Source organism: Xaviernesmea rhizosphaerae, assembly GCF_001938945.1.
Lineage (GTDB): Bacteria > Pseudomonadota > Alphaproteobacteria > Rhizobiales > Rhizobiaceae > Xaviernesmea > Xaviernesmea rhizosphaerae.
This window is the reverse complement of the sequence record NZ_MKIO01000034.1, coordinates 1-54,272: the sequence shown is the minus strand read 5'-3', so window position 1 is coordinate 54,272 and position 54,272 is coordinate 1. Positions and strand designations below refer to the sequence as shown.

General features: G+C 61.9%; 52 protein-coding genes and 2 pseudogenes. 22 read left to right on the top strand and 32 right to left on the bottom strand.

Going from position 1 to position 54,272, the window contains the following annotated elements; translation table 11 throughout:
* The 6 genes from BJF92_RS16420 to BJF92_RS16390 form a co-directional block, all read right to left on the bottom strand.
* Window positions 1-1,734: methyl-accepting chemotaxis protein (locus tag BJF92_RS16420; RefSeq protein ID WP_075635843.1), on the bottom strand; the 1,734-nt coding region annotated here is incomplete at its 3' end.
* An 800-nt stretch (window positions 1,735-2,534) separates the two neighbouring features.
* Window positions 2,535-4,043, bottom strand: a complete 1,509-nt coding sequence (locus BJF92_RS16410; RefSeq protein WP_075635839.1) for a tripartite tricarboxylate transporter permease — start codon at window positions 4,041-4,043, stop codon at window positions 2,535-2,537.
* 11 nt (window positions 4,044-4,054) lie between these two features.
* Complete coding sequence (locus tag BJF92_RS16405; protein ID WP_075635838.1) at window positions 4,055-4,519, bottom strand: tripartite tricarboxylate transporter TctB family protein; 465 nt, start codon at window positions 4,517-4,519, stop codon at window positions 4,055-4,057.
* A complete protein-coding gene (locus BJF92_RS16400) occupies window positions 4,519-5,475 on the bottom strand; it encodes a tripartite tricarboxylate transporter substrate binding protein (protein ID WP_075635837.1) in 957 nt (318 codons plus the stop codon). Before BJF92_RS16400 ends, BJF92_RS16405 begins: the two co-directional genes overlap by 1 nt.
* A gap of 110 nt (window positions 5,476-5,585) precedes the next feature.
* Window positions 5,586-6,269: an RraA family protein gene (locus BJF92_RS16395; RefSeq protein ID WP_075635836.1), complete on the bottom strand. Its 684-nt coding sequence runs from the start codon at window positions 6,267-6,269 to the stop codon at window positions 5,586-5,588.
* A gap of 34 nt (window positions 6,270-6,303) precedes the next feature.
* Window positions 6,304-7,380 carry a hydroxyacid dehydrogenase gene (locus BJF92_RS16390; RefSeq protein WP_245294799.1) on the bottom strand — a complete coding sequence of 359 codons (1,077 nt, stop codon included), beginning with the start codon at window positions 7,378-7,380 and terminating at the stop codon, window positions 6,304-6,306.
* A gap of 112 nt (window positions 7,381-7,492) precedes the next feature.
* Here BJF92_RS16390 and BJF92_RS16385 point away from each other — a divergent pair, with 112 nt between their 5' ends.
* Together BJF92_RS16385 and BJF92_RS16380 are read left to right on the top strand one after the other, a co-directional pair.
* Window positions 7,493-8,374 (top strand): LysR family transcriptional regulator, encoded by an 882-nt coding sequence (locus BJF92_RS16385; protein WP_075635834.1) that lies wholly within the window; start codon window positions 7,493-7,495, stop codon window positions 8,372-8,374.
* A 328-nt stretch (window positions 8,375-8,702) separates the two neighbouring features.
* Window positions 8,703-9,131: a DUF4112 domain-containing protein gene (locus BJF92_RS16380; protein ID WP_075635833.1), complete on the top strand. Its 429-nt coding sequence runs from the start codon at window positions 8,703-8,705 to the stop codon at window positions 9,129-9,131.
* An 89-nt stretch (window positions 9,132-9,220) separates the two neighbouring features.
* Here BJF92_RS16380 and BJF92_RS16375 read toward each other — a convergent pair whose 3' ends face one another.
* From BJF92_RS16375 to BJF92_RS16355, 5 genes are all read right to left on the bottom strand, one after another.
* On the bottom strand, window positions 9,221-9,601 hold the full coding sequence (locus BJF92_RS16375) for an ester cyclase (protein ID WP_075635832.1): 381 nt from the start codon (window positions 9,599-9,601) through the stop codon (window positions 9,221-9,223).
* A gap of 181 nt (window positions 9,602-9,782) precedes the next feature.
* On the bottom strand, window positions 9,783-10,799 hold the full coding sequence (gene moaA / locus BJF92_RS16370) for a GTP 3',8-cyclase MoaA (RefSeq protein WP_075635831.1): 1,017 nt from the start codon (window positions 10,797-10,799) through the stop codon (window positions 9,783-9,785).
* A complete protein-coding gene (locus BJF92_RS16365) occupies window positions 10,793-12,133 on the bottom strand; it encodes an FAD-dependent oxidoreductase (protein ID WP_075635830.1) in 1,341 nt (446 codons plus the stop codon). Before BJF92_RS16365 ends, moaA begins: the two co-directional genes overlap by 7 nt.
* A complete protein-coding gene (locus tag BJF92_RS16360; protein WP_075635829.1) occupies window positions 12,130-12,435 on the bottom strand; it encodes a ferredoxin family protein in 306 nt (101 codons plus the stop codon). The genes BJF92_RS16365 and BJF92_RS16360 overlap by 4 nt, the downstream gene beginning before the upstream one ends.
* A gap of 50 nt (window positions 12,436-12,485) precedes the next feature.
* A complete protein-coding gene (locus BJF92_RS16355; protein ID WP_075635828.1) occupies window positions 12,486-14,612 on the bottom strand; it encodes a molybdopterin-containing oxidoreductase family protein in 2,127 nt (708 codons plus the stop codon).
* A gap of 193 nt (window positions 14,613-14,805) precedes the next feature.
* Between BJF92_RS16355 and BJF92_RS16350 the strand changes: the two genes are divergently transcribed.
* The gene (locus BJF92_RS16350) at window positions 14,806-15,699 is read left to right on the top strand and encodes a helix-turn-helix domain-containing protein (protein WP_078058156.1); all 894 of its coding nucleotides are present in this window, start codon (window positions 14,806-14,808) and stop codon (window positions 15,697-15,699) included.
* 220 nt (window positions 15,700-15,919) lie between these two features.
* Here the strand turns inward: BJF92_RS16350 and BJF92_RS16345 are convergent, their stop codons facing one another.
* Entirely contained in the window at window positions 15,920-16,885 is a 966-nt protein-coding gene (locus BJF92_RS16345) for a LysR substrate-binding domain-containing protein (protein WP_075635826.1), read from the bottom strand.
* Between BJF92_RS16345 and BJF92_RS16340 the strand changes: the two are divergent.
* Window positions 16,867-17,661 (top strand): annotated as a pseudogene (locus tag BJF92_RS16340) (FMN-dependent NADH-azoreductase). The gene BJF92_RS16345 and the pseudogene BJF92_RS16340 overlap by 19 nt on opposite strands.
* A 270-nt stretch (window positions 17,662-17,931) precedes the next feature.
* Here BJF92_RS16340 and BJF92_RS16335 read toward each other — a convergent pair.
* Window positions 17,932-18,825: a LysR family transcriptional regulator gene (locus tag BJF92_RS16335; protein ID WP_075635825.1), complete on the bottom strand. Its 894-nt coding sequence runs from the start codon at window positions 18,823-18,825 to the stop codon at window positions 17,932-17,934.
* A 168-nt stretch (window positions 18,826-18,993) separates the two neighbouring features.
* Between BJF92_RS16335 and BJF92_RS16330 the strand changes: the two genes are divergently transcribed.
* A complete protein-coding gene (locus BJF92_RS16330) occupies window positions 18,994-20,517 on the top strand; it encodes an MFS transporter (protein WP_075635824.1) in 1,524 nt (507 codons plus the stop codon).
* Window positions 20,518-20,952: 435 nt separating this feature from the next.
* On the opposite strand, the gene BJF92_RS16325 is transcribed toward BJF92_RS16330, so the two are convergent.
* Entirely contained in the window at window positions 20,953-21,876 is a 924-nt protein-coding gene (locus tag BJF92_RS16325; protein WP_075635823.1) for a LysR family transcriptional regulator, read from the bottom strand.
* Window positions 21,877-22,004: 128 nt separating this feature from the next.
* On the opposite strand from BJF92_RS16325, the gene BJF92_RS16320 reads away from it, so the two are divergent.
* The 4 genes from BJF92_RS16320 to BJF92_RS16305 all read left to right on the top strand — a co-directional run bounded on the left by BJF92_RS16320 (window position 22,005) and on the right by BJF92_RS16305 (window position 25,637).
* Entirely contained in the window at window positions 22,005-23,228 is a 1,224-nt protein-coding gene (locus tag BJF92_RS16320) for an MFS transporter (protein ID WP_078058150.1), read from the top strand.
* Window positions 23,225-24,223 carry an EthD domain-containing protein gene (locus BJF92_RS16315; protein WP_075635821.1) on the top strand — a complete coding sequence of 333 codons (999 nt, stop codon included), beginning with the start codon at window positions 23,225-23,227 and terminating at the stop codon, window positions 24,221-24,223. Before BJF92_RS16320 ends, BJF92_RS16315 begins: the two co-directional genes overlap by 4 nt.
* Window positions 24,224-24,298: 75 nt before the next feature.
* Window positions 24,299-25,168 carry a LysR family transcriptional regulator gene (locus BJF92_RS16310; protein ID WP_245294797.1) on the top strand — a complete coding sequence of 290 codons (870 nt, stop codon included), beginning with the start codon at window positions 24,299-24,301 and terminating at the stop codon, window positions 25,166-25,168.
* Window positions 25,149-25,637, top strand: a complete 489-nt coding sequence (locus BJF92_RS16305; RefSeq protein WP_342585800.1) for an MFS transporter — start codon at window positions 25,149-25,151, stop codon at window positions 25,635-25,637. The genes BJF92_RS16310 and BJF92_RS16305 overlap by 20 nt, the downstream gene beginning before the upstream one ends.
* 46 nt (window positions 25,638-25,683) lie before the next feature.
* Here the strand turns inward: BJF92_RS16305 and BJF92_RS16300 are convergent, their stop codons facing one another.
* A complete protein-coding gene (locus BJF92_RS16300) occupies window positions 25,684-26,589 on the bottom strand; it encodes an AraC family transcriptional regulator (protein WP_075635820.1) in 906 nt (301 codons plus the stop codon).
* 131 nt (window positions 26,590-26,720) lie between these two features.
* On the opposite strand from BJF92_RS16300, the gene BJF92_RS16295 reads away from it, so the two are divergent.
* Together BJF92_RS16295 and BJF92_RS16290 are read left to right on the top strand one after the other, a co-directional pair.
* A complete protein-coding gene (locus tag BJF92_RS16295) occupies window positions 26,721-27,686 on the top strand; it encodes an SDR family NAD(P)-dependent oxidoreductase (protein ID WP_075635819.1) in 966 nt (321 codons plus the stop codon).
* Between the two features lie 6 nt (window positions 27,687-27,692).
* Window positions 27,693-28,613, top strand: coding sequence for a LysR family transcriptional regulator (locus BJF92_RS16290; RefSeq protein WP_075635818.1), 921 nt, complete (start codon window positions 27,693-27,695; stop codon window positions 28,611-28,613).
* A gap of 21 nt (window positions 28,614-28,634) precedes the next feature.
* Here BJF92_RS16290 and BJF92_RS16285 read toward each other — a convergent pair whose 3' ends face one another.
* Window positions 28,635-29,528, bottom strand: coding sequence for a LysR family transcriptional regulator (locus tag BJF92_RS16285; RefSeq protein WP_075635842.1), 894 nt, complete (start codon window positions 29,526-29,528; stop codon window positions 28,635-28,637).
* Window positions 29,529-29,620: 92 nt separating this feature from the next.
* Between BJF92_RS16285 and BJF92_RS16280 the strand changes: the two genes are divergently transcribed.
* Window positions 29,621-30,871 carry an MFS transporter gene (locus BJF92_RS16280; RefSeq protein ID WP_143524068.1) on the top strand — a complete coding sequence of 417 codons (1,251 nt, stop codon included), beginning with the start codon at window positions 29,621-29,623 and terminating at the stop codon, window positions 30,869-30,871.
* 27 nt (window positions 30,872-30,898) lie between these two features.
* On the opposite strand, the gene BJF92_RS16275 is transcribed toward BJF92_RS16280, so the two are convergent.
* On the bottom strand, window positions 30,899-31,501 hold the full coding sequence (locus tag BJF92_RS16275; RefSeq protein WP_078058146.1) for a TetR/AcrR family transcriptional regulator: 603 nt from the start codon (window positions 31,499-31,501) through the stop codon (window positions 30,899-30,901).
* A gap of 117 nt (window positions 31,502-31,618) precedes the next feature.
* Here BJF92_RS16275 and BJF92_RS16270 point away from each other — a divergent pair, with 117 nt between their 5' ends.
* The 4 genes from BJF92_RS16270 to BJF92_RS16255 are packed head-to-tail and all read left to right on the top strand — an operon-like array spanning window position 31,619 to window position 33,820.
* Window positions 31,619-31,933 carry a YciI family protein gene (locus tag BJF92_RS16270; protein WP_075635815.1) on the top strand — a complete coding sequence of 105 codons (315 nt, stop codon included), beginning with the start codon at window positions 31,619-31,621 and terminating at the stop codon, window positions 31,931-31,933.
* Between the two features lie 37 nt (window positions 31,934-31,970).
* Complete coding sequence (locus BJF92_RS16265; protein ID WP_075635814.1) at window positions 31,971-32,285, top strand: YciI family protein; 315 nt, start codon at window positions 31,971-31,973, stop codon at window positions 32,283-32,285.
* On the top strand, window positions 32,278-32,952 hold the full coding sequence (locus tag BJF92_RS16260; protein WP_075635813.1) for a DNA-3-methyladenine glycosylase I: 675 nt from the start codon (window positions 32,278-32,280) through the stop codon (window positions 32,950-32,952). The genes BJF92_RS16265 and BJF92_RS16260 overlap by 8 nt, the downstream gene beginning before the upstream one ends.
* 55 nt (window positions 32,953-33,007) lie before the next feature.
* A complete protein-coding gene (locus BJF92_RS16255; RefSeq protein WP_245294795.1) occupies window positions 33,008-33,820 on the top strand; it encodes a LysR family transcriptional regulator in 813 nt (270 codons plus the stop codon).
* Between the two features lie 156 nt (window positions 33,821-33,976).
* On the opposite strand, the gene BJF92_RS16250 is transcribed toward BJF92_RS16255, so the two are convergent.
* Window positions 33,977-34,303 carry a DUF736 domain-containing protein gene (locus tag BJF92_RS16250; protein ID WP_075635812.1) on the bottom strand — a complete coding sequence of 109 codons (327 nt, stop codon included), beginning with the start codon at window positions 34,301-34,303 and terminating at the stop codon, window positions 33,977-33,979.
* A gap of 662 nt (window positions 34,304-34,965) precedes the next feature.
* Between BJF92_RS16250 and BJF92_RS16245 the strand changes: the two genes are divergently transcribed.
* Window positions 34,966-36,348: an IS5 family transposase gene (locus tag BJF92_RS16245; protein ID WP_075635811.1), complete on the top strand. Its 1,383-nt coding sequence runs from the start codon at window positions 34,966-34,968 to the stop codon at window positions 36,346-36,348.
* 145 nt (window positions 36,349-36,493) lie between these two features.
* On the opposite strand, the gene BJF92_RS16240 is transcribed toward BJF92_RS16245, so the two are convergent.
* From BJF92_RS16240 to BJF92_RS16225, 6 genes are all read right to left on the bottom strand, one after another.
* Window positions 36,494-36,934 carry a hypothetical protein gene (locus tag BJF92_RS16240; protein WP_075635810.1) on the bottom strand — a complete coding sequence of 147 codons (441 nt, stop codon included), beginning with the start codon at window positions 36,932-36,934 and terminating at the stop codon, window positions 36,494-36,496.
* Between the two features lie 141 nt (window positions 36,935-37,075).
* On the bottom strand, window positions 37,076-37,243 hold the full coding sequence (locus BJF92_RS25805; RefSeq protein WP_198931563.1) for a hypothetical protein: 168 nt from the start codon (window positions 37,241-37,243) through the stop codon (window positions 37,076-37,078).
* A gap of 350 nt (window positions 37,244-37,593) precedes the next feature.
* A complete protein-coding gene (locus BJF92_RS26115; protein ID WP_245294794.1) occupies window positions 37,594-38,409 on the bottom strand; it encodes an SIR2 family protein in 816 nt (271 codons plus the stop codon).
* A 144-nt stretch (window positions 38,410-38,553) separates the two neighbouring features.
* Window positions 38,554-38,880: a hypothetical protein gene (locus BJF92_RS26110; RefSeq protein ID WP_245294793.1), complete on the bottom strand. Its 327-nt coding sequence runs from the start codon at window positions 38,878-38,880 to the stop codon at window positions 38,554-38,556.
* Window positions 38,877-39,323 (bottom strand): PIN domain-containing protein, encoded by a 447-nt coding sequence (locus BJF92_RS16230; protein ID WP_075635809.1) that lies wholly within the window; start codon window positions 39,321-39,323, stop codon window positions 38,877-38,879. The genes BJF92_RS26110 and BJF92_RS16230 overlap by 4 nt, the downstream gene beginning before the upstream one ends.
* A gap of 10 nt (window positions 39,324-39,333) precedes the next feature.
* On the bottom strand, window positions 39,334-39,636 hold the full coding sequence (locus tag BJF92_RS16225) for a hypothetical protein (protein WP_075635808.1): 303 nt from the start codon (window positions 39,634-39,636) through the stop codon (window positions 39,334-39,336).
* Between the two features lie 253 nt (window positions 39,637-39,889).
* Between BJF92_RS16225 and BJF92_RS16220 the strand changes: the two genes are divergently transcribed.
* Genes BJF92_RS16220 through BJF92_RS26100 form a run of 4 tightly spaced genes read left to right on the top strand, consistent with a single transcriptional unit; the run spans window position 39,890 to window position 41,770 of the window.
* The gene (locus BJF92_RS16220; RefSeq protein ID WP_245294792.1) at window positions 39,890-40,117 is read left to right on the top strand and encodes a hypothetical protein; all 228 of its coding nucleotides are present in this window, start codon (window positions 39,890-39,892) and stop codon (window positions 40,115-40,117) included.
* A gap of 19 nt (window positions 40,118-40,136) precedes the next feature.
* Entirely contained in the window at window positions 40,137-40,307 is a 171-nt protein-coding gene (locus BJF92_RS26340) for a recombinase family protein (protein ID WP_342585799.1), read from the top strand.
* A 54-nt stretch (window positions 40,308-40,361) separates the two neighbouring features.
* Window positions 40,362-41,639, top strand: coding sequence for a recombinase family protein (locus BJF92_RS16215; protein WP_342585798.1), 1,278 nt, complete (start codon window positions 40,362-40,364; stop codon window positions 41,637-41,639).
* A complete protein-coding gene (locus BJF92_RS26100; protein ID WP_245294791.1) occupies window positions 41,591-41,770 on the top strand; it encodes a DUF604 domain-containing protein in 180 nt (59 codons plus the stop codon). The genes BJF92_RS16215 and BJF92_RS26100 overlap by 49 nt, the downstream gene beginning before the upstream one ends.
* Window positions 41,771-41,808: 38 nt before the next feature.
* On the opposite strand, the gene BJF92_RS16210 is transcribed toward BJF92_RS26100, so the two are convergent.
* The 7 genes from BJF92_RS16210 to BJF92_RS16180 form a co-directional block, all read right to left on the bottom strand.
* Window positions 41,809-43,347, bottom strand: a complete 1,539-nt coding sequence (locus BJF92_RS16210) for an AMP-binding protein (protein WP_245294790.1) — start codon at window positions 43,345-43,347, stop codon at window positions 41,809-41,811.
* A gap of 106 nt (window positions 43,348-43,453) precedes the next feature.
* A complete protein-coding gene (locus BJF92_RS16205) occupies window positions 43,454-44,215 on the bottom strand; it encodes an SDR family oxidoreductase (protein WP_158032241.1) in 762 nt (253 codons plus the stop codon).
* Window positions 44,216-44,313: 98 nt separating this feature from the next.
* Window positions 44,314-44,808, bottom strand: a complete 495-nt coding sequence (locus tag BJF92_RS16200; protein ID WP_075635806.1) for an acetone carboxylase subunit gamma — start codon at window positions 44,806-44,808, stop codon at window positions 44,314-44,316.
* A gap of 34 nt (window positions 44,809-44,842) precedes the next feature.
* Window positions 44,843-47,059 carry a hydantoinase B/oxoprolinase family protein gene (locus BJF92_RS16195; protein WP_075635805.1) on the bottom strand — a complete coding sequence of 739 codons (2,217 nt, stop codon included), beginning with the start codon at window positions 47,057-47,059 and terminating at the stop codon, window positions 44,843-44,845.
* An 18-nt stretch (window positions 47,060-47,077) separates the two neighbouring features.
* Window positions 47,078-49,228: a hydantoinase/oxoprolinase family protein gene (locus BJF92_RS16190; protein ID WP_075635804.1), complete on the bottom strand. Its 2,151-nt coding sequence runs from the start codon at window positions 49,226-49,228 to the stop codon at window positions 47,078-47,080.
* A 286-nt stretch (window positions 49,229-49,514) separates the two neighbouring features.
* Window positions 49,515-50,435 carry a helix-turn-helix domain-containing protein gene (locus BJF92_RS16185; protein WP_158032240.1) on the bottom strand — a complete coding sequence of 307 codons (921 nt, stop codon included), beginning with the start codon at window positions 50,433-50,435 and terminating at the stop codon, window positions 49,515-49,517.
* Between the two features lie 637 nt (window positions 50,436-51,072).
* Window positions 51,073-51,834, bottom strand: coding sequence for an SDR family NAD(P)-dependent oxidoreductase (locus BJF92_RS16180; RefSeq protein ID WP_075635802.1), 762 nt, complete (start codon window positions 51,832-51,834; stop codon window positions 51,073-51,075).
* A gap of 521 nt (window positions 51,835-52,355) precedes the next feature.
* Between BJF92_RS16180 and BJF92_RS16175 the strand changes: the two genes are divergently transcribed.
* The gene (locus tag BJF92_RS16175) at window positions 52,356-53,783 is read left to right on the top strand and encodes a methyl-accepting chemotaxis protein (RefSeq protein ID WP_075635801.1); all 1,428 of its coding nucleotides are present in this window, start codon (window positions 52,356-52,358) and stop codon (window positions 53,781-53,783) included.
* Here the strand turns inward: BJF92_RS16175 and BJF92_RS16170 are convergent.
* Window positions 53,731-54,153 (bottom strand): annotated as a pseudogene (locus BJF92_RS16170) (hypothetical protein); the annotation flags it as partial. The gene BJF92_RS16175 and the pseudogene BJF92_RS16170 overlap by 53 nt on opposite strands.
* Window positions 54,154-54,272 lie beyond the last annotated feature (119 nt).

Sequence of the window (54,272 nt, the reverse complement as noted above, 5' to 3'; positions counted from 1 at the left end):
ACGGGGCGCGGCCGGCGCACGAGGGGCGGCAGGCGCATGGGCGGGTGCGGCGGCGACCGGGCGGGCGCGCGCGGGCTCGTTGCGCCGCGTGCTGGGCTGATCGAGCTGGAAGCGGCTGATCAGCTGGCGCAGCCGTTCGGTTTCCTGCGCCAGCGTGGCGCTGGCGGCATTGGTTTCCTCGACCATGGCCGCATTCTGCTGCGTGACCTGGTCCATCTGGTTGACGGCCGAATTGACCTCGGCCAGACCCGTCGCCTGCTCGCGCGCGGAGTTGGCGATGGCGTTCATATGGTCGTTGACCGTGACGATGTTCTCCTGGATCAGCTTCAGCGCATCGCCGGTCTCGCTGACCAGCTTGACGCCGCTGCGCACCTCGTCCGAGGAGTTGCGGATCAGTTCCTTGATCTCCTTGGCGGCCTGCGCCGAGCGCTGCGCCAGTTCGCGCACTTCCTGGGCGACGACCGCGAAGCCCTTGCCCGCCTCACCCGCACGCGCGGCCTCGACGCCGGCATTGAGCGCCAGCAGGTTGGTCTGGAAGGCGATCTCGTCGATCACGCCGATGATGTTGGAAATCTGCTGCGAGGAGGTCTCGATCCGGGCCATGGCGCTCACCGCGTCGGAGACGATCTGGCCGGAGCGACGGGCGCTGTTGTCGGCCTGCTCCGAAGCATGGCGCGCTTCCTCGGCGCGCTTGGAGGAGTTGGAGACATTGGCAGTGATCTCGTCCAGCGCGGCAGCGGTTTCCTCGAGTGCGGCGGCCTGCTGCTCGGTGCGCTTGGAAAGGTCCTGCGCACCATGGCTGATTTCGCGGGTGCCGGTGTCGATCTCGCCGGTCGACTGGGCGACGGAGGCGAGCGTCTGGCTCAGCTCGCGCACGGCATTGTTCATATTGTTGCGCAGCGACTCGAACTCCGCGCCGAACGGCCGGTCGAGCGAGACCGTCAGATTGCCCTGGGCCAGTTCCGACAGGGCGCCGCCGATGGTCTGCACTGCATGGACGCGCTCGCTGACATCCGTGGCGAACTTGACGATCTTGGCGACGCGCCCCTTCTCGTCGAGGATCGGATTGTAGGAGGCATTGATGATGACGCGCTTGCCGCCCTTGCCGAAGCGGGTGAATTCCGCCGCCTGGAAGCGCCCGGCGCGCAGCGCCGACCAGAACTGCTGGTATTCGGGAGAGCCGGCATAGACCTGATCCACCAGCATGCTGTGTGGACGGCCCTTGATCTCGTCCAGACGATAGCCGAGCAGGTCGAGGAAATTCTGGTTGGCGGTGACGATCTCGCCGGTCGGCAGGAATTCGATGATCGCCTGCACGCGGCCGATCGCGTCCATCTGGTTGCGATAGTCGAGATTCTGCAGACGCTCCTTGGAATTGGCCCATTCGACCACATAGCCCGTCGTCTTGCCGTTCTTGCGCAGCGGCGTGACGATCAGGTCGAACACGCGCGGGCCGACATTGATGGTTGTGCGGTGCTGCTGCGTCAGGGCCGCCAGCATATTGCGCTGGTGCGACGGGTTCTTGTGAAAGATATCGATGTTGGCGCCGATCAGCGCCTTGCTGTCGAAGCGCGGCAATTCCTTTTTCAGCTCGCCTTCCGCTTCCTTCATCAGCTCGCGGGCGGCCGCATTCAGGTAGAGAATATTCAGCTTTTCGTCGGCAATCATCACATTGGCCGTGATGACCTCCATCGATGCAAGCTGCGACCGCGTGACCTGAGATGATCCAAACACCGACTGACTCCTTCGGCCTGTCAATCCAAAATACAGGATCGTCGGCAACAGCCCTTGATGTCACAGCACTCAAGTCATTGAGGCACGTAATAAAGGCATGCAACTTTCCCCGGGACAGACCATAATATTTGGCCCTTTATAATTTATTACGCATCCTTGTAGAACTGATGACCCGGCTCCTCTTGACAACACGGCTGGCCTCATACCGAAAACTTTAAGGCGGCGGCGGCGGCGGCGCAGTTTAGATTTATCGCTCAAGATCGAGCAGTCCAGGTTGCGCAATCCGAGACAATCCTCCGAAAGTGCAATCGGAACGATCAAGCCGCCTTGGTCGGGCACTCCGGCAAGGCATCTCAGCGCGCCCCCCTTGGTCCTTCCGGTCAGGCGCCGGTTTTACGCCTCGTGCGTGACACAGCCGTCCCGACCCCCCTGACAAGGTTGTACATTCCACAGATCGCACGGCGTGGGCGCATTTCGCGTCGGGCTTGCCTGTTGTGATGATCCGCAAATCTTCTCGACTGCCTTTTGCGCCGGTTACCCACCTCGCCGTGAAGAAAACAGGCGCGAATGCCTGCGCGCCTGGTCGCAGACACATCCTCTTCGCGCGCTCGGCTTTCCCGCGAACTGGGTAGCGTCATCGCAAAGAGGGGAAAACCGAGGAGGATCGTCTCGGATAACGGCACGCAGACGACCAGCATGGCCATCCGCAAAACGTGCCAGCAGACAGAGGTCCACTGGCACGCTGGCTCTCAAGAACAAACAGCGACTGCAGTCAGGCGGCCGCTGACCGTTGATCGGCCTCAGGCTTCCTCTTCCTGGAAGGCTTCTTCGCGGGTTTTGCGGAAGGAGGGCAGGATCATCAGGAGCAGCACGCCCGCCGTCGCGATCAGCAGCACGAGGCTGATCGGCCGTTCCACGAAGACGCTCGGGTTCCCGTGCGAGATCGTCAGCGCGCGGCGGATGTTGGTTTCCAGCAGCGGCCCCAGGACGAAGCCCAGAAGCAGGGGACCGGGCTCGCACTTCGCCTTGCGGAAGGCATAGCCGAGCAATCCGAAGCCGGCAGCCAGGGCCACGTCGAAGATGCGGTTGTTGATGCTGTAGACACCGACACAGCAGAACAGAAGGATCGCCGGATACAGCAGACGATAAGGGACCGTCAGCAGTTTCACCCAGACCCCGATCAGCGGCAGGTTGATCACCACGAGCATCAGGTTGCCGATCCACATGCTGGCAACGAGACCCCAGAAGATTTCCGGCTGGGTTGCCAGAACCGTCGGCCCCGGGGTGATCCCGTGAATGATGAAGGCGCTCAGCATCATCGCCATCATGTTGTTCGACGGAATGCCGAGCGTCAGCAGCGGGATGAACGACGATTGCGCGCCCGCATTGTTGGCCGCTTCCGGTCCGGCGACCCCTTCAACGGCCCCGTCGCCAAATTCCTGGGGACGCTTCGATACCTTTTTCTCAACCGAATAGGCGCAGAAGGAGGCGAGCGTCGCGCCGCCGCCCGGAAGCACGCCAAGGAGCGTGCCGACACCGGTTCCCCGCAGCACGGCCGGCCATGCGCGCCGGAAGTCTTCCCGCGTCGGCCACAGCCGGCTGAGCTTGCTGACCAGAATGCCGCGCGCCTCGACATTTTCCAGATTTTCGATGATCTCCGCAAAGCCGAACAGCCCGATCGCGATCACGACGAAGTCGATCCCGTCGAACAGTTCAACGGCGCCGAAGGTCAGGCGTTCTTCGCCGGAGCTGGCATCGATCCCGACCATGCCGAGCAGCAGGCCGAGAAGGATCATGCCGATCGCCTTCAGGACCGGCCCGCGCGCGAGGATCGTCGCGGCAAGCAGACCGAACAGCATCAGCGACACATATTCCGCCGGTCCGAAAGACAGAGCGAAGGACGAGAGCGTGGGGCCGGCGATCGCAATGCCGAAGGTCGCAACCGTTCCGGCGAAGAAGGAGCCGAGCGCTGCGACAGCCAGCGCCGAGCCGGCGCGCCCCTGCTGCGCCATCTTGTAGCCATCGACAGCGGTGACGACCGACGACGCCTCCCCTGGAAGATTGACCAGGATCGCCGTTGTCGATCCACCATATTGTGCGCCGTAATAGATGCCGGCCAGCATGATCAACCCGGCAAGGGGCGGAAGGTAGAAGGTGATCGGCAGCAGAACGGCGATCGTTGCCGTGGGCCCGATCCCCGGCAGCACCCCGATCAGCGTGCCCAGGAGAGCGCCGAGCAGGCAGAAGCCGAGGTTGGTCGGCGTCAGGGCTTCGCTGAAGCCCAGCATGAGAAGATCGACGAAATTCATGGTTTCCCTCCTCAGAACGGCCAGATGGGCATCTGGACCCCGAGGCCGATGATGAAGACCAGAGCGCCAAAGGTCGTGAGCCCGGCGGTCAGCAGGATCACCTCGCGAAGCCGGGAATCCCGGTCAGCGAGGCTGCCGACGAGAAGCAGCCAGACAGAGGCCGCAACGAAACCGAAGAACTCCGCGATGAAGGCGAAGCCGATGACGGCCGCCAGGATGATCGCCAGCGGCCAGAGCTTCGGCCTGGCGATGTCCACGCGGGCCCGGACAGCGCCGAACCCGCCGATCGCCGCGCCGATGATGATCAGGAGCCAGGACACGATTCTTGGAAGGTAGCCCGGGCCCATGGCGGATGCCGTGCCGAGGGTCAGGTCGCGCCCGGCCCAGAGGCCGAGCGCGCCGAAACCGATAAAGAGCGCGGCGGTGAAGAGGTCCGGCCGATCACCGGTTCCTCCAGCCTTGTTGGGTGACGCCATCACTTCTGTTCCTTGGCCAGTTTCCAGATCGCGCCAAGGCGTTCCGCGCGCACAGGCAGTTCCTTGTTCCAGGCCTCGGCGGAGCGATAGGAAATCGCAAGCGACATCTGCTTCGCCTTTGCCTGAAATTCTGGATTTTCGAGCGCCTTTTCGACCGCGCTCGAGAACCTGTTGCGGATCTCCTCGGGCACGTCGCAGCTCATGGCGATGCCGCGCTCGGAGCTCATCAGCACTTCCAGGCCCTGCTCCTTGGCGGTCGGGAGATCGGGCGCGATGGAGGCCCGCTCTTCGGCGAACTGGCCGAGATTCTTGAACGCGGAGTGGTCGTTGCCGACGAACTCGCCGACATTGATGCCGATCGTGTCGACATGTCCGCCGAGAAGCGCGGTGCGCGCCTCGTTCGCCCCGTTGAACGTCACCGCGGTCAGGTCGATGCCTGCAGCCTTTTCCAGCTGCAGCATGGCAAGGTGCTCATCGGTTCCCAGGCCCGTGGTGCCGACGGTCACGGCGCCAGGGTTTTCCTTGGCATAGGCGACGAGATCTTTCAGCGTGTTGAACTTGGAGCTGGCCTGGACGATGAAGGAGCCGGGGTCTTCGACCACGCGTGCGACGAGGCAGAGCTTCTTTGGATCGAACCGGACCTTGCGGTCCATCTGCATGGTCAGGTAGCCCGGCGTGTTCAGCGACGAGACGGTGTAGCCATCCGGGCGAGCCTGGGTCATCGCTGTGTAAGCGATCTCACCGGAAGCCCCCGGGCGATTCAAAATGGTGATTTTCGCGCCCAGCTCTTTTTCAATGTACGGGGCAAGGGTTCGATTCATCACATCCGTCCCGCCGCCGGGAGCATATGCGACAATGAACTCGATCGGGCGGTCGGCGGGCCATTCGGCATGGGCCGCACCGGCTCCCAGAAAAAGCACCGTCGCCAGTGCGGTATTGCGGATCAACTGGTTCATTTCGTCCTCCCAAGGATCGCTCAATCGATTGCGTGTTCGTGATGGACGGCAGGCTTGGTATGCTCGCTGCCCGGGGCCGGCTCCTCCTCCCGAAGAGCCGACGATGGAGATCAAATGGTAGAGGGCAGCTCGCACCCGCCCTTGGCGAGCGCGTCATTGAACCATGTCGGCTTGTGTGTGCCGGCCTTGATGGCCTCGATCTGCTTCTGCTCGGCCGCAGACTTGGCGAGCGTTCTGTCATAGACCTCGGCGACATCGTCGATTGGCACGACAACAACGCCGTCCGCGTCGCCGACGATCAGATCGCCCGGCATCACCACCATGCCTCCGATGGCGACCGGCGTGTTGATTTCTCCCGGGCCGTTCTTGAAGGGTCCACGGTGGGTGATGCCGACGGCATAGGCCGGAACGTTCATTTCGAGAAACGCATCCGCATCGCGGATCGCGCCGTTCAGAACGAAACCGACAATGCCACGGCGATGCCCGTAATCGAGCATCATTTCGCCCATCAGGGCGTGGGTGACGTCGCCGCCCGCATCCATGACGATCACGTCGCCATCGACCGCCATGTCCATCGCCTTGTGAAGCATGAGATTATCGCCAGGCGGCGCCTTCACCGTCAGCGCGCGCCCGACGAGCTTGCCTTCGCGATGCATGGGGCGAAGCTGGGCGCCCCCGGCATACATGCGGTGCATGCTGTCGCTGATGTTTGCGACCGGCAACGCCCTGAACTTTTCGATCCACTGCTGATCGATGACCCTGTCTCTGCGTCGAACCCTGAAGCCTATGGTCAACGTCGCCTCCTCATGCTGTTAAATGGGTGAAATGTCAGGCCGGCGTCTTCGCGGCGGACCCGTGGGCGAGCGAGCGATGGTTCACGATCCTCTCGCGACCAAGCGGACGTCCTTCCACAATGGCGAAGATGCCTTCCACCGCGTCCACCCCGACGCGGCCATTGGCTTCCTGCGTCACGCCGCCGATGTGAGGCGTCACCACGATGCGCTGGTCCTGCCAGAACGGGTGATTGTCCGCGGGCGGCTCCTTCTGGAAGGAGTCGAGCCCGGCTCCGGCGATCTGTCCGCTCTGGACGGCACGAAGCAGGGCGTCCTCGTCGATCAGGCCGCCTCTGGCGGTGTTGATGATGAAGGAGCCCGTCCGCATCATGCCAAGACGGCGGTCATCGATGAGATCGCGCGTGTCGGGTGTCAAAGGGCAGTGCAGGCTTACAATGTCCGACGACGCGATCAGATCGTCGAGATCCGTCACGCGCTGGACGCCTGCCGCGGCAAATGCGGCTTCGTCGGCAAAGGGATCGAAGGCCCGCACCTCCAAGGCGAAGGCCTTTGCGAAGGCTGCCATGTGCCGGGCGATCGCTCCGAAACCGACGAGACCGATGGTCATGCCCGCGAGTTCCTTGCCGGAGAAACCCGGCTTCTCCCACCGTCCGGCGCGCAGGCTGCCGTCGAGCGGAACGATCCGCTTCACCACGGCAAAGAGCAGCGCCATCGCATGTTCGGCGACCGAAAGGGCATTCGCGCCGGCAGCCACGACCACGGCGATGTCGCGGCGGGAGGCTGCGTCCACATCGATATTGTCGACACCGACGCCGTGCTTGGAAAGGACGCGCAGCGAGGGCGCAGCCTCGATCGCCGCTTCGCCGAACCGGCCCATGCGAACGACCACGCCCACCGGGTCGAGATCCGTGACGATCCGGATCAGATCGTCCTCGCTCGTGTAAGGGGGCACGTACGACACGCGATAGCCCTTGCTGACAATCAGGTTCACCGCGTGTTCATTGATGGCTGGTCCGGTGACCAGGATGTTTCGGCTTCCCATGCATCCCTCGAACTGGAAACGTGCGAGGACGCAGCAGTGCTTCTGCGCCGCTTCACCATCCTCCCACACGCCAAAGTTCCTCCTGGCGTCTCCTAACTGGACGTTAACATAAGGACAGCTTGATAAAAGCGAATAATTCTGGTGAAGATAAACAGGGAAACTTAATTCGTGGGAGGTCGATCTGGATACGCGGCAGCTCAAAACCTTCATCGCGATTGCCGAGCACGGAACATTTGCGAAGGCCGCCGAGGCCGTCGGCCTGACCCCATCGGCGGTAAGCCAGCAAATTCAGGCGCTGGAGCTGGAAGTCAGGGGAGAATTGTTCGATCGCTCGACCAGACCGATCACGCTCAACAGCCACGGTCTGCAGATGCTCGAGGCAGCGCGCACGCTGGTCCGTGGCGCGGACGATATCATCGACGCCATCTCCGGCAGGGCCGTCAGCGGCACGTTCACCATCGGCTCCGTTCGTTCGAGCGCGCTTTCGCTCCTGCCGCTCTCCATCGTCGCCCTCAAGGCTGACTATCCCGACCTCCGAATAAAGCTTCAGGTCGCCAATACGGATGAATTGATGAGCGATGTCATGTCCGGCCGCCTGGACTGCGCCATGGTCGCCGAATATTCCGGCATTCCTTCAGCCTTGAGGTGGCACCCGTTCATCAACGAACCTTTGCTGGTCATCGCTCCCAGGGGCACGCCGCAAATGTCCGGCCTCGATATGCTGTCGACGATGCCTTATGTCAGGTTCAACAGTCGGTTCAAGCTGGCCCAGATCATCGAGACCGAGCTTGCGAAAACCAGCGTCGTGCCGAACCTGATCGCCGAGATCGACACGATTGCGTCGGTGGTCTCTTGCGTCGTTCACGGTCTCGGCGTGTCGGTGGTTCCCTGGATCGCCTTGCGCGATATCACCGTTCCGATCGTCTCCGCGCCCTTCGGCGAACCGCAGATCTTGCGGCCGATCGGTCTGCTGCAGAGGCGGGCCGGCACGCGGGCTGCGATCATCGATCGGTTACATGAGCATTTGAGCAGGCTCAGCGCGCCTTACGGCATAGAGCGTTGAGCAAGCGTCGTGCATCATTGCCGGTGGTCTGGTGGAAAAGGATCGGCGCGTCTCAAGCCTCTTTCGTCGAAGCGTGATCTCCTCGGTCGTCGGGTCATTCTCGTCGGGCTATCGTCTCGCCTGCAATAAAGTTGCGGCGGTTTTTTTGCCACTCTCTATAACTTTACTGACAATCACATCCGTTCCGAAAGCGGATATCCTTATGTTACGAGGGAGGATTTTCTTGCTCGACATGTGGATCTCTTTCAAGGATCCATGACATCGACTTGAAATCAAGCGCCGCATTCCCATTTTTTCGTCACCGGGTTTTCCGGTGCCGGAGGCTGATATGGCGGAACGAACATGGACTGCAGGCGGGTTTGATCGCAATGCTGCAAGCGACACCTTGGGCGTGGAACAGCGTCTTTTGAAAATCCGCAGGCTCTCCAGCATCGCACGCCTGATGGACACCGCGGTCGGCATTCCCGGCACGCGCGTGCGGTTTGGCGCCGATTCCGTGCTTGGCCTTGTGCCGATCCTCGGCGACGGAGCTGGCGCCCTCGTCGGCCTCTACATTGTCAACGAGGCGCGCCGCCTCGGCCTTCCGTCGGAAAAACTCGCACGGATGATGGGCAATCTGGCGATGGATTCGGTCGTCGGGAGCGTGCCGCTCTTGGGCGATCTCTTCGACGTCTATTTCAAATCGCATCGCCGCAACGTCCAGATCATTCTCGATCATTTCGGTGTTCAGCCCGAAGAATTGCGGCGCAAGCGGTGAGCGGCGCGCAGGGGTGAGCTTTTTCAGGAGCCTGCTGGCGCTTCGGACCGAAAGGCGGGAACCGGTTTCCAGTCCGCTGCTCTCGATCGCTACCCGATCTGACGTTCGATCGCGGCTTTATCGATGACGGAGAAAACGTCAACGATCTTGCCGCCCTTCACCTCGTAGAACACGTTTTCCGCGAAGGAAATGCGTCGGCCGTTGATCTCCAGGCCAAGGAACCGGCCTTTTGGCGCGCAATCGAACATCAACCGCGCCGCGATAAGCGACTGGTCGCAGACCAGACGATCGACGACGAAACGCAGGTCGGGGATGTCCTCGAAATCCTGGATCAGCATCGAGCGATAGCCTGACAGCCCAAACGGCCGGCCATTGTGTTTGACGTGCTCGGCAACATGTCGCCCCAGCGCATCCCAATCCTGCCGATTGAGACAATCTATATAGGCAAGATAAAAGTCCTGCAGCGTCATGTTGCAGATGCCATCCTATCAATACGGCCTGGGACAGCCTGTCATCGTCGCCGGTCATCGATTGTGAGTGGCCATGTCTGGACGTCCGGTGGCCAACGATGCGCCGCTGCGATTCTTGAGATCACCCTTCGATAGCAACTCTTGACAGGGCTGTCAGCGCCGGGCCACGTCGGCGTCAGGGTCAGCCTCCCGTCGCCGACATGTGGCGGACGATCTGCGGAACCGATGCGCGATCCAGGACGAAGTCGTGCCCCTTGGGTTTGTGCTTCAGCGCATGGGCGATCGTCTCCATGAGTGGCGTGTTGCTGTCTGAAGAACGCAGGACCGCTTTCAGATCCGCCGCGTCCTCCTGGCCGAGGCAGGTATGGAGCACGCCTGCAGCGGTCACGCGCACGCGATTGCAGGTCTCGCAGAAATTATGCGTCATCGGCGTGATGAAGCCGATAACGCCGCCGGTTTCCGCGACCCTCGCATAGCGCGCCGGGCCGCCGGTGCGCAGGCCGATATCCGTCAGCGACCAGCGCGCCTCGATCTGGCGGCGCAAAAGGGTCAAGGGGAGATACTGGTCGAGCCTGTCCTCTCCCGTTTCTCCAAGAGGCATGGTCTCGATCAGCGTCAGCCCCATGCCGCGGGTGTGGGCGAAGGAGATCAGGTCGTCGATCTCGTCCTCCGTGCTCCCACGCAGGGCGACCGTATTGATCTTGACCGCCAGGCCCGCCTCCTGCGCGGCATCGATCCCCTCGAGCACCGTTGCGAGAGACCCTCCGCGCGTGAGCGCGGCGAAGCGATGCGGATCGAGCGTGTCCAGGGAGATGTTGACCCGCCGCACACCCGCGAGCGCCAGATCCCGCGCATGCCGGGCAAGGCGCGTTCCATTGGTCGTCAGGGTCAATTCCTGCAAGGATCCGTCCTGCAGGCAGGCCGACAGGTCCTGGAAGAGATCGATGACGCCCTTGCGCACGAGCGGCTCGCCGCCGGTGATGCGGATCTTGCGCACACCGAAGCGAATGAACGCCCGCGCGACGCGCGACAATTCGTCGAGCGAAAGAATATCGCGCCGTGGCATGAAGGTCATCCGCTCCGACATGCAATAGACGCAGCGCAGATCGCAGCGGTCGGTCACCGACAGCCGGAGGTAGCTCACCCGGCGGCCAAAGCGGTCGACAAGCGCACAGGCGGAAGGGGTTTCCATCAACATGCGATGTCCCTCCCCCGGGCCGCGTCGATCATCGCTTCGACGGAAACAAATTTCTCGCGCGGCTTGCCGAGCGCGCGGCCCCGTGTCACCTCCGCCGCGTCGATCGCGCGCCATGCGTCAAAGTCGAGGCGCAGGCCCTGGCGCTTCCAGAGCGCAGAAACGAGATCGTCCGCCGCGTCAGCACCCGGCGACGGCAGCGAACCGAGATCGGCCAGAAGCTTGTCGACCGTATCGAGTGCGCAGGCGCGGTTCGTCCCGATCGTGCCCTGTGGGCCGCGCTTGCTCCAGCCGCAGGCGTAAAGGCCCGGCACCCCGTGTTCCTCCCCGCCGACGCGACCGCCGACATTGGCATGGACGCCCCGCGCGCCATCGTAGGGAACATCGGCAAGCGGAGCGCTGCGTCTGCCGAGGCTGAGGAAGACAAGACCCGTGTCGATCGCGAGTTCTCGTTCCATGTCCTCGCCGGGCGCCATCCTGCGAAACATGACGCGGCCGACATGGTCGTACCCCTCGAAAGAAGCGGGATGGAGATGGAAGCGGAAAAGGCAGCGTTTGCCCTTTTCCCACATACGGTGCGAAAACCCCTCGAGAAGGCCGATCGCCATCCGCCGTTCGGGGTCCGCATCGTGGGGAGGGTCAAAGGGGTCACGGCCGAGGTCGCCCGGCTCCACGCCCGGATCGCAGTTTTCCAATGTGCCGAATTCCTGCAGTTCCTTAGCCGAGAAGCGTGTTCCGGCCGGACCGCTGCGCCCCACCAGATGCACCTCGCGAATCCGGCTCTCCGCCAGCGCCTCGAGCGCATGCCGGGCAATGTCCGTATGGCGCAGTTCGTCGGGCGTCTTGACGAGGAGACGCGCCACGTCGAGGGCGACATTGCCATGGCCGATCACGACCGCGCGTTCGCCGCGGAAGTCGAAGGTCAGATCCCGGCAATCCGGATGACCATTGTACCAGCCGACGAAATCGCTGGCTTGGTGGATGCCCGCCAGGCCTTCGCCGGGCAAGCCGATCTTGCGGCCAAGCGATGCGCCCGTGGCCAGGATGACGGCGTGATAGGCATTGCGCAGGGTCTCGATGCCGACATCCACCCCGACCTCGACACCGCCGACGAAGCGAAAGCCTGGCATCGCCGCAATCCGGTCGAAAACGGCGGTGACCTGTTTGAGCTTGGGATGATCGGGCGCAACGCCGAAACGCACGAGGCCATAGGGCACCGGCAGGCGCTCGAACAGGTCGACGGCCAGATCCTGCCCCGTGCGCAGCAAGGCCTCCGCCGCGTAGAAGCCGCTCGGGCCTGCCCCGACAATGGCGATGCGATAAGGCGACGTCGTCATCGGCCGAGCGCCATCTTCCGCTGATCGGCGCCGGGAAGCGGCGCAAGGCGGCTGGTGATCACAGGCGTTTCCGCCGCCCGGCGGCGATTGATCTCGATCCACTTCTGCTGCTCCGGCGGCAGCAGATAGGCCGGCTGGATCGCGCCGACCGGACAGGCCGGAACGCAGCCGCCGCAATCGATGCAATTTTCGGGATCGATATAGGTCATCTCGTCATCGAGATGAAAGCATTCGACAGGACACACGGTCACGCATTCGGTGTAACGGCATCCCGTGCACTGGTCAGTCACGACATAGGTCACGTTCTCTACGCCTTTCACAAATTCATTTGCTGACGAACAGGCAGGGGCCGTCAGGACGGCGCGACCTCGACCAGCACATCCGAGAATGTCGGAGCGCGTCCGAGATCGGCGAAGGCCGGCGGGGTCAGCGCATGGACGGTCGGCCCGCGGCGGTTGGAGCGCTGCCAATAGCCGGCGGGCGCCACCACAACGCCCGGCATCACGTCCTGCGAGACCGTCGCGAAGGCTTCGAAGACGCCACGATCGTTGAAGATGCGAATGGGCGTCCCGGCGACGATGCCGCGGACATCGGCGTCGCTTGGATGCAGAATGACCGCCTGTTCCTCGCCGGCCTGGGCAAGCTGGGCGGGAAGATTGCCGTAGTTCGAGTTGAGAAATGCGTGGCTCTTGGGAGAGATCAGGCTCAGCGGATATTTGCCGGCGAGATCAGGCGCGCTGGCCGGGCTCTCATTCGGTGCGATATAGTGAGGCAAGGGGTCGACGGGTTCGCCCGACTGACCGCCATTATAGCCCTGGCGGAAAAGCGGGACGACGAAATTGCCTGTTGCTGCAAGCGTCGACTTGAACTCGCATTTCCCGGTCGGCGTCGGGAAGTTGCCGTCGCGGTGCGGCGCCCATTCGCCTGTGGCAGGCATGTTCAGGCGGAGATAGCCCTTCTCCTTCAGCGTCTCCAGATCGATGCCCTCCATGACGGGGCTTCCCCAGTCCATCGACTGCGCGATCATCTCGTCATCCGAGCGATGGAAGAAGGGGTCATCGATGCCCAGCGCACGGGCAAGCCGCCGGAACAACTCGGTATTGGGCACGGCCTCGCCGAGCGGCTCGATGGCCGGATTGTTGTAGGACAGGTAGAGATGGCCCCAGGAGAACATGATGTCCTTCTGCTCGAGCTGGGTCGTTGCCGGCAGCAGAATATCCGCATAGCGGGCCGTATCGGTCATGAAATGCTCGCTGACGACGGTGAACAGATCCTCACGCGCCAGACCCGCTTCCAGCTTCCCCTGCTGGCTCACCATCGCCATCGGATTGGCGTTATAGACGAAGAGCGAGCGGATCGGCGGATCGAGCGCAAGCTCGCCGGTCAAGGCCGGTCCAAGCTGCCAGGAATTGATCACCCGCATGGTTTCCGGCTGGAGATCGGGCCGCATCAGCCCGCCCCAGTTGACCGGAAAGGCCCAGATCGGCAGCTGCAGAAGCCCGCCGCCGACATGTTTCCAGGCACCGATCAGCGCCGGCAGACAGGCAATGGCCCGCACCGTCTGGCCACCGCCGGCATGGCGCTCCACGGCAACGCCGATGCGAACGACAGCGGGCGGCGTCGCGGCATATTCCCTTGCGAGCTGATAGATATCCTCCACCGGAATGCCGGTTTCGGCGGAGGCGAATTCCGGCGTATAGTCTTCAACCCGCTCGGCGAGCTCGGCAAACCCCACCGTATGCGCATCGATATAGTCCCGGTCGGTCAAACCTTCCTTGATGATGATATGCATCATCGCCATCGCCAGCGCGCCGTCGGTTCCCGGACGGATCGGAATATGCCAATCCGCCAGCCGCGCGGTGCGGGTGCGCACAGGGTCGATCACCACCAGCTTCGCGCCGTTCTTCTTGGCCTGCTCGATGAAGGGCCAGTGATGCGAATTGGTGCTGAGCGTGTTGCAGGCCCACAGGATGATGTATTTCGAATGGACGAAGGCTTCCGGATCGACCCCGGGCGTATGGCCGATGGTCATCATATAGGCCGTGCACGAGCCGGAATCGCAGAAGGTGCGCTCGCTCACCGCGGCGCCCAGCTTGTTGAACAGGGGATCGCCGACATTCAGGCCGTTTATGATGCCCTGGGTGCCGAGATAGCTATAGGGCAGGATCGCCTGTGCGCCATCGCGCGCGATGATCTCCTTGAACGTCGCGGCGATCTCAGCCAGCGCCTCGTCCCAGGTGATCCGTGTGAACTGGCCGCTGCCCTTCGGGCCGGAGCGCCGCATGGGATAGAGGATACGCTGGTCGCTATAGACCCGATCCTGATAGTTGTTGACCTTCACGCAGAGACGCCCGCGCGTGAACGGATGATCGGGATTGCCGCGAACGGCGATCGCCTTGCCATCCTCGAGCGTGGTCAGGATGGAGCAGGTGTCGGGACAATCATGCGGGCAGGCTCCGACGACAGTGGTGCGTGACATGGTCGACTCCCAGATATTGCGCCTTCGATAGGCAGCGCTTCAATTATGGGCAGTCTGGCAGCGTCCGATCGCCCTGCCTTTATCCGCTTCTGCGATTGGCTGTTCACTTTGTGCGAAAATCTCTCGATGGGCGGAATGGCCCGAATCTTGCATTTTCTGCCGATGGCCCAACCATAAAGCGCGGGGAAGACACTTGCTCGGTCATTCCGTCGATAAGTACGTCACCGGAACCATGGTGCAGACATCCAACGCCCATGGATGGGAAAACCTGCTTGCGGAACGCTGGCGTCACGAGGCTGGCGAGCTTCCCTCGCTGGTGCCGCGCGACACGGAAATCGCCGTGCTTCTTCGCGGCCGGTCCGTGGTCGACCGGCGCGGCGGCGGCATGCGTCAACACACCGTCGCCAAACGGGGCACGATCTGGCTCTGTCCCGCCGGCGTGGAAGAAGAGTTCATCTCGGTTTCCGAACAGATGGATGACTGCCTCCACATTTTTTTGCCGGGCAAACCTTTTTCAGACAGCATGCTGCGCGAATACGAGCTCGATCCGGCACGGATCGAACTTCGCTATGAGGCGATCGACGAGGACCCGTTCATCGAGTTTGCCGCCAACCAGATCCTGCGGGAAATGAGTTGCGAGACCGCGGCAGGACGGCTTCTCGTCGAAACGCTTGCCCTGTCGCTCTCGGCCCATCTCATCCGGCAATATTCGGGCAGGCCGGTCGGCCGCACGCCGGCGGCTCGGGGGGAAAAGCCGCTGGACGGCAAGCGGCTGGCCCGTGTCGAGGACTATGTCGATTTTCACCTCGACGAGGATTTCACCGTGACCGACCTCGCCTCGGTCGCTTGCATGAGCGTTGCCCATTTTGCCAGGTCCTTCAAATTGGCGACCGGCAAAAGCCCGCATGCTTTCGTCAACGACAAGAGAATGGCGCTCGCCAAGCAACGGCTGGCCGACGAGAACTGGACCATCGAAGCCGTCGCCCTGGCCGCCGGCTTCTCGTCCCACGCCAACTTCACCCGCGCCTTCAAGAACTCGACCGGCATGACACCGCAAGCCTTTCGCAGCGAGACGCGCGGCTGGTAGCCCTTGCGACTGGCACATCCAAAGCCAGCGGCAGGTCACGCAGGGGCATCGCCAACCTGACGGAATGGGGCGTTTGATCCGCGACGGCAGCCCCGAAGCGGGAGGTCGACAGGGAATTGAATGCGCAGGTCAAACGCCAAAGGCTTCCTGGCGGGAGGCTTGTCACAGTGGCATTTCGGTGGATTTTTGGTCACCGGGGCCCAGCAACCTTCTCAACTTGCTATTCAGGTCCGCCGCTTCGTCCCAAGATGGGCTTCCTGTTTTCGCGCAACGGCGTCTCCCCTGAGACATGGTCCGCCAGCCAGTCTCTTACGGCTCGCACGTCGGCGCAGGCGATATTCTCCGGCGTGGCGACAATGTGATAGGTCTCGCCCACGATCTCCGGCCCGAAAGGCTGAAACAGCATTCCGGCCTCGATCTCGGGTCTTGCCAGAACAAGGCTGGCGATGACGGCGCCGTGGCCGGCGATGGCGGCCTGAAGCGCATGGCCGTCGTCGGTAAAACGCGGCCCCTCCCCAATGGCTAAGCCCGTCGCGCCAGAAAGCCGCCTCCAGCGCTGCCAGTCCGGGGCCATCCCCGGTCGCTTCCACTCCGTGTGGATCAAAACCGCCGTCCGGAGATCATCCGGATGGCAAAGCCCAAGGCGCGGGCTGCACAAGACCCCAAATCGCTCCGACATGAGCGGCTCGGCGACTAAGCGCGGGAACGGGCCAGGGCCATAACGGACCGCGATATCCGCCAGACCGGCGTGCAGGTCGACCACCTCGTCGGCGGCGTGCAAGCGCAGATCGAAGCCCGGATGAGCCGAGCGGAACGCATCCAGCGCCGGCAGGAGACGCCGGGCGGTGAAGAGCGTGGGCGCGGTCAGCGTCACCGCCTTGCGCTGACTCTGCGGGTCCAAGGCTGAAATAGCCTGCTCGAAGGAATCGAACCCGTCGCGAAACACCGGATAGAGGCGCTCGCCGGCGGCGGTCAGCGCCACGCGGCGTACATGACGCACGAAGAGCGCCCGACCCAAGACCGCCTCCAGGAGGCGTATCTGGTGGCTGACCGCCGTGGGCGTCACCGCCAGCTCCTCTGCTGCCTTTCGAAAGCTCAAATGCCGCGCCGCGGCCTCGAAGGCCCGCAACGCTGCCAGCGGCGGCAAGCGGCGATGGCGCCGTATAGATGAATCAGAATCAGCCATCAGGTAAGAACTTCGCGTTCGTCAACTCAACTTATAAGAGGAATAATCTGTGTGAAGATCCTAACACAGATGAAGGAAAGACATCCATGCCGTCATCCAGCCCCCTGCATATTCTCCATATCGACAGCAGCGCGCGTGCCGGCCTTTCGGGCCGCGACCGTCATGGCTCGCATACGCGACGTCTGAGCCGTCGCTTCATCGACACATGGATGGAACGGCGAACGATGGATGTCGTGACCTATCGCGATGTCGGCCAGAAACCGCCGCAACCCGTCAGTGGCGACTGGATCGCCGCCGCCTTTTGCCCGCCGGAACGGCGTAACGCCGCCCAACAGACAGTGCTGGCCGAGAGCGACCAGCTTGCGGGCGAACTGCTTGCCGCCGATCTCGTCGTCATCGGCGCGCCCATGTATAATTTCGGCGTGCCCGCATAGCTCAAGGCGTGGATCGACAATGTCGTGCGCGTCGGCGTCACCTTCGGCTTTGACCGCGCCCGGCCCGGTGAGCCTTATTGGCCCATGCTGCCAACGGGAAAGCGCCTGGTCATCCTGACCGCGCGTGGCGACTACGGATATGACGAAGGCGGTCGGCTCGCCTCCGCCAATCTGGTCGAAGCCGGGTTGAAGGTGCCGCTGGCCTATCTCGGCCTGAGCGAGACACATACCGTCGCCATTGAATATGACGAATTCGCCGATGAAAGGCTGACAGCTTCGATAACGGCGGCAGAAGCAGCAGTAGACGCTTTGGTGGTTCGGTTGTCAGAAAAGTTCGATTGAACGCAGCCAGGACAAGAAATGAGACCCGACCATTCTCCTGGCACGGCTCGTGATCGGTAAGCACTGTATCACGGGCTATTCTCGAAACTGAACAGCTCGCGGTAGCGCGCAGGCGTGGTGTTGATCTTATACCAAGTGTCGATGATAGGAACCTATAGGATTACCCGCGCTTGACCGCTGGCGTTGTTGCAATGCTTGGACGATGCTGCACATCGCCCGGCGCACCGCGCCGAGCCGGCGGTCAAGCCTGGGCCGTCCTATGGGTTTCTATCAGCGAGACTGGGTATTCCTTGTTAGACTGATCTGCCTGTTGCTGGACTTGCGATGCTCACTGAACGCGGCCGTGATGGCACGCAGGGTTTCGCGCGTCTTAGCGTCGGTCAGCGATGAATGCAGCACGATCGACAGCGACGGAATGGATGGCAAGCCGAGCGCCTGGCTGACCTCGATCATATCCGGCGTCGCCAGCCGGCAGGGAAACGCCGCGACCGCGAGACCGGCGGACAAAGCGGCAGTGACGGCCGAGGTGCCGCCGATGAAGACCTCCGCCCAAGGGATTGACGCGCCATCCAGCAATCGTGTCGCCACCTCGCGCACGGTGCAGCAGGACGGATGGCTGGCGAGCGGCAGCGGTTCGCCCGTGTGATGCTCGAAATCGGCTGAGGCATACCACCCGAAATGCTCGGGACCGAGCACCTCGCCATCCCGCCGGTCGTCATCGCTGCGCACGATGATGGCGTCGAGCGCGCCGGTCTCATAGGCATCGAGCAGCGCGCGCGAATTGTCGCTAAGAACCTCGATGGTCAGGCAGGGATCGAGCGTCTTCAGCTTAGCAAGCAGCGTCGGCACTTCCGGCCCCATGATATGAGCGGCAATCCCGAGCCGGAAACGTCGTCGCCCAACCGTCAACGCCGCCAGCGCCCGCTCGTGGGCAGCCAGAAATTCGCGGGCGGACGGCAGGAAGGTTTCACCCTGCGCGGACAGCCGGACCTGCCGGGGTGTGCGTTCGATCAGCCGCTTTCCCAGTCGGTCTTCGAGACGCTTGAGCTTTACGCTTACGGCACCCTGCGTCGAACCGAGAGCTTCCGCCGCGCGGGTGAAGCTCTGAAGGTCGGCGATCATCACGAACGCCCGGACGGCATCAACCTCAAGCATGATCGTCATTCATCCCATTTTGTTATCACTGAAATATCCTGACATGTGATTGATGGATGATCAAGCGCTTGGCAGATTGACGACGAAGACACACCCACTGCGCAAGGCTGTATCGCCAAATCGTCGCATCTTGACGGATGCGATCCGCCTTGCATCGTGAAAGAGCAAGGCCGACCCATGACAAAGCACCCGCCATCCAGAAACAATTTTGCACTCGTCGCCGTCTGTCTTTCAGCATTGATGCTGGGTCTTGAGATCACCAGTATCCCATCGATCTTGCCGACGCTCGAAAGAGTCCTTTCGGCGGACTTTCAGCAACTGCAATGGATTATGAACGCCTACACGATCGCCATGTGCTCCGTGCTGATGGCGATGGGCACGCTGGGGGATCGCTTCGGCCGCAAGCGTGTCTTCCTGATCGGCGTCACAGTCTTTGCCGTCGCGTCAATGATCTGCGGTCTGGCGACAAGCGCGCCGCTGTTGATCGCGGCCCGCTTTCTCCAGGGGACGAGCGCGGCGGCGATGCTCGCCTGCCAGGTCGCCGTCCTCTCGCATCAGTTCCGGGACGGGGCAGAGCGTGGCAAGGCGTTCGGCTGGTGGGGCATCGTTTTCGGGGTCGGCCTCGGTTTCGGCCCGATCGTCGGCGGCGCGATCATCACGCTGGCGAGCTGGCATTGGGTTTTCCTCGTCCATGTCGTGATCGCGATCTTAACCATCGCCTTTGCGCAAAAGGGCGTCGAGGAATCCATCGATCCACAGGCGACGCGCATCGACGTTGCGGGCATGGTGACGTTGTCGCTTGCCGTGTTCGGCATCGTCTATCTCATCACGCAGGGGCGAGAACTCGGAGCAACGAGTCCGCCCGCCTTGACTATTCTTGCGCTCAGTCTCGCCAGCTTCGTGCTCTTCGTTGTCATCGAGGCTCGGATCGCGCGGCCGATGTTCGACTTTCGCGCCTTCCGCGTTCGCCACTTCTCCGGCGCGATCCTCGGGTCGAGCGGCATGAACTTCAGCTTCTGGCCGTTCGTCATCTATCTGCCGATCTATCTTCAGGCTGTGCTCGGCTATGACGCGATCGCCGCCGGGATGACGGTGCTTGGCTACACACTTCCAACCATCGTCGCTCCACCGCTGGCTGAGCGCCTGCTCATCAGCCGGGGACCAAGATTCGTCATTCCGCTCGGCCTGTTCACGATCGGCGCAGGTTTCATCCTGCTGATGCTGGCGACGACCAGCGATCATGCAAGCTGGGTGACGCTGGTGCCGGGTTGCGTTCTGGCGGGGATCGGCCTCGGCCTGACCAACACCCCCGTCACCAACACGGCGACGGCTGCGCTGCCGCCGGAACGCGGCGGCATGGCGTCCGGCATGGACATGAGCGCCCGAATGATCTCGCTCGCCGTCAACATCGCACTGATGGGCTTCATCCTGTCGAGCGGGGTGACAGCCCATCTGGCGCAAGCGCTGCCGGCCTTGCCATCCGACGCCGTACTTCGCGCGCTTGCGGACATGATCTCCGCAGGAAACCTTGCGGCGAGCGAAACGCTTGGCGTCCCGATCGCGGTCGCACGTGAGGCGCTGGCGCACGGGATCGGCAGGGTCACTCTCTACGGCGCGCTTTGCGCATGGGGACTGGCGCTGGCGAGCTTCGTGGTTTTCGGACGACCTCCGGCATCGCGGCCGGAAACCCTGCAGCACTGACATGTGTCACCCGAATGTACGATGCCGGGCAGGATAGTCATGAATATCGGGATCGTCAGCATGTGAGAAGAAAAGGAGGTGCGAAATCGTGCCAATCCCGCCGTTCGAGCTCCGGACAAGACGTCAACGAAGCGGGCGCGATGCCATCGCCGGCTCGATCACCCCCGACCGGCATTCGCTCACCGATCGAACGGGACGAGACTGGCCGCCGCTCGCCGGAAAATGCTTCATCGTGCGACGGGCAGCGGCGAATCTGGAGGCAGGCGACGCGATCGTTACGCGACTTGTCGAGGCGGGAGGGAACGTGAAGCTCCAGCTGCAAGGTATCGGCCCTAACAGCGTGCTGGCGCTCGCCTGTGACGCGACGAACCCGATCCCATGCCCCGGCATCGCCCGATCGTCAGGGGAGACGTTGCTTGCGCGCTGTGCGATTTCTCATGTGCTCATGTCCCAGGGCGGCTCTGGCAGAAAACGATTCACCAGTTCATCGACCACGACACGCACTTTCGGAGCCATGTGCCGCGCATGGGGCCACAGAGCATTGATAGGAAATCCGCGCGTCTCGATCTCCGGCAATATCGGGATCAGCCGACTATTGCCCAGATGGTCGTCGATCAGCCATGTCGAAAGCAGGGCAATGCCTCGACCTGCCAGGGCGGCGTCGCAGATCGCATCGCTATGATTGAACGCGAACTGCCCGTCGACCGGCTTCGCGAAGGGCGCGCCTTTCCCATCTACGAACCACCAGGGCAAGGTCTGGCCGCCCCGACCGAAGACGATACAGCTATGGTCATCCAGTTCGTCGAGCGAGGCCGGACACCCTTGGCTTTCGAGATAAGCCGGGCTGGCACAGACGACTGACTTCTGAAGGCCCAGGCGTCGCGCGACGAGCGTGGTGCTGTCATCCAGATCGCCGATACGGATCACGAGGTCGATACCGTCTTCGATCGGATCGATCCGACGATCGGTCAGCGAGATTTCCAGCGACAGTTCCGGGTAGCGCCCGCCAATGTCGAGCAGGATCGGCACGACCCAGCGCCGGCCGAAGACCACCGGCAGATCGACGCGCAGGCGACCGCGTGGCCGCAGCCGCTGCTCGTTCAACGCCGCCTCGGCGTTTTCCAGCTCGGCCAGAACGCGCACGCACGTTGTGTAAAAGGACTGGCCTTCGGCCGTGAGCGCGAAGCGTCGCGTGGTTCGGTTGAACAATCGCACGCCCAGACGTTCCTCAAGCCGTGCAACGCTCTTGGCGATGCCGGATTTCGACAGGCCGAGCCTCTCGCCCGCCAGCGTGAAGCCGCCGGCATCGGCGGCCTGAACGAACGCCGTGATGCCTTTGAGATGTTCGGCCGAAATCATCCGCCCTCCAATTGACGATATTTTGTCAACTCACATTGCCATATAAGGCCGTTTTTCTCCATTCAATTCGTCAATAGGCTTGCTCCGGGTGCGGCTTTCCGGCCAGCGTCCCGAATGGAGCCAAAGCCATGCCGGAAGAGGCACGATCCGCAACAAGAGACGAAGGCAAACAGCCGGTCGCATCCGCCCCTATCTGGCTCATGGCGATCGGGGCGGGCGTCGGCGTCGCCAATGTCTATTACGTCCAACCCGTCATTCCGTTGGTGCGAGCGGCATTCGGCATTACGCCTGAGGCGGCGAGCCTCGTGCCGGCTGTGTCCCAGGCAGGCTATGCGGCCGGGATGCTGTTGCTGGCGCCGCTCGGCGACCTTCTGGACCGCAAGCGCCTGATCCTCACGAAATCCGCGCTGCTCGTCGTCGCGCTCCTGACAGCGGCGACCGCTCCGGCTCTCTCCGTTCTGCTCGCCGCAAGCGTGGCGCTTGGATTGCTGGGTAGCGTCGGGCAGGACTTCATTCCGCTCGCCGCACAGCACGCGCCGCAAGAACGGCGCGGTCACACCATCGGACTCGTCACCACGGGACTGCTTTGCGGCATCCTGTTGTCCCGAACGATCGGCGGCATTGTCGGAGACCTGCTCGGCTGGCGGGCGATGTTCGGGATCGCGGCCGCGATGGTGACGCTCCTGGCGCTGGCTGTCTGGCGGCTGCTCCCGCACCAGTCCGCGACAGCCACGGGCACCTATGTCGGTTTGTTGCGCAGCCTCGCCACGCTGACCTGTCGACACGCGATGCTGCGTAAGGCGCTGGCGACGCAGGCTTTGCTGGCCACTACACTCGGCGCGTTCTGGTCCACGCTCGCCCTCATGCTGGCCGAACCGCCGTTCCAGCTTGGAGCGGGCGTCGCCGGTGCCTTCGGCCTGGCTGGCGCGGCCGGTGCCTTCGGCGCGCCGCTGTTCGGAGGCTTCGCCGATCGCAGTGGACCGCTTACGGCCATCCGCGTGGGCTGTCAGCTGGTCGCCGGTGCCTTCGCAATCATGCTGATGCTGCCACACTCGTTTGCCGCGCTCATTGCGGGCGCGATCCTGTTCGATCTCGGCGTCATGGCGGGGCTGGTCTCGCACCAGACGATCGTGACGGCGATCGATCCCGACGCACGCAGCCGGTTGAACGGCCTGCTGATGACCGCCGCCATGATCGGCATGTCCATCGGCGCGGTCGTCGGCGGATGGGCCTGGAGCCGTCACGGCTGGACCGGCGTGTGCCTGACCGGGACGATCGCCGGCCTTCTCGCGCTTCTGCACTCCTTTCTTCCCCCGATCATTCGTCCCGTCTTCAAGGAGTCCGCTTCATGAGTGTTTCAACCGCTTCATCGCCATCAGTCGGAGCCGAGGCCGGCGCTGCGCCGCTGACCGTGCTGTTTTCGTTTCTGTCGCGGGCGGATTCGACGCCGCGCGACCAACGCAGCCGCGCGGCTGGCCACCTCGTCGGCCTGGACGGCAATCCGCTGGCCGATCCGTCCGCCAATGCGTTCGAGCCTGATCCCAATATCAATTTCGAGCATTGGGGCGAATATTGGCGCAAGGTGCATGGGGTGCGGTTCCTGCATCCCGACGAGGCCGATGACCGAAAGAGCATCGACCTGCTGTTGCGCTACGATCAGATTCAACGGCTGGCGCCGGGACCGGCGAGCCTGAACCCGCCGCCTTATCGGCCGCCGCTCGACAGTCGAGGCCAGCTTTTCGACACCATCATCGGCCATGTCCAACCCTATCGCCGGCCTCAATGGGATGGCGTCGCCTATCTCAACTTCGCGAGCCTTGACGATCTTGCGGCGGTGCTCGGCTCCGAGCGCGTCCGCCGGAAAATCCTGCCGGAAGATCAGGCGATCTTTCGTGACCTCGCACCGTTGCTGGCGTGCCAGTTCATCATCCTGCCGAACACGGCAGGCAACGACGCCATCACCCTCGTCAAGACGCACGTCCAGCGCGACGGGCTGGATCGGCAGGCGTTCCAGCGACTATGGCTGCACGAGCACGCGAAGGTGGTGTTGCGCCAACCCGACACCAGTCGTTTGGTTAGGCGCTACGTCCAACTTCACAACATCGGTCCAGTGATAGAAGGCGAACCATTCTATCATCCCGCCACCAGCCGGATCGACGGGGTGACGGTAATGTCCTTCGCCTCGATGAAGGATGCGGAATACTTCCTGCTGTCGGATGGCTACGCCGAGATCGAGCAGGCCGAACGATCTATCACAGTGGCCGACGCTGGCGAGTATTGGACCGGCGTTACCTTCTCCGTTGTCGATCGTCTTACGCCTGAACGGGCGACGTCGCGTGAAGCATAGGCGGTAACGTGTATGCGGCGGCGTCGGACGCAGATGGAGACGGCGAGGCGCGCTCCAGTATTGGACTTCCGTCATTTGCGCTATTTCCTCGCCGCCGCCGAACACGGCAGCTTCCGCAAGGCCGCAGTCGCGATCGGCGTGCGGGAATCGTCGATCAGCCGTCGCATCCGCGATCTTGAGGATCAGCTCGGCGCGTCGTTGTTCCAGCGGCACAACGGCGGCGTGCGACTGACCTTCGCCGGCCAACGCTTTCGACGGAGAGCGGAAGAAGTGCTTCAGCACATGCGGGACAGTGCTCAGGACGTCGGCGCCATCGGTCGAGCGGAGATCGGCCGGATCGGCGTCGGCGTCCCGCCGTCGGTGGCAGCCGGGTTTCTTGCCGAACTATTCCGCACCTATGACCAGCATCACGGCGGCGTTCACATCGACTTCCAAGAGAGTGAGACCACCGCGCACGCCGCTTCCGTCGCCCGGCTGGATCTCGACGTCGCCTTCGTCGCCGGTCAGCGGCAATGGCCAGGATGTGAGGTCACGTCCCTCTGGACAGAACGGCTGTTCGTCCGCTGCCAGAACATCATTGCCTCGCCAACCGATCCGAACTGGACTTTGCTTACGGCCGAATGCTTCCTCATACGGCGAGCAGCAACAAGCTCTGAAGCAGTCGATGCGCTGGTCCGCCGCCTGACTGACGCTGGGCATGGCATACGACTCCAGCCGCAAGGTGTCGGCCATGACAGCTTGCTGACGCTCGTCGCGATGGAGCGCGGGCTGGCGCTCGTTTGCGAAGCGGCGGCCTCGATCCCGTTCCCCGGCATCGTCTATCGCCCGATCGTCGGGGAGGCGCTGAGCTTCTGCGCCCTGTGGTCGGCGAAAAACGGCAATCCCGCGATGCGCCGCCTGCTGAGAATGGCGCGGTCACTGGCGCATTGCTCCCGCAGCCCATGACTCCGATAGCGGGAGAGGTCGAGGCAATCGGGTCACGAATGAGCGCCTATCCTGCTATGGCGTCGCCGCCGCGCTCGGCAACATCGCCGGCGGGCGCGTGACCAACCGGCTGGGACCGGATCGGGCGGTGATGATCGTGCTGGTCGGACTAGCGATTGTGCTCGCCGCGATCCGGGTCGCCGCCGCTTCGGCTCCGGCCATGGCGGCGCTGGTGGCGGCGCTTGGCGCGCTGACCTATGCCGCCGTTCCCGCCATGCAGGCACGGGTGATCGGCATCGCCGAACCCCATGCGCCCAAGGCGCTCGCTGCGGCGGCTGGCCTCAACATCGCCGGGTTCAATTCCGGCATCGCGCTTGGTTCGCTAATCGGCGGCAGGGTGATCGGGGCGTTCGGGCTGGCGACAACGGGGGTCGTCGGGGCCGTGGCGGCAGGCCTGAGGATCGTCATGCTCGTTACCGGCAAACGCTGACTGATAGATTATGCACGCAAAAGAATGCCGTCATCGTTCAAGTGCCTCACGCCGACACAATGCGTCGATGCTGCATCGGAGTGCAGCCCATCACCCTGCGAAAGGCGGTGCTGAAGGCGGCCTCCGATTCATAGCCAACCGAAAATCCGATGGTGGCCACACTATCGGCGCTGCGACGCAGACGATCAGCGGCGAGCCGCATCCGCCAGCTTGCCAGATAGTCGAGCGGCGTCTGTCCGACGACATCGCGGAAACGCTCCGCGAAGGTGGTGCGCGACATGCCGGCAAGACCGGCAAGCTCCACCAGCGTCCAGCGACGTTGCGGCTCCGCGTGCATCGCGCGGAGCGCGCGCGTCAATCTCTGGTCGGCCAACGCGCCCAGCCAGCCGGATTGCTTGCCGGAGGCGAGCCAGAGCCGCAGAACTTGAAGCAACATGATCTGTGCGAGGTGATCGGCCATAAGCGCACCGCCAGGCGAGCCTTGTTTCAGCTCCAGCGCCAGTTGCTCCAGCGCCCAGCGCAGCACCGCCGCCTGGCTAGAGGCATCGCGGATATGGACGATGGCGGGAAGCGCGCCGAACAGCAACCCTGCGTGATCGCCCTCGAACGAAAATCGTCCGCCGATCAGGAAGAAATCGCCGCCGCCATTACAGGTCGCGATACCGTCCGTCGCGTGATCATAGATCGTCGCGGAGTCGATGGGCGGCGGCGGGTTGTCGGTCGCGAAGAGGAACGGTCGGCCACGGGTCAGGAGAAAACAGTCTCCGGCTTCGATCCGAACCCGTTCGGCTTCTCCTTCCACACTGACCCAGCAGGCGCCTCGCATCACGGTATTGAACTTGATGCCGTCATGGGCGGGGAACCGGATCGTCCATTCGCCGCCGGCATTGAGACCGGCGCTGATCGCTGTCTTGGGTCTCAACAGGGAAAGAACATCCGACAGGGGGTCCAAAGGCGCAAATCCGTATCATCGCGAAAGATAACTGAACTATACAGCATGGATCGTTCGGCGGCCATCGCTCATCCTCTCCGTAGTTCCAGCGCCCGCATCAATTGCGAGCGTCCCGATCTCGGAGAAGCGACATGACAGACCACCAACACCCTTTGGGTTCCGGCTGCGGGGCCCACACGACCGCCGCAGACGTACTCGCTGGCATCGACCTGACCGGCAAGCGCGCGATCATCACCGGCGGTCATTCCGGCCTTGGGCTGGAAACGACGAAGGCGCTGGCGGCGGCCGGCGCGCAGGTGATCGTCGCGGCGCGGAACCCGGAAGCTGCGCGGACAGCGACTAGCGATACTCCCAACGTGACAGTGGATGCGCTCGATCTCGGCGACCTCGCCAGCGTCGATCTGTTCGCCAGGCGGCTTCTCAAGGCCGGGCATCACATCGACATGCTCATCAACAATGCCGGTATCATGGCCTGCCCGGAAACGCGGGTCGGGCCGGGATGGGAAGCGCAATTCGCTACCAACCATCTCGGCCATTTCGCGTTGACGAACAGGCTTTGGCCATTGCTCGAAGGCGGTGCGCGCGTCGTGTCCATTTCCTCCGCGGGGCATCACAATTCGCCGATCCGCTGGGATGACGTGCAGTTCGCGGACGGCTACGACAAGTGGCTCGCCTATGGGCAGTCGAAGACGGCAAACGCCCTGTTCGCCGTCCATCTCGACCGCATCGGTCGGGAGAGCGGAATACGGGCGTTCTCCCTCCATCCCGGCAAGATATTCACACCGCTGCAGCGTCACCTGACGCAAGCCGAGATGGCGGCGGCAGGTTGGCTCGATGCAAATGGCAATCCGGCTGACCCAACCTTCAAGGCACCGGCGCAGGGTGCCGCGACGCAGGTCTGGGCTGCGATATCACCTCAGCTCGATGGCCTCGGCGGTCTTTACTGCGAGGATTGTGACATCGCCGTTAGAGCGGAGACGGCAGGCAAACCGTTCGTCGGCGTCAAAGCCTATGCGACCGATGGCAATGAAGCTGAGCGCCTGTGGAACCTGTCGGCGGAAATGACAGGCCGTGACTACAGTCGTGAAAGCTGGTGATCGATCATGGCGAAGCCGTCTCTTTCCATCGCGCTTCGCTATCTGCATTATTTCCTGACTGCCGCCGAGCACGGCAGCTTCCGCAAAGCCGGGGCCGCGCTCGGCGTGCAGGAGTCCTCGATCAGCCGCCGCATCCGCGATCTGGAGGACCATCTCGGCGCGTCGCTGTTCCAGCGTTACAATGGCGGGGTGCGCCTGACCTTCGCTGGCCAACGGTTCCAACGCCGTGCCGAGGAGATGGTCCGCCATGTGATGGACAGCGCCGAGGATGTCGCAGCCATCGGCCGAGCGGAGAGCGGACGAATCAAAGTCGGCATCCTACCGTCGCTCGCGGCGGGGTTTCTCGCCGAGTTGTTCCGCGCCTATAACCAGCATCACGGCGGCGTCCATATCGACTTCGTCGAAGGCGAAACCGCCGGGCACGCGGCCGCCATCGCGAAATTGGGTCTCGATGCCGCATTCGTCGCCGGATCGCGGCCCTGGCCGGAATGCGAGGTCACACCGCTCTGGAGCGAACAGCTCTTCGTCGCACGTCCTGACCTCCATCGGCTTGCCGGTCAATGCGTACTGGACTGGCCCTTGCTTGCCAATGAAGGCGTACTGATACGTCAAGGGGCCGCCGATCCCGCTGCCGGAGATGCACTGACCTTGCGCCTGATCGAGGCTGGGCACGGCATAGGGCTCCAGCAGCAAGGTGTCGGTCGCGACACCCTGCTGCCGCTGGTCGCCATGGGGCGCGGGTTGGCGCTTGTCAGCGAGGCAACCGGCTCCATTCCGTTTCCTGGGATCGTCTATCGACCGATCGCCGGCGAGACGCTGACCTTCAGCGCCCTCTGGTCGGCGAAGAACGACAATCCAGCGATGCGCCGCTTGCTTGCCATTGCGCGAAGAGTGGCGCAATCGATTGAGGTGAAACGGCTGCGCTGAGTGGCCTTAGACGACGAAAGATTAGATCCGCTCGCCCGCCATGCGCTGCTTCAGCATGTCGACAAACGCTCTCGTGCGGGCCGGTGTCACCGAATTTTCCGGCCACAGCGCATGGACGGGAACCGGCGGCGGCTCATGCTCGGGGAGTAGAAGTTCCAACAGCCCCTGATCGATGTCTGAGCGCACTTGCCAAAGCGGAGCAAGACCGATCCCGGCACCTTGCAACACAGCCGCATTGGCAGCGGCGGCATCATTGCAGCGAAACCTGCCCTTGACCGGGACCCTGACCACGCGGCCGTCAGCGGTCATCGGCCAGAGATCACCTTCAGGACCGAAGGTGCGAACGACGCAGGAATGTTCCCCGAGATCTGTGAGTTTTAAAGGATAGCCGTGACGGGCGAGATAGCGAGGTGACGCCACGACAACCCGCCTCAGTTTGGCGAGCAATCGGGATTTCAACGAGGACGACTGCGGCTCCCCGATCCTAACGACGACATCGAGCTTATGCTCCAGGAGGTCAGCGATCTTATCGGACAGCACGAGATCGATTTCGACGTCGGGATAGTGCTCGATGAAGGCCGTGGTGGTCGGAACGATATAGCGCGGCGCGAACTGGACCGATGCGCCGACCCTGAACAGGCCGAATATTTCCGATGTGCCGCGCAGCACCTCGCGCCTCGCGTCATCGATCTCGACCAATGCGGCTTTGATCCGCTCATAAAAGCTGATCCCGGCGGCGGTCGTCTGAATACGACGGGTGGTTCGGCGCACCAGTTCCACCCCCAATTCCGCTTCGAGGCTGATGAGCGATCGGCTCACCGTCTGAAGCGAGCAATCCAACCTCTGCGCGGCGGCCGTCAGGCTCCCGGCCTCGATCGTAGCCACGAAAGCCCGGTATTGTTCGATCGTTGCCATTATACCGAAAAACGTGAGAGTGAATGATATAGAGCGGATATTATCATCCGATCCGCGCAATATACAATGTCGTCATGTTTCACGGAGAGCGCATGACGATGGGAACAGGTGGTACACGCGAAACTTCTGATGACACGCTGGGCATCGGCAAGCGGCTGACGGTCGTTTTTGCTGTCGCGGTCGGCGTTGTCGTCCTGGCGCTTTTCGCCTCGCAGCCGCTCGTCGGGATCATCGGGCGCCAACTCGGCCTTTCGGCGGACCTCTCCGGGCTGGCAACCACGCTGACGTTGCTCGGCTATGCCACCGGCCTGATCCTGCTGGTGCCATTGACCGATATTATCGAGAACCGTCGGCTGATACTCACAACCCTCGTCGCCAATGTCTGTTCATTGCTGTCGCTCGCCTCTGCTTCAACCCGGGTGACGTTCCTGATCGCGTCCTTCCTGGTCGGCTTGTCGATCAGCGCCATCCAGATGCTGGTTCCGGTCGCCGCATCGCTCAGTTCGGAAGCGCGCCGGGGACGGACCGTCGGCAATGTCATGAGTGGCCTGATGCTTGGCATTCTCTTCTCGCGTCCCATCGCAAGCCTCGTCACCGAGGCATTCGGGTGGCGTACTCTCTATGGAATGCTGGGGCTTGCTGTCGCGATACTGGCTTTCGTCCTCGCACTGTTCATTCCCGCGTTCCGGCCGTCAGGAAGAGGCAGCTATCTACAATTAATCGGGTCGCTGGGAACGATCCTGAAACAGGAACCGATCCTGCGGCGACGCGCAGCCAGCCAAGCCATGTGCATGGCGACGTTCAGCGTCTTTTGGACAGCGATAGCACTTCGATTGGCGCAAGCGCCTTTTGAGCTAGGGCAGACCGGCATCGCTCTGTTTGCCTTGGCGGGGGCCGCAGGCGCTGTCGTCGCACCGATCGCCGGTCGCGCTGGTGATCGTGGTCACACCCGCCCCGCCACAGCCTTGGCTCATGTAGCTGTGATCGCCGCAATGGTTCTCGCCTATCTCGGCGGCACGGCGACAATAGGGAGTAGCACTGTTTCACTCGCGGTTCTCCTGGTCGCGGCCGTCCTTCTCGATCTCGGTGTCATCGCTGATCAGACCCTCGGGCGACGGGCGATCAATCTCCTTCGACCGGAAGCGCGTGGTCGGACGAATGGGCTATTCACCGGCCTGTTCTTCCTGGGTGGTGCGGCGGGGTCGGCGCTATCGGGCTTCGCATGGAATGCCTGGGGATGGCAGGGCGTATGTGTGGTTGGGCTGGTGTTCGGCGTGGCGGCGATCGGAGTTTCGCTGTCGGATCGCTCGCATCTCAACGGCGATCATTGCGTGGGCAAGTGATCCGAAATGTCGAACGCCTGAAGCCACTCACGACCACCCGCCGACCATGGCTTCGGCGGCAGAGACCAAGGCATGGCCGGGGCCATCTTTCCCACCACCGAATGTCTGGCTGATCGCGTAAGCGCCTTCGATAAGCAGAAGCAGGCCATCAGCGAGTTTTTGCGGGCGTGGAACATCCAGCGCCTCGGCGATGGTGCGGAAACGTTCCCGAAGTGCTGCCTTTGTTTCATGGGCGACCTTCCGGCCGGGATGCTCGGGGTCGGGAAACTCGGCACAGAAATTTATGAACGGGCACCCGCGATAACCTTCCGTCGTCGTCCGCTCGGCGAGGTAGGTCATGATGGCGCGGAGTTGTGCCCGTGGATCGTCACGATGGCGATCGAACATCTCATCCCAGTTGTCGAGAAACGTCCGACTGCGCTCTTCGAGATAGGCGACGACCAGATCGTCCTTGGACGGGAAGCTCCTATACAGGCTGATCTTGGTGACGCCGGCTTGTTTGACGATGGTCTCAACGCCGACAGCGCGAATGCCCTCCCGATAAAAGAGGTCGGCTGCAACGGAAGAAATCTTGTCACGTGCGCGGGGTGCCGGCGATCCGTCAGCCTCTGTTTTCATTGAACGCCCCATGCCCATCTCCTTCACACTTGACAATGTAACCGACCGGTTCGTATCATTGATACCAAACCAACGTCCATCGAACAAGACGTCCGCCTGACAGGTCGCCATCGAAAAGGAGTCGTGACAATGAAACACTTCATTGTCGAAGCGAGATATCTCGTACCCTTCGAGGAAATCAAAGCGACAATACCCCGTCATCGCGCTTTTCTGCAGAAAGGATACGATCTCGGCTTGTTCTTGTGCTCAGGGCCGAAAGAACCGGCGACTGGTGGATTTCTGCTCGCGCGAGCCAACTCCCAAGCCGAACTGGAGGCGTTCTTCGAGGATGAGCCGTTTCATATCGCCAGCTTGGCGAGCTTCAGCTTTATCGAATTCCAACCCGTAAAACGTCAGGACTGGACCGGGCATTGGTTTGGCGAGGTCAGAAACTCCACAATCTGAATGCAACTCCAAAATAGACAATCGAAAGCTTAGCAAAATGAAGCATTTTCTGCTTGAGGGCGAACACCTCGTCCCATTCTCAGAACTCTCGGATCTCGTTCCGCTGCATCATGCCTTTCTGCAAAAGGGCTATGATGACGGCGTGTTTCTATTTTCTGGGCCGCAAATTCCCGCCCATGGCGGCTTTCTTGCCGCGCGCGCCGAGTCTCGGGAGGCTCTGGACACAATCCTTGCCGAAGAACCTTTTGTGAAAGCGGGAAAGATGCGGTTCAGCCGTGTCACTGAATTTGATGCGGCGCAGTATCAGCCGATCCTGCAAGATTGGTTCAGGGAACCGAGCGGCGATGCGTGACTTCGGCGAGATCGTCGTGCTTGCTGCGGATCGCAAGGGCGGCATATTGGCATTGGACGACGCTCTCGCGACGACGCCAGCGCTTGTTTCGTCAGCGATAGCGGCGATCCCGGATGATCGCATTCTCGCAGAAATGACACGGCGCATCTTCAACGCCGGGTTCTCGTCCAAGGTAATCGAGGCCAAATGGCCCGCCTTTGAGGCGGCGTTCATGGACTTCGACGTCAATGCCTGCGCTTTCCTGAGTGACGATCATTTCGACGCGCTCATGCAGGATCGCGGTATTGTCAGAAACGGAGCGAAAATCCGTGCGGTTCAAATCAACGCTCAGTTGGTTTTGGACCTTGCTTCATTGCACGGCTCTGCGGCGCGATATTTCGCTGACTGGCCTGACAATGATTATGTCGGCCTATTGAACCTTCTGAAGGAGCGGGGGAGCTATCTGAGCGGTGACGCCGGAATGCGTTTCCTCCGAACCATCGGCAAACCTGCCTTCATCACCACGAAAGACGTGGTGGCGGCGTTGGTACGTGAGGGCGTCATTGCCCGAGCGCCGACCGGCAAGCGAGACTACGCTGCTATCCAAGAAGCATTCAATCGGTGGTCTGAACAATCTGGTCGAAACTTGACCGAGATCAGCCGGATATTGGCGATGAGCCTTCCTTGATAGCTCGGAAAGCTGAGCGCCGGATTTTTCAAAGAGGGGCGGCTGTGACCGTGATATGGCGAGATGCGATTTACATTTTGAATATCGCTACCTGCGTTATTTCATAGCCGCCGCTAAGCATGGTAGCTTCCGCAAGGCAGGGATTGCTCTCGGCGTGCAAGAATCCTCGGTCAGCCGCCGCATCCGCGATCTCGAAGACCAACTCGGCGCTTCCCTGTTTCAGCGTCATAACGGCGGTGCGCGCTTAACTTTTGCCGGGCAACGGTTCCGACGCAAGGCCGAGGAAATGCTTCGGCATATGAGAGACAGTGCCCAGGATATTGCCGCGATCGGCCGAGCGGAGAGCGGTCGGATCACGGTTGGCCTCCTGCCATCGCTCGCAGCGGGGTTTCTTGCTGAGTTGTTCCGTGCCTATGACCACCATCGTGGTGGCGTCCATATCGACTTCATCGAAGGTGAAGCTGCCGAGCACGCGGCCGCCATCGTTCGGTTAGGTCTCGATGTCGCGTTTGTCGCGGGAACGCAGCCTTGGCCGGGATGCGAGGTCACGCCGCTCTGGACCGAACAGCTCTTCGTCGCGCTTCCTGACCGCCATCGGCTTGCCGGCCAATGCGTACTGGACTGGCCCTCGCTTGCCAGCGAAGGCGTCCTGATACGCCAAACGGCTGCAGATCCCTCTTCCGGCGATGCGCTGACGCAGCGCCTGATCGACGCGGGGCATGGCAACAGCTCCAGCCGCAAGGTGTCGGTCACGACAGCTTGTTGCCGCTCGTCGCGATGGAGCGCGGACTGGCGCTCGTTTGCGAAGCGACGGCCTCGATCCCGTTCCCCGGCATCGTCTATCGACCGCTCGCCGATGAAACGCTGACCTTCAGCGTCCTCTGGTCGGCAAAAAACGACAATCCCGCACTGCGACGCCTGCTCTCTATGGCGCGGTCATTGGCGCGATCATCGTTACCGCCTCCTGCCGGATAACGAACGCAGGGGCGGCCCCGACCTGGCGGCCGGGGCCTTGGCGCCGGGGTCAGTCTCCTCGGCGGCCGTTGGGGCGGGACCAGATCAGCGAGTAAGCCTCGCCGTCTTCGTCGTCAAAGAGGTTGGCGTAGATGGGGGCGTTGAAGCTGGGATCGTCGAGTTTGAGGCCCAGATAGTCGCGGCCCTCGTTGGAGCGCTTGGACCAGGCCGCTCCGATCTCGGCGCGGCCGACCAGCACGCGGTGGCTGGGGGCGTTCTCGCCGGTGGCGTGCAGGTCGGGAACGATGCGCACGCCCTTGGCCTGAACGCTGAGGGTGACGATGTCGCCGGTGAATTCGTTCGAGCCGGTCTTCTTGAAGGTGCCGATGGTCGCCATGATAAGTCTCCGTTCTTTCGTGTTCGAGCCCGCACCATTGCGGCCTCGATGGCGATCGACCGGCCGGAGGCGACCGTCGCCGCATCGCTTGCGACCGGAGCGAAGCGGAGGACGGCACAGGCAAGACTTTGTTGCTGCGCGAGGAATGGCGGCGCCTCGGGGTCCCCATGCGACCTGTCGCATGGGGTGGGGTCCGACAGGGGAAGAAAGTCTGACGCCGCCGTTGCGGCTGAGGTGGTCGAGGCGAAGCCGTCCTTCGGCCAGATCAGGCCATTGAAGAGGCCGTGAGGTGCGCTCGATCAACAGACAGGAAACGGAAACGATGGCGACCATATGCAACCGACAATGATCCGCGCGGCGCCGCCGGGACCGCCATACCTCCATTCCGGGCTATCGGCCTGCGCCTGACCTGACCGGCCATCGGCGAGAACGGACCTTCATCTGCCGCTGGCCGATCAGCCCCGCCCTTCGACGCCCGGTTCAAGCCCAAACAGTTGTCAGTGAACAATCCGCAGGCCTCTGATTTAGCGTCATAATTTTCAAGCTTGAAGAATCGGTTTCTGCAAGTTTTCGTGGCTGTGGGCCGCAGAAACTTGCAAATTGCCTATGTGGGCAAACCATGATTCCCTTGCTTCCGGCAGAGTCTTCATGGGAGCATCAGGATGCGTCCGAGAGAGCGTCGAGACAGCAGGCAGGCGGATTTGTTCCGGGCAAGGCTCGACCAGATCGTCGACATGAACCATCCGCTGGCCAAGCTCGGCCGGGCGATCGACTGGCGGTTTCTCGAGACGCGCTGCGGCTCTGCCTATAGCGACACGCCGGGCCACCCGCCGTTGCCGACCCGGCTGATGGCGGGACTGGCGATCCTCAAGTCGATGCATAATCTTTCTGACGAGGCGCTGTGCGATCGCTGGGTGGAGAACCCGTATTATCAACTCTTCTGCGGCGAGGAATTCTTCCGCCACGACCTGCCCTTCGATCGCTCGTCCATGACCCGGTGGCGCCAAAGGATGGGCGAGGAGACGCTCAATGCCTTGCTGGACGAAAGCCTGGCGACGGCGATCCGCACTGAGGCAGCCAAGCCCGCCGACTTCACCAAGGCCATCGTCGATACCACCTTGCAGCCGAAGGCCGTGGCTCATCCGACCGATGCCTGGCTGATGCATCGTGCGCGCGAAAGGCTGGTGCGGCGGGCCGGCAAGCTCGGCATCGCGCTTCGCCAGTCCTATGCCAGGGTCGGCAAACATGCCCTGATCAAGCACCAGCGCTATGCCCATGCCAAGCAGTTCAAGCGCGCGGGCAAGTCCTTGAGAAGCTTGAAGACGTACCTCGGTCGGGTGATCCGCGACATTATCCGCAAGGCTAGGGGCAATCCCGAGCTGGAAGCCGCCACTGCCAACGCGCTGATGCTGGCAAGGCGCGTCCATGCCGGCAACCGCAATCTCAACCGGATCAAGGGCAAGGACAAAGACGCCGATCTGCGCGTCTTCTCGCTGCATGCACCCGAGGTCGAATGCATCGGCAAGGGCAAAACCCACAAGCCCTACGAATTCGGCGTCAAGGTCTCCGTCGCCACCACGCTCAATCGCTCCAAGGGCGGGCAGTTCGTCACCCACATCCAGGCGATGCCCGGCAAGCCTTATGACGGCCACACGCTCGAAACCATCATCCCCGCCATCGAGACACGGGTTGGGGCAACCCTCACCCGCATCGTCGCCGATGCCGGGTATAAGGGCCACAACGCGCCCAGGACCCACCGCCTCAAGGTCTTCACATCAGGCCAGAAGCGGGGCGTGACGGACCGGATCAAACGCGAGATGCGCCGGCGGTCGGCCGTCGAGCCCCTCATCGGCCACCTGAAGGCCGGCCATCGCATGGGCCGCAACCACCTCGCCCATGCCCAAGGCGACGCCGCCAACGCCGTCCTCGCCGCCATCGGCTACAACTACCGCCGTATCCTCGCATGGCTCAGGCTTTTGTTCGCCGTTTTATGTGTCAGCGTGGCGGGCGGCAGGGCGACGAATTCGTCAGCCCAAGTCGGATGACGAGGGTTCTTCACGGGAGACCAAACCGGAATGCAACGCACTCCCGGCCTCACGCCGATCCGTGCGGCACTGCCATCCGCAACGTCGAGATGAACGCGAATGCGATTCTCCCTGCCCTGTCCGCCGTCTCGAACGCCGTGTTATTTCAGGCCCGCGCCGCGGTCCCGGTCGAAAGGTCGGTGGCTGCCATCCCAGAGACATGCAGAAACGCGGTGACGCCCACCGCGATCGCGCCGATGACCGAGAAGACGATCTGCCACGTCTCCGACGGCACGGTGTGCTTCACGATGCCATGGACGGCGTGATAGCCGGCGAGGACGGCGGGCGTGACGAAGATCAGCGCGATGGCGAGTTTCATCCAGGTCGGACGGACCAGAACGAGTAGGATCTGGCCGATCCCGAAGGTAAGGCCAGCGGCGACCGTACCGACGACGATCGCGCCGAGCCAGCCCGCGCCCGTGTGCCAGGCCCAGCTTCCGGCGCTGACGCCGACAAAGAAGGGCAGCGCGAAGACGGCGAGCGTGAAGAGCAGCCACCAGAAGAAGCCGATGGCTGCGATGGACAGAAGGATCCCGAGGATAATCATGGCGGTGTCTCCGTGACAAAAGATCTGATGGTCGCGCCTCCACCACCACCATGGCGCGATGAGAACTATAGCAGAACGTCGACGCCGCAGGGAGCGGAAACCGAAAGGGTTTCCGCATCGCAGACGGTGATCTTCGCCCCGTCATGGGGCGAAGGGATCGATTTCATCGACGATGGCGGCGCTGTCGCCGTCATATTCGGCGGCCGGTGTCACCGACAGCGTGCCGTCGCCGGCGCGGAAGACGACGATGACGACCATCAGGGTGGTGGCGAGGCTGAAGGCGAAGGCGTGTGCGTCGTTGAGGGACATCGATCCGGCTCCTGTTTCGAGCGAAGGACCATCCGCCGCTGACAGGTGCTCGAAGTGTCCGGCCGTGGGCCGCAATCACCGTGGAGGCAAAGCGCAACAGCGGCACGCGAATGCGTAGTCCGAGCCTTTACGGCTTGATGGCGTCAGGCCCGCGGCCAGACCAAAGGATCAGCGCAATTGAAGCGGGAGTGGTGCTTCGCATCCATAGGAGCCGAGGCTGTCCGTCCTCGCCAACGCTGCTTATCCATCCGCTCCCTCCGTATCGGCATCGCTTTTCATTCCCAACGCCGCGATCTGTTTCTCGAAACGTCGCAGCCGCAGGAAATCGTCGAGCCATTGCACGTCTGGCATCACTGTCCGAGCGAAATCATCGAAGGTTGCGTGCTTGAATTTGGCAGCGGCGAAAGCCGCATCTCTGTCGGGCACAGGACGAACGCCCGCTTGCCCAAATCCTTGTAGCGCCGAATACGTTCGATCACTGGGCTATTGGGATTGGGTTCGATGACCAACATCACCAGCGAAGGGTTCATCAGCGCATTTTCGATGACGCGGCTGACATGATCGTCGCCGAAGCCATAGCCGAGGACGAGAAGGAAAGTCCGCGGTATACCCAAGCGCACCTGAAGCGACCGGAACAGGTGCGCGTATGGCATCGTCAGCGTTTGCGCGAGCTTGTTGGCTGTTGGCAAAATGCCCAGGGATGGGGTCTTCCCCGCCAGATCAAAGAGCACAGCCGCCTTCTGCGCCGGCATCAACGAGGCATATTTCTGGAACGGAGCAAGGTCGGGGTGGCGCGCCCGCATTTCGTTTCCCTGCTCGAACCAATGGATCGAGCTGTGCAGCTTGTAGAAGTGCAGAAACTTGCCGAAACGGCGCACGCGCCCCTCGGCCACCTCGCCCGGATAATAGATATCCAGCCCATAAACGGACGGATCGAATCGTGCGGCCGCGCGCCCGGTAAAGCCGTCGAAATACTGGATACCGAGAAGCTCCAGCGCCTGCTCAAAAAGCGTATCGTAGTTTAGCGTGAACAGGTGTGTTCGGCCGAGGTTGCTGTCTCTCGCGACCAGCTTCGACAGAAATGCCAGTTGCGGGGCAATGGTCGCAGGCGAAGCCGCTGGCCCGGTATCCGGCAATGACAGCGCACACTCGGCGAAGATCGCCATACGCAACCGTTCGACAAATCAACGCAGATCGTGGGAAGTAGGCGCCCGCGTGCTGGGCCACGTCACGGCGGAGAATAGACTAACTGGGGCTTCCGCGACAACCAGAGCGTTGGCGATGAACGACAGCCACGCTTCGAAGCCAATTTACGGTTCGTCAAGAAGGTCGGCTAGGGAAACAGCGTCACGACGGGCCTTTATGATCGGCGTAATCGGCGCCGGTAGATCGGACAGCGCCTCGATTGTTGCGAACACCGCAGTTTCGAGATTGGCCATCGTCTTGCCGCCAGCCGAAACGGAGGTTCCCGAACCCGTCAGAACGACGAGATTCTCCATTCGCAACCATTCGGATATGAGAGCCTGAAGGCGTACTCGTCCCTGCTTCTGATCCAGGCCGATTAGTAGATCCCCTGCGTCACCTGCTTCGGTGAGACCGATGAGCTGATATTCACTCGGCGTCGCCGCAATCGTCATGCCGTCTCCTCCCCGGCCTCATTCCGCATCGGATTGATGAACTTGATACCGGCGAAGTTCTTCTCGTTGTCGGTCACGACCACGCAGTCATTGGCGCCGGCGACGGCGGCAACGATCATATCGAGGCCGCTACGCGGCCGACCTGCGGCCTTGCCGTCGGCCATCAGCCGCGCCCAGATCAGCCCGGCCTTATCGTCGAACGGTAGAACACGTCCCGCGAACAGCGCCTGCGGCCCCTCTGCTCCGGTGAACCAGGCATCGAGTGCGTCACGCTTCTTGCCGCGCGGTTTTTCGAGAATGCCACGGCGGATTTCCGCGATCGTCAGCGAGGCGATGAACAGATCCTCGTCACGCTGCTCCGCCCACCAGGCCAGCAGCTGCTCCGAAGGCTGCGGTTTGACGACGTTGCTGATGATGTTGGTGTCGAGAAGATAGCGCGTCACAATTCGACACTCATAGGTCCACCGGGCGCCCTTCCTCGCGCGGACGCGACAGGTCGAGATCGGCGCCGATCAGCGGCGAACGGCGCAGTGCGGAGAGAATTCCACCGGGCTTGGGCGGCTCCCCAGCCACGACCGTCTTCACTGCGGCGCGCACCTGCTCCGCTTCCGGCCCCTCTTCGGCCAGACGTTTGGCCAGCGAGCGGATCAGATCCCGGTCGCTCTCCAATGCCATGATCTCGAAACGGGTGAAGCCGCGCTGCGTGAGACGCGCGCGGTAATTCCTCGTTGCTCTCGTCTGTGCGGCGTTGCCCATCGCGACCCTCCGTAATATAACCAGATATATAGACCTATTTCCGTCAATAGGCAAGACGAAGGGTGCGCGGGAGCCAGTTCAATGCAGAACGGACCTCAAAAACTGGCCCGTCATCCCGCAATGGGGCGGTCATTTCCGTCTGCCTGGGCGCGACACTGCGCGCCGGACTAAGCGCATTCCGCCCAAACAACCCCGGTTTACGCCAAATATTCGACCGTGATTTTAATTGCTTATACTTCCGATCAAGGAAATCGTGAAGCCGATAACCTTGCAATCGGCTTCGAACGGCGCAACGATGGACCATGGCAGCCGCCCAAAGCAGAGGAGCGCGCTCCGGCTCATCGAGCCGGAACTGACTCTCGCGCGGCGCGGAGACGGCCCCGATCCGCGCATGGTCGAACTGGCACGCCTGCTCGCTCGCAGGGCGGCGCGGGAGGTCTACGAAGAACAGATGAGGGAACGCCGCCCGACGCGCTCCTGACATCGCAGGAGAGAATATCGTGAAGGTCGCGATCTACGCCCGCTATTCATCAGACAATCAGCGCGACGCCTCCATCGCCGACCAGCTTCGCATCTACCGTCTCCATGCCGAGAAGCAGGGCTGGCAAATCGTCGAGGAATATACCGACCACGCCATTTCCGGTGCCTCGCTGCTGCGCCCCGGTATTTAGGCGCTGATCTCCGACGCCACAAGCGGACGGTTCGGGATTGTGCTGGCGGAGGCGATGGATCGCCTGTCGCGCGATCAGGAAGACATTGCCGGCCTGTTCAAGCGCATGGCCTATTCCGACGTGAAGATCGTCACCCTGTCGGAAGGCGAGGTCACGCATCTGCATGTCGGTCTCAAGGGCACGATGAACGCACTCTTCCTGAAGGATCTCGCCGACAAGACACGTCGGGGTCAGCGCGGGCGGGTCGAGCTGGGCAAATCGGGCGGCGGCAATGCTTACGGCTATGATGTGGTCAAGAAGTTCGACGGCAATGGCGAGCCGGTGCGCGGAGACCGGACCATCAACGAGGTCCAGGCCGAGGTGATCCACCGCATCTTCCGCGACTATGCCGCCGGCAAGTCGGCCAAGCGGATCGCCTTCGAACTGAACAAGGACGGCATTGCCGCCCCGGGCGGCGGCGGCTGGGGCTTCAGCACCATCAACGGCAATCCCAAGCGCGGGAACGGCATCCTCAACAACGAGATGTATGTCGGCAAGCTGATCTGGAACCGCCAGCGTTTCCGCAAAGACCCGGACACCGGCAAGACCGGCAAGCGCCAGGCGCGGATGAATCCGGAATCGGAATGGATTACCCAAGACGTGCCCGAACTGCGAATCCTCGATGACGACCTCTGGCACTCGGTGAAGGAACGTCAGCGGGCGGTCAAACGGAACCACAGCGACGACGGCGAGACCGAGAACCATTTCCGGGAACGCCGGCGGCCTAAATACCTCTTCTCGGGCCTGACCAAATGCGGCTGCTGTGGCGGCGGTTATTCGATGATCTCCGCCGATCTGGTCGGCTGCTCGACGGCGCGCAACAAAGGCACCTGCGACAATCGCAAGAACATCCGCCGCGACCATCTCGAAGCGCGCGTCCTCAACGCGCTGCGCCATCACCTGATGGATCCGGCGCTGTTCAAGGAATTCTGTGGCGAGTTCACCCGTGAGATGAACCGGCTGCGTATGGAGGGGCGGTCGTCCATCGATGCGGCCGAGGCCGAGATCAAGAAGATCGACCGCGAATTGGACACGCTGCTCAATCTCATTCTCAAGGGCGGCGCTGCCGAACGTCTCAACGAGAAGATGGTCGCGCTGGAACGACGCCAGAAGGAGTTGAAGACGTTCCTGCAAGAGGCCGAGGAGCCGCCTCCCCTGCTGCACCCGAACCTGGCGCATCACACTACCGCGTCCAAGTCGACGAGCTGTACGCGGCGCTCCAGGAGGATCCCGAGGCCAAGCGGATGGTGGCGGCCGACGTGCTGCGCTCGCTGGTGCGCGAGATCATCCTGACGCCCGAGAATGGCGAGCTTCAGATCGACGTGCGTGGCGATCTGGCCGGTATCCTTGCGGTATCGCTCAAAAGCAAAAGGCCCGCCGGAGGGGCGGGCCGATCGCAATTTGAGATGGTTGCGGGGGTCTGAAAGCTGCGAGACTTGTCAACTCGCACCACCCGGTTTCGTTATTGTGTCAGCTTTACCCGGATCTCCGCCTTGAGCACCTTGCCCACCCGCGAGCGGGGCAGGTCGCGCCAGACTTCGAGCTGTTTCGGGGCCTTGATACTGCCAATCTGGGTCTTGACGAAAGCGATCAGGGCCAGGGCGTCGATCGACCTTCCTTCCTTGGGCTGAACGACGGCCACGATGCGCTCGCCCCATTTGTCGTCAGGCAGGCCGACGACGGCGCAGTCCAGAACGTCATCATGCTGGGCCAGCGCCTGTTCGACCTCGACGGAATAGACGTTGAAGCCGCCGGTGATGATCATGTCCCTGGCGCGGTCGACGATGTAGAGAAAATTGTCGCCATCGAGATAGCCGATATCGCCGGTGTGGTGCCAGCCATGGGCAAAGGCCTCTTCGGTGGCGCCCGGATTGTTGTAGTAGCCTTTCATAACGAGCGAGCTGCGCAGCACGACCTCGCCGCGTTCACCGGCGGGCAGCAGCCTGCCCTCGCCGTCCATGATGCCGAGGCGGACCAGCGGACCGGCGCGGCCGGCGGATCGGAGGCGCTCTTCGGCAATCGAGCCGTCGTCGTGATAATGCTCCACCGGGGCCATCATGGTGATCATCATCGGTGCCTCCGTCTGGCCGAAGAATTGCGCCATCGGGCCAATGCGCGTCAGCGCCTCCTTCAGCCGGGCGACCGAAATCGGGGCTGCGCCATACCAGAAACATTGCAGCGAGGAGAGATCGGCCTTCTCGAGATAGGGGCTGTCGAGAAGCATGTAGATCAATGTCGGCGGCAGGAATGTATGGGTGATCCTGTGCGCCTCGATCAGACGGACGAATTCGCCGATATCGGGGTGCGGCATGATGACGATCTGACCGCCCAGCGCCAGAACGGGAAAACACAGGACGCCCGCGGCATGCGTAAGCGGGGCGAGCGCCAGATAGCGCGGCCGACCCTCGAACGGATAGCCCATGAGAGTGAGCGCCGACATGATTTCGAGATTGGTATCGGTCAGCATCACCCCTTTGGGCTTGCCGGTCGTTCCACCTGTTCCGGGGATCATCGCGACATCATCGAGTGGCGCACGGAAAAACGGGCTGTCCTCCACACTGTCGAGCCACATGGCAAGCGATCTGGCGAAGGGCAGATCGGCGTCCAGGCAGACGGCCTGCACCAACTTGGGCAGATCCGGCAGCATCTTTTCGACCATGTCGGCAAAGGCGCTATGGAAGATCAGAAAGCGGCAATCGAAATTCTCGAGGATATAGCGGTTCTCGCCTGCCTCGTTACGCGGGTTGATGGGGCACCAGACGGCACCGGCGCGCGACAGGCCAAAGACGCAGGTAAAGGCAACAGGATCGTTGGCCGAGAGAATGGCAACCTTGTCGCCTGCCGCAATACCGCTGTCGGCAAGCTTGCGGCCGATGCGGTAGCTCAGCGCCTGCACCTCTTCGTAACTGTAGTCCTTGCCCGCCATCGTCAGGCAAGGCCGATCAGGGCCACGCGAGGCCCCGGTGTCCAGATAATCGATCAGCCGCATACGCATATCCATCGCCGCCATTCCTCACGTCTTTCCCGTCCGGCGGCCATGGTCGTGCCACCCTATCGCTGAACCCGGGCAGGCGGCTGGAGTGCCCCGCCTGCCCGGGAGCCGCCGCTCAATAGCCGGTGATCTGTTTGACGAAGTCGCGCCGGCTCTCCCAGGGCATGCTATCGACCTGGGTTGCAACGCCCGCATCGTCCGGGGTCACGAACCAATGCACCTGTCGTCCGTCAACGGCCTTGAGAACCGTGTCTGCAACCTGATCCGGTGTGACGTTGACACCCAGGATTTCGACCGATTTCGCCTTGCTGGCAGCCGCCGTCACCATAGGCGTCTTCACAAAGGCAACCATGATGTCGCAGACCCAGACGCCCTTGCCTTCCAGCTCGATGTTCAGCGCCTCGGTCAGGCCGCGAACAGCGAATTTGGAAGAGGAATAGACCGCCAGATCCGGGATGCCATAAATGCCTGACACGGATCCCATCGTGATCACGCGGGCATCGCCATGCCGTTCGAGATAGGGCAAGGCGGCCTTCGTGGCGTTGATCACGCCTTTGACATTGACGTCGAAGACAGCGCTGAGCCGCGCAAGATCAGCTTCGGCAAACGGCGTCATGTCGAGCAGCCCTGCCGAATTGAAGATGGCCTTGAGACTGCCGCCCGTGCCCGCAAAGTCGGCCAGTGCCCTTTCGATCGAGGCATGGTCGGTCACGTTGACCGTATAGGCTTTCGCATTCGCGCCGAGCTCGGCTGCGAGAGCGGCCGCCGCATCCGCATTGGTATCGGCAAGGCCGACCCGCCAGCCTCTGGCAGAAAAGACCGAGGCCGTGTGCCGGCCGATGCCCGAGGCGGCTCCCGTGATGAAAATCGAATCCATAATCATGTCCATTCTTCGGATAAGTCCGGTCAGGAAGTGCCGGGGCATCGGACATGCCCCGGCAATCGCTGGTTTGCGCGCGCGAGACCTTCAGCCGGTCACGGCACCGGACGACCGAGCCAGTCGCGGTAAAAGGTGTCGATATCCGGCTTGAAGTCGTGAACGATCGGATATCCCGGCGGGACCACCTCCACTTCCAGCAACGTGCCGGAAAGCGGATCGTAATATTCGCGAAGCTGCATCCATTCCGGATCGCAGCCCAGCTTGTCGGGATAGATCTCGTTGATCAGTTCCTCGGTGTCGCGCACGAAGACCTTGGCATGAAGCTTCCAGTTTTCCTGCGCCTCGCAATATTCATAGCCCCAGGTGGACTTGACGACGCGGCGGCCGTCGGGCTTGCGCACGACGAAGAGATGTTCGGCCAGCGGCAGAAGAATGGGATCGTCCCATTCCACGCTTTCCTGCCAGATCTGCACCATCTTGTCGAAACGGTCCGCGTCCTTGAAGCCGCTGATCAGGCCGTGCAGCTTCTCGAAGCTCAGCTTGCCGTCTTTCAGTTCGCGCAAGGTGTTGATGTCGTGGGAAACACTCATGGCATTCTCCAAAAGTTTGACTGGATCGGCGGCTTCAGAACGAGAAGTCGTCCGCCAGGCTCCAGAAGGTGCGGAAATGCGCGGCCCAGCGCGACGAGAGCTTCATCGAACTCTGGTACATGGCCCGAACCGGCGCGTTGATGTTGCCGGCCAGAACCCGTTCCCGCTCGCGCGCGACGAAGTCCTTGGCATCGACGGCGCGTTCCAGGCGGCGCTGGCGCATCGCAGCACGTTCGGCCCGTGTCGCCGCCACATCGGCCGCCAACCTGCCGTCCGCACCCCTGGTCAGAACCACGCCGTAGATCGGCTTGGCGAAGCGCTCCAGAAGTTCGCCGCCGTTGACATCGGCGGCCACCGCGGCGGGATCGCGTTCGAGCGGATCGCCGAGCCCCGGTCCGCCGCGCTGAACGGAAGCGTAGAGGTCATATTCGCCGAAGGGATGCGGGCCGGTCATCTGGTTGAGATCGAAGACCTCGTCGCCCTTGACCAGGGCGCTGATCGCGCTGTTTTCCGGGTCGCCGTCGAGGGTCGGATAGGGCGCCTTGTTCGCCGCCAGTTCCTTCATGTTGGAGTGATGGACGTTGTGGCGATAGCCGGAATTGCCCGGATAGCCGCCGAAGACGCCGGCGGAGGCGAAGACATGGCCTTCGCCGGCACTGAACAGGATCTGCGACTCGGTCTTGAAAAGCATGCGCAGGCTTTCAGCCCCGCAGCCGCCGCGATACTTGCCGGCACCCGACGTGTTGGCCTTGCGGCCACGGCCGAGATAGAGCAGCGGTTCGAGATGTTCCCAGGTCTCGACCTCGCCCATGTCACCCTCCGGGTTCCACATGGCGGCGCATGTCGCCTCCCCGTCCTTGACATAGGCGGCACCCGTGCCCTGGCAGGAGATCTCGAAGTTCGTGAACGCGGAGGGCTTGCCGAAATGGTTGATGCCGCCGCCCTGCAGGAGGTTCCAGGTGCAGGGATAGGAGGCGGAAATCTCCTCCAGATAGCCGCGCGCGAAATAGGACCGCGCCAGGCTGCGGACAAAGCCGGTGAAGCTCGGGATCAGGAAGAACCAGGTGAGCGTCGTCGAGACCTTGTCATAGTCCGGGTTGCACCACGACCCCTTCGGCAGCTCGATGGACGTGGCGTAATAGGCGCCGTCATTGATCTTGTCGGAGTTCCAAAGCGTCTGGGTGAGCTGAACCCACATGGCGCCCTGCATGGGTGACGGCGCGCAGTTGAACGAGTGGTAATCCCACTGGTTCGCCCCGTCGAAGCTGAGACCCAAATGCCCGTCACCGGTGATCTTCATGCGCAGCGGCGCATGCATCATCGTGTCCTTGCGGGCCAGAGGATGCACCGTCTCGTCGTTCTTCCAGGGGAGATCGATGAAGGTCGGCGCTTCGTACTCGCCAGGAAAGCCCATCTGCCTGACCTTGCCGACCAGCGTGCGGCGGCCTTCCTCGATGGCCTCGCGGATGAACGCCTTGTAGGTATCGAGACCCACTTCCTCGATCGTCCGATAGACCTGCTCGCGGACGAGCTGGCAGCCGGTAAGCCGGGTCTTTTCGTCCAGCACCCAGTACATTTCAGCGCGGACATTGTCGCGGCAACGCTGGAGATAGTCCTCGTGGAAGAGGTCATTGGTGCCGACAAGCTCGGCCGAGACCAGGAGGCCGTCGCCATAGCGGTCGGCATGGCCGTAGCACATCGAGCCCGGCTGGATGCCGCCGACATCGATTTCATGGGTGACGCCGCCGGCCCAGCCGATCAGCTCGTTTTCCCAGAAGATCGGGATCAGCGTATGCACATCGGCAGTGTGGACATCGCCGATCATCGAGTTGTTGTTGCAGAAGACATGGCCCGGCGCGATGCCAGGATTCTGCTCATAATTGTTGCGGATCATGTATTTGATCGCATCCGCCATCGTGTGGACATGCACGATGATGCCGGTGGAGAGCGCGACCGATTCGCCCTCAGGCGTATAGAGCGCGAAGGAAAGTTCGCCGATTTCCTTCACGATCGGCGAGGCGGAGATGTTGAGCGCTGTGGAGCGCGCATTCACCAGACCGCCGCGAAGATGCGAGAAGATCTTTTCATAGAGGATCGGCTGGCCGGTGCGGATCTTCAGGTCCTTGAGGCCCTGGTAGTGGCCGGTCCGCTCGAAGATGTCGTCCGACTCTTTCAGCATCTGCCGGAGCGTCTTGCCTTCCCAGCCGATGTTTTCGATGCGGCTGTCTACAGCTTGTACTTTGTTCAACATGATGGTCGTCCTTTCCGGTCAGTCTTCGAGATGACGCAGGTGGAAGATGAGGTGCTGGTCGAGCCGGGCTTCAGCCCCGGGGGGCACCATGAAGGTCGTCGATGCAGCCTCGATCACCGCCGGTCCGGTGATGACATTTCCGGGCAGGAGGTCATCCATGTGGAAGATGCGGGCATCGTGCCATTTGCCGTTGCGGTAGATCGGGCGGATTTCCTTCAGCGCATCTCGTAGCGGCTCCGGCCCGTGCAGGGGGAAGTTCGGCAGCGCCGGCTTCATCACCTTCACCACACCGCGCACGAGAACGTTGGTGACGAGGTAGCCGAGTTCAGGCGATTTCGCCGAGCGGGAGAATTCCTTGGAATAGGCAACCTCGAAGCGCTCGATGATCTCGCGGATATCGTCCGCCCTGCGGACCGCCTGGAAGGGCAGTTCGATTTCCACGTCATTGAGCTGACCGACATATTGCAAGCGCAGGCAATGGCGATATTCGATCTGGCCGGCATCCACGCCCGACTTGGCGAACTCCTCCTTCACTTTGGCGCGAAGGCCCTCCCAGCCGGCATTCACTGCACCCGAAAGCAGATCAAAGCCCTGCTCGAAAGCGGCCGGTGCAAGGTCCGGGCTGGCAGTCGCGACATTGACCGTGCGGTCGAGGCGGTATTCGAAATCGGCGCAGGCGCAACCGAAGGCTGAGAAGCCCGCCGCCCAGGCCGGAACCAGCACATCGGCGAAGTTCAAGCCCTTGGTATAGCCGGCGACATGCATCGGCCCGCCGCCGCCATAGGAAAACAGCGTGTAGTCCTCCGGGGAATAGCCCTTGCCGAAGACGCGGGCATAGACTTCGTTGCGCAGGTGATTTTCGAAAAGCTGCAGAACGCCTTCCGCGGCATCATAGGGGTCGAGACCCAGCGGATCGGCGATGCGTTCCTTGATCGCCTGATAGCTGCGCTCCCTGTTGAGGATGACTTCGCCGCCGAGGAAGTTGTTCGGATTGAGATTGCCGAGGATGATGTTGCAATCCGACAGCGTCGGCGTGTCGACGCCACCCTGCTCGAAGCACATGCCGATGCGCGAGCCGGCGCTGTCCGGTCCGAACTCGATGCGCTTGGAGATCGGATCAAGGCGGACATAGGACCCCGTGCCGGCGCCGACCGAGTCGATATCGACCAGCGGCAGCTTGAGCACGAACCGCGCCATGTCCGGCTGGGTCTTGGTGGTGAACTCGCCGCCGGTGATGAGGCCGAGGTCGAAGGACGTGCCGCCGATATCCGAGCAGACGATGTTGCCGATGCCGAGTTCCGCGCCGAGATAGCGCGCACCGACCATGCCGCCGATCGGACCGGAGATCAGCGTGCGGGCAAGTTCGCGCGCTTCTGTCGAGATCGTGCCGCCATGCGAGGCCATGACGCGCAGTTCGAACTGGCCGCCGAAATTCCTGGCGCGGTCGGCGATCTTCTGGAACTGCCCGCGCGACGGTTCGGCTGCATAGGCCTCGATCGTCACGGTGTTGAGCCGGGCGAAATCCTGCATGACCGGATAAAGCTCGGACGAGAGGTAGATCGGAACGCTCTTGCCCTTGCGCTCCATGACCTTGAGCGCGGCTTCCTTGACCGCGTTTTCATGCGCGCCGTTGACATAGGAGAACAGCAGGTTGACGACGATGCCCTCGACATCCATGTCGAGCAGCTCGGCGACGGCTGCCTCTGCCTCGTGTTCGTAAAGCGGAATCGCTTCGGTGCCGAAGAGATCGATGCGGCCGCGCACGCCCTTCATCCGCTCGCGCGGCACCAGCGGCTGGTTGTGGCGATGCGTCGAGACCTTGAGACGGTCCTGATAGGAATAGCCGAGATAGGTCTGGATGCCGCGCTCGAGCTGGAAATAGTCTTCCATGCCGGCCGTCACGATGACGCCCAGGCGGCGGCCCTTGCGCTCCAGCAAGCGGTTGAGCATCGACGTGCCGGAATAGATGCCGGTCGCCACTTTCGGAAACACCGCTTCCGGGGCCTGCCCCCATTGCGCCAGCGCGTCCTCCACCGAGCGGCCGAAGCCGATCGATTCATCGGCCGGCGTCGTCTGCGCCTTGCCGACGACAAAGCGTCCCGTATCATCGACGAAGAACGTGTCTGTCATGGTGCCACCGGCATCCATGGACATGATGAATTGGTTCATTGTTGAAAAGCCTCCCTTTTCCAGACAGGGAGAAAAGGCGTCACGCTGCCCGCACGACGCTGGAACGCCTTGCGACCATCAGAAAACCGACGCGAGCCTCCTCCCAGAGACGGAGCCGGAGATCCGCAAGGCTCCTCCCTCGCAATCCCGGCATGGAAAGAAGAGTGTCAGGTTGAGGGTCGACGATATTGAAGGATCGGGTGAGCGATTTTGTATGATTCGACCTGTTGGCCAAATGCAGGACAGGATCGATGGAAAAGCCGGAAGGGCCGTCAGCGCGGGATGATCAGGCGCGCCGCAAATGTCCGGGCGTCTGGCCTGTTGCCTTCTTCACGACGCGGGTCATGTGCGCCTGATCGCTGAAGCCTGTCAGAAAAGCGATCTCGGCGAGCGAGAGCCGCGTGTCCTTGACCAGAGCCATGGCGCGATGCACGCGCCGCATCAGCACGTATTGCCAGGGACTTTGGTCGAAAGCGGCCTTGAAACGGCGCGGAAAAGTGTGCTCACACATGCCCGCCGTGTTGGCGAGGTCGGCAAGACTGAAATTCTTGGCGAGATTGGCTTCGACAAAATCGATGACACGCTGTCGCTGCGCGCCCGTAAAGGCCATAGCCGCGTTTGCGCTATCCCGGCTTGCCCTGTCGCAAATGTGGTGGTTGCGCAGAACGTGGAGGGTTAACGCCTGGGAGAGAAGATCGGTCAGAAGCCGCGATCCGGAAGCGACATTCCGCAATTCTGCTTCCAGCGCATCGGTCAACGCGAGCAGCGACGGATCTTCGATGCAGAGATCATTGATGGCATGGAAATGGTGATACTCGCTCTCGAAAGCCCGCAAGGCCATTTTCGACATCAGGTCCTTCGACAGATAGAAATGCGAGACCTCGATATTGCTGTCCCATTCCCAATCGGAGGCGCGGTCCACGCCGAGCAATGAGATCGCGCCCGGCGTTACATAGGATTCATGCCACTTCGCCTCGACCTTGCGGCGCATTCGCGTTTGCCCGCTCCGATAGACGACCATGAGAACGCCGTCGATCCCGGGGGCTGCCACGGTCGAAGCACCATAGGCGATATCGCGAAAGAAAAGACTGCGGCCCTCCGCATCGCCCGCATCCGCCTCGGCGACGATCTCGCCCGGCGCAAATCGTATGACGTCCTCGGGTCGGATGCTTTTTCGCAGGTCGACCTGCGAAACCAGTTCCACCATCATCTCCTCCCGCGTCCAATCCAAGGGATCCGGGTCTCCCCACCCGTTACGCAGGCGTTGGACGATACTCCCGTTCGGACATTTGTCAATTCTGACGGGTTGCACAACCATGGAGACATTTTGCGGCCACGTTGAACAGCCTTAAGTTTTGGCAATCGGCTTTCTTGGTTCGCCGCAGGTTCCCTATCTGCAAAAGCAATTACGGCCGCAGGTTGCCCTGCGGCCGCTTAATACCAAGTGTCGATGATAGGGACCTATAGGATGGCTCTGGTGTGGTTTCTGGCTAGGCGCGATGGGCAGCGCGATGCTGCCGCATCGGGCAAGCATCGCAACGACGCCGGAGACCACACCAGAGCCACCTTCGGCAGGCTTTCCGGGTNGGATGGCTCTGGTGTGGTTTCTGGCTAGGCGCGATGGGCAGCGCGATGCTGCCGCATCGGGCAAGCATCGCAACGACGCCGGAGACCACACCAGAGCCACCTTCGGCAGGCTTTCCGGGTCTTCTGGCGTTGTCGAGGCTCTTGACCGATGCAGTGGCATCGATCTGCGAACCTCTCCTAGCCAGAAAACCCGGAAAGCCTGTCCTATAGGTTCCTATCATCGACACTTGGTATAAGGTCAGATCAGGCTGCAGGCATTACGCCGTAAAGCCACCATCCACGACAAGATCGGAGCCAGTCACATAGCTTGCATCATCGGAGGCGAGAAAGGCGATGGCTGAGGCGATCTCCTCCGGCCGCCCAAAGCGACCCATCGGAATGCGCGCAATTGTCCCGGCAGAAGCCGCCTCAGCGGCTTCGTCGCCCAACGCCGTCAGGGCGTCGGAAACCAGCTTGGTTTCGACAAATCCAGGGCAGACAGAGTTGACGCGGATCTTGTAGCCCGAACGAGCGCAGAGAATGGCGGTCGATTTGGTGAAGATGCGGACGGCACCCTTGCTCGCATTATAGGCTGGAAGTGCCGGATCGCCCAGGAAGCCCTCAACCGACGCCACATTGACGATGGCACCGCCACGCGGCTTCAGCCGCTCCACAGCAATCTTTGTTCCGAGGAAGACGCTGTTGAGATTGACATCGATGGTCTTCAGCCACCGCTCGTAGGTCATGGTCTCGATGGTTTCGAAATGACCGATGCCCGCATTGTTGACCACGACATCGACAGGGCCGAATTGTTTCGAAATCGCATCGAAGACCTGCGCCCAGGATGCTTCGTCAGTCACGTCCTGCTCCAGGAAGAGGCAGTTGCCGCCAAGTTCGGCTGCTGCAGCCTTGCCCCCTGCTATGTCGCGGTCGGTGATGGCGACCTTTGCGCCTTCCTCGACAAAACGCTTGGCCGTGGCAAAGCCAAGACCCTTTGCGGCACCGGTGATCAGGACAACCTTGCCTGAAAATCTGCTCATCGTTTTCCTCCCGGACAAGTGTTTTTAATTGTCGAGCCATCCGCGCGTCCGCGAATTGACATGAAGAGGCCCGCGACGCATCGCACCGCTTGCGCATCGATCTCCGGTCGCAGGACACAAGCCTTGTGCGACCGGCGCGTTACGAAAGACCCAGAAGGGGAGGTTCAGGCCTCTTCAATCAACATCATGATCAATGGAAGGAACCCGATTGAATTGAACAAATCGGTGGGATTTTTTGAGTAAAAACGGCACGCGGCTTGAAGCACGGGATCTTAAAGCCTGAAAAAAACGCCGTAGAGAACGTCCTTTTAACGCACATAAACCATTGTTTTAAAATACCCTTTACCGAATTGCCACAAACAAGATCGGTTCAGGCACCGCTTAAATGATCCCTCTGATCGGCCATCTTCAAAAGATGGCGGGACATTTCAGTGCGCCGGCGCGTCTGTTTTTGGTAACACTTCATTATTTGCAGTTTGATATTTTTTCTCCGATTGAGTCACTCCAAGCGGGGAATCTGCATGTTTTGGGGCAAGGCAAAGGCGGATGCAAAAGACTTTCAAGGCAAGTATGAGACCGCACAGGAGCGGCTCGATCTTCTTGACGGGTACTGTGGCGTTGGGCTTTGGGAAGCATATTTGCCTGAGGCAAACGGCCAGCATCCGCAATCGCGCTGGCGCTATTCCTCCGAACTGCGGCGTTTGACTGGTTATACAGAAGCCGATTTTCCAGACACGCTGGACGCCTGGGTGGCGAAAGCCCACCCTGAAGATCTTGAACGTGTCTTCGCAAGTCTTGCCCAGTTTCTGACCGACAAGAGCGGCAAGGCGCGCTATGAGGATTCCTTCCGGATCAAGATGAAGGACGGCTCCTATCGCTGGTTCCGCTCGACAGCAGGATCGCGCTATCTGCCCGACGGGACGACGGTGCGCGTCTGCGGCACGTTCACCGACATTCATGACCAGGTGCTGCTGCGCGAACGCTCTGAGGCGGCCACGCGCGAGGACCAGGAAACCATCGCGGCCCTTCGTACGGCCATGACCGCACTGGCGGCCGGCGACCTCACCTATCGTATCGAGGCCACCATGCCCGCGAAGACCGAGGTGCTGAAGCGCGACTTCAACACGGCGACCCAGCAGCTTGAAGACGTCATCACCTCCGTGATCGAAGCTGTGCACAGCATCAGCGGTGGCTCATCCGAAATCAGTCGCGCCTCGGATGAGGTCTCGCGCCGGATCGAGCAGCAGGCAAGCTCACTGGAGGAGACTGCAGCCGCCATCGACGAAATCACCTCGACCGTGCAGCGCACGGCGCAGAACACCAATGAACTCGCCTCCGCAGCGACCAAAACCCGCCATGCCGCCGAGCATTCGGGCAGCGTGGTTCAGAGCGCCATTGCCGCCATGTCGCAGATCGAGCATTCTTCCGGCCAGATCAACCAGATCATCGGCGTCATCGACGACATCGCGTTCCAGACGAACCTGCTGGCGCTCAATGCCGGAGTTGAAGCGGCCCGCGCCGGCGAGGCCGGCAAGGGCTTTGCCGTCGTCGCCCAGGAAGTGCGCGAGCTTGCCCAGCGTTCGGCCCAGGCCGCCAAGGAGATCAAGCAGCTTATCTCGACTTCGAGCGATCAGGTCGGAAAGGGCGTGAACCTCGTCGGCGAGACCGGAAGAGCGCTGAAAATGATTGTCGATGAAATTGCCAGCATCACAGACCTGATCTCCGACGTGGCGCAATCCGCGAAGGAACAGGCAACCGGCGTTCGCGGCATCAACAGTACTGTCAACCAGATGGACCAGATGACGCAACAGAACGCCGCAGTGGTTTCCAACACGGCAAATGCCAGCCATTCACTCGCCTCGGAAGCCGCACATCTCGCCGAGCTGGTTTCACGGCTCAAGGTGGGCGCGGCTGAAAAAGCATATCGTAGCGGACGCCGGGCGGCCTGACGATTGCGGACAAAACCTTGCCGCCGTCAACGATCTCATGATCCGCCTTGCGCTCGGTGAGATCGACACGGATTCCAAGCGCAAAAAGCGCCTCAGCGATTATGCTGAGGTGAATAGCCCTGCCGAGGCCGCATAGATCCGCGGACACGATCTGCCACTTGCCAGTGTGAGGAGTCACGTACCTCTTTCTTTGGAATAAAGTTCTGTCGTACTCCTTATAAAAAGCCCAGTAAGATGTACTCTTTTCAACGAAAAGATCGCCAACTTCTGCTTCAACATGCGGAAGGCGACAAATCGGAACATTCGGCACCCAATGGTGCGAAGTATGCAGATTGTCATTGTTCACGAACCACGCTGCGAACCTTCCTGATCTAGAGCATCTGACTGAAAATAGTACTCAGTCCGATGCCCTAGGCTCAGGACCTATTAATTTGGTTTGAGATGTGATTCACGGTTTCGGAAAGGAGACCGTGATGAGTGATGTGTTTT

What these genes read in the sequence shown, in the direction of transcription:
- BJF92_RS16320 (WP_078058150.1), top strand. Translation starts at nt 22,005, where the DNA reads ATGCCGGAAGAGGCACGATCCGCAACAAGAGACGAAGGCAAACAGCCG.
- BJF92_RS16285 (WP_075635842.1), bottom strand. Translation starts at nt 29,528, where the DNA reads ATGGCAACGATCGAACAATACCGGGCTTTCGTGGCTACGATCGAGGCC.
- BJF92_RS16245 (WP_075635811.1), top strand. Translation starts at nt 34,966, where the DNA reads ATGCGTCCGAGAGAGCGTCGAGACAGCAGGCAGGCGGATTTGTTCCGG.
- BJF92_RS16215 (WP_342585798.1), top strand. Translation starts at nt 40,362, where the DNA reads ATGGATCGCCTGTCGCGCGATCAGGAAGACATTGCCGGCCTGTTCAAG.
- BJF92_RS26115 (WP_245294794.1), bottom strand. Translation starts at nt 38,409, where the DNA reads ATGGCGATCTTCGCCGAGTGTGCGCTGTCATTGCCGGATACCGGGCCA.
- BJF92_RS16295 (WP_075635819.1), top strand. Translation starts at nt 26,721, where the DNA reads ATGACAGACCACCAACACCCTTTGGGTTCCGGCTGCGGGGCCCACACG.
- moaA (WP_075635831.1), bottom strand. Translation starts at nt 10,799, where the DNA reads ATGTTGATGGAAACCCCTTCCGCCTGTGCGCTTGTCGACCGCTTTGGC.
- BJF92_RS16260 (WP_075635813.1), top strand. Translation starts at nt 32,278, where the DNA reads ATGCGTGACTTCGGCGAGATCGTCGTGCTTGCTGCGGATCGCAAGGGC.
- BJF92_RS16375 (WP_075635832.1), bottom strand. Translation starts at nt 9,601, where the DNA reads ATGACGCTGCAGGACTTTTATCTTGCCTATATAGATTGTCTCAATCGG.
- BJF92_RS16240 (WP_075635810.1), bottom strand. Translation starts at nt 36,934, where the DNA reads ATGATTATCCTCGGGATCCTTCTGTCCATCGCAGCCATCGGCTTCTTC.
- BJF92_RS16190 (WP_075635804.1), bottom strand. Translation starts at nt 49,228, where the DNA reads ATGAACCAATTCATCATGTCCATGGATGCCGGTGGCACCATGACAGAC.
- BJF92_RS26100 (WP_245294791.1), top strand. Translation starts at nt 41,591, where the DNA reads ATGGTGGCGGCCGACGTGCTGCGCTCGCTGGTGCGCGAGATCATCCTG.
- BJF92_RS26110 (WP_245294793.1), bottom strand. Translation starts at nt 38,880, where the DNA reads ATGACGATTGCGGCGACGCCGAGTGAATATCAGCTCATCGGTCTCACC.
- BJF92_RS16180 (WP_075635802.1), bottom strand. Translation starts at nt 51,834, where the DNA reads ATGAGCAGATTTTCAGGCAAGGTTGTCCTGATCACCGGTGCCGCAAAG.
- BJF92_RS16410 (WP_075635839.1), bottom strand. Translation starts at nt 4,043, where the DNA reads ATGAATTTCGTCGATCTTCTCATGCTGGGCTTCAGCGAAGCCCTGACG.
- BJF92_RS16345 (WP_075635826.1), bottom strand. Translation starts at nt 16,885, where the DNA reads ATGGCTGATTCTGATTCATCTATACGGCGCCATCGCCGCTTGCCGCCG.
- BJF92_RS16380 (WP_075635833.1), top strand. Translation starts at nt 8,703, where the DNA reads ATGGCGGAACGAACATGGACTGCAGGCGGGTTTGATCGCAATGCTGCA.
- BJF92_RS16175 (WP_075635801.1), top strand. Translation starts at nt 52,356, where the DNA reads ATGTTTTGGGGCAAGGCAAAGGCGGATGCAAAAGACTTTCAAGGCAAG.
- BJF92_RS16365 (WP_075635830.1), bottom strand. Translation starts at nt 12,133, where the DNA reads ATGACGACGTCGCCTTATCGCATCGCCATTGTCGGGGCAGGCCCGAGC.
- BJF92_RS16290 (WP_075635818.1), top strand. Translation starts at nt 27,693, where the DNA reads ATGGCGAAGCCGTCTCTTTCCATCGCGCTTCGCTATCTGCATTATTTC.
- BJF92_RS16280 (WP_143524068.1), top strand. Translation starts at nt 29,621, where the DNA reads ATGACGATGGGAACAGGTGGTACACGCGAAACTTCTGATGACACGCTG.
- BJF92_RS16225 (WP_075635808.1), bottom strand. Translation starts at nt 39,636, where the DNA reads ATGGGCAACGCCGCACAGACGAGAGCAACGAGGAATTACCGCGCGCGT.
- BJF92_RS25805 (WP_198931563.1), bottom strand. Translation starts at nt 37,243, where the DNA reads ATGTCCCTCAACGACGCACACGCCTTCGCCTTCAGCCTCGCCACCACC.
- BJF92_RS16250 (WP_075635812.1), bottom strand. Translation starts at nt 34,303, where the DNA reads ATGGCGACCATCGGCACCTTCAAGAAGACCGGCTCGAACGAATTCACC.
- BJF92_RS16185 (WP_158032240.1), bottom strand. Translation starts at nt 50,435, where the DNA reads ATGGTGGAACTGGTTTCGCAGGTCGACCTGCGAAAAAGCATCCGACCC.
- BJF92_RS16210 (WP_245294790.1), bottom strand. Translation starts at nt 43,347, where the DNA reads ATGGATATGCGTATGCGGCTGATCGATTATCTGGACACCGGGGCCTCG.
- BJF92_RS16255 (WP_245294795.1), top strand. Translation starts at nt 33,008, where the DNA reads ATGGCGAGATGCGATTTACATTTTGAATATCGCTACCTGCGTTATTTC.
- BJF92_RS16265 (WP_075635814.1), top strand. Translation starts at nt 31,971, where the DNA reads ATGAAGCATTTTCTGCTTGAGGGCGAACACCTCGTCCCATTCTCAGAA.
- BJF92_RS16270 (WP_075635815.1), top strand. Translation starts at nt 31,619, where the DNA reads ATGAAACACTTCATTGTCGAAGCGAGATATCTCGTACCCTTCGAGGAA.
- BJF92_RS16325 (WP_075635823.1), bottom strand. Translation starts at nt 21,876, where the DNA reads ATGATTTCGGCCGAACATCTCAAAGGCATCACGGCGTTCGTTCAGGCC.
- BJF92_RS16355 (WP_075635828.1), bottom strand. Translation starts at nt 14,612, where the DNA reads ATGTCACGCACCACTGTCGTCGGAGCCTGCCCGCATGATTGTCCCGAC.
- BJF92_RS16330 (WP_075635824.1), top strand. Translation starts at nt 18,994, where the DNA reads ATGACAAAGCACCCGCCATCCAGAAACAATTTTGCACTCGTCGCCGTC.
- BJF92_RS16275 (WP_078058146.1), bottom strand. Translation starts at nt 31,501, where the DNA reads ATGGGGCGTTCAATGAAAACAGAGGCTGACGGATCGCCGGCACCCCGC.
- BJF92_RS16315 (WP_075635821.1), top strand. Translation starts at nt 23,225, where the DNA reads ATGAGTGTTTCAACCGCTTCATCGCCATCAGTCGGAGCCGAGGCCGGC.
- BJF92_RS16195 (WP_075635805.1), bottom strand. Translation starts at nt 47,059, where the DNA reads ATGTTGAACAAAGTACAAGCTGTAGACAGCCGCATCGAAAACATCGGC.
- BJF92_RS16205 (WP_158032241.1), bottom strand. Translation starts at nt 44,215, where the DNA reads ATGGATTCGATTTTCATCACGGGAGCCGCCTCGGGCATCGGCCGGCAC.
- BJF92_RS16400 (WP_075635837.1), bottom strand. Translation starts at nt 5,475, where the DNA reads ATGAACCAGTTGATCCGCAATACCGCACTGGCGACGGTGCTTTTTCTG.
- BJF92_RS16335 (WP_075635825.1), bottom strand. Translation starts at nt 18,825, where the DNA reads ATGACGATCATGCTTGAGGTTGATGCCGTCCGGGCGTTCGTGATGATC.
- BJF92_RS16200 (WP_075635806.1), bottom strand. Translation starts at nt 44,808, where the DNA reads ATGAGTGTTTCCCACGACATCAACACCTTGCGCGAACTGAAAGACGGC.
- BJF92_RS16405 (WP_075635838.1), bottom strand. Translation starts at nt 4,519, where the DNA reads ATGGCGTCACCCAACAAGGCTGGAGGAACCGGTGATCGGCCGGACCTC.